Consider the following 56,381-nt stretch of genomic DNA (forward strand, 5'->3'; position numbering starts at 1 on the left):
CTCGTTGGCATCCCCATGGTGCTCTCTCTGGCAGCCGGGCTGCTGGTCGCCTGGCTGCAATAATCCTTACCTGGCCCGCCGGAACGTCAGGTTGTAACGGTAGGGTCCTGTCAACGGATGCTCTCCGGCCTTGAGTGTCAACACACCGTGGTAACGCATTCTGGCGGGGCCACCCCACACCACCACATCACCGTGCCCCAGAGGCACCCGCACCGGGCGCTCGCTGCGTTTCAGCCCCCCGAACTGGAACACAATGGGCAACCCCAGAGAGACTGACACAATCGGCTGACTGAAGTCTTCCTCGTCCTTGTCCTGGTGCAGCCCCATTTTCGCCCCGGGCTGGTATCGGTTAATCAGGCAGGCGTCTGGCTCGAATCCCTCAAAACCTGCGGCCTCTGCGGCGCTTCCGGCCAGTTTCAGGAAGGCCTCAGGCATGTCTGGCCAGGCCCGTCCGGATTCCGGGTCATGCTCCTGATACCGGTAACCGCGGCTATCGGTGACCCAGCCCAGCATGCCGCAACAACTCATGGCGGCAGACATGGCATGACCGCCGGGGGTCCGCATATGCCGGAAAGGTGCTTCTGAAGCCACCGTGCCAATAGCTTCCAGGAGCAATTCAGCATCAGCCAGCGCGAAATTACGCAGCACCACGGCGCCCTCCACAAGAGGCTCAACCGTCGGCTCCGGTGGCTGATCACCAAACAGATCCAGAGTCATAACTACCGATTCCCCCTGAAAAAACGGAAAAAGTGCCGGTCAGCGTCTAGTCTCTTACCAGAGGGGCTGTCCCAAGCCTTGGTACGCCAATCTTCACCGGTAAGGATCATCCATGCATCGAAAACGCCAGTCGGCCCAGGTTTCGCTGGCCCTTCTGATTGCATCGGCCATTACCCTCGGCATGCTGGTTCTCACCATTGTGCTGATCGGCCAGAGCTTCCGGGGCATGGAGACAGCCAAGGTATCGGCGGCAGGCGCCACTGCCCGACAACTGGCCGTCAGCGTTGACGACCGTATCCAGGCCATCACCGCGCCGCCATCTACCGCCCTTGCGGTCTTGAGCCATGACAGTCTCGCAGGCGCCGGGACGCTGGCGCAACGTCTTGAACGACTTCCGGTGCTGGCAGACATACTCAGCAGCAGTGACATTGTCAGCGCCGTCTATGCCGGTTACCAGAACGGAGACTTCATTCTCCTGCGTAAGGTTCGCAGTTCCGGAACCCTCCAGTTTCCCGATGCCCCAAACGAAACCCGCTTTCTGCTGCAGACAATTACCCACGGGGGCAATCGAATACCGGGGCAATGGTTTTTCTTCGATGCCAACATGCGAATGCTTGAAGAGCGGACGGTACCCGAATATAACTACGATCCACGAACCCGCCCGTGGTTCAATTCCGCCAAGGCATCGGATACCACGGAACTGTCCGCCCCCTACGCCTTCTTTACCACCCAGGAAACCGGGATAACCCTGTCCCGCCGCGCATCGGACGAGACCGGCGGGCCGGGTACCATTTTCGGTATCGATGTCACCGTGACGGATCTGAGCAGCCAACTGGCAGAGCTGCGCCAGACACCGAACACCCGGATTGCCATTGTGAACAGGGATCGGGAAGTTCTCGCCGATTCGGGAAACGCCAAAGAGCCCGGGCCTATGATTTCCGGGGCTCTGAACCGGATCGGAGATCAGATGGAGGGAAGCACTGTTACCCGCTTCAGTGCCGACGGCAAAGACTGGTATGGAATGACTGAGCCTCTCGCCGCATTGGAACAAGAGGGGCTGACGATAGCCGTCGCGATACCCGCGGACGAGCTGTTGTCCGAGGTCTGGGCCGCGCTTGCCAGACAAACGGTGATTGCCGGACTCATTGCCTCGCTGCTGCTGGTTATCGGCTGGTTCCTCGGCCGTCAGGTAGGCCGTCCACTGGAACACCTGACCGATCAGGTCAGCCGGCTATCGCGATTCCGTTTCGACACCCCGGTCGCGTCCGAATCCCACATCCGCGAGGCCCGCCAGCTGGGCGTGGCACTGGATGACATGGCGAAAACCATACGCAGCTTCCAGAGCATCGCCACCGTACTTAACCGGGGCCAGGACCTGAATCATCTGCTTCGCGAGATTCTTGAGCAGATTATCCATATTGTTGGCCAGGAGCGTGGCGGCATCTACCTGTTTACACGCAAGAAAAACCAACTCTCGCTGGCCGTCGAACAGGATCTTCAACTACCGGACACCATCTCGAATGTGCAGGCGGAATACGACGACAACGACATCATCCGTTTGCTGAGACAGCACATCCCGGGACATCCGGTGTTCGCGGTTCTGCGTAACCGTCGCAAACAGTTGATCGGTGTCCTGGCGATCGAGATGGAGGTGGGCGACCACACTCAACTGAGTGACGACCTGATCGTCTTCGTGGATGAAATTGCCGGCTCTGCCGCCGTGGCCATAGAAACCCGGGAACTGATCGAAAGCCAGCAGGCACTGCTCGAGGGCATTATCCGGCTGGTGGCCAATGCCATTGACGCCAAATCGCCCTACACCGGTGGCCACTGCGAGCGAGTGCCCAAGCTCGCCCAGATGCTGGTGGATGAAGCCATTGCCAGTGAAGACCGGGCCTTTGATTCGTTCACCATGACCGAAGAGCAGCTCCAGGAATTCCATCTGGCAGCCTGGCTGCATGACTGCGGCAAGATCACCAGCCCCGAGTATGTGGTCGACAAGGCAGTCAAGCTGGAAACCATCCATAACCGTATCCACGAGATCCGCACCCGTTTTGAAGTACTGCACCGGGATGCCGAGATCCGGTACCTGAATCGTGTGCTGTCAGGTGTCGAGGAAAGAGCAGCCGGCGAGGAACGCCGTGCTACGAGGGCCCGATTGCAGGAGGAATTCCGTTTGATTGCGACGGCCAACCAGGGTGGTGAATTCATGGCCGAAGAAGATATTGAGAGGATCCGCGCCATCGGCGAGCAAACCTGGGAGCGCCATTTCAGTGACCGACTCGGCCTGTCTCCCGACGAAAAAAATGCCCTGGAAGGTCGCCCGGAACCACGGCTACCCTGCGCCGAACCGCTGCTTGCCGACAAACCGGAACACCTCAGGCCCTGGGGCGAACACATTCCCCCGGTGCAAAAAGACGACCCAAGGAACCGCTGGGGTTTCGATATGGAGTTGCCGGAACACGCTTACAACCGGGGCGAGCTGCACAACCTCACGGTGGCCAAAGGAACGCTGACCGATGAGGAGCGCTTCAAGATCAACGAACACATTGTGCAGACCATCTGCATGCTCGATGCCCTGCCATTGCCCGACCGGCTGGCCAATGTCCCGAAGCTGGCAGGTACCCACCACGAACGCATGGACGGCCGGGGCTATCCCTGCGGCCTGACGGCCGCGGAAATGGGCATACCGGAACGGATCATGGCGGTTGCCGATGTGTTTGAAGCGCTGACCGCAGTGGATCGCCCTTACAAGGACGGCAAAACCCTCACCGAGTCGCTCACCATCATGGCCCGAATGGTCGAAGACGGGCACATCGACCGCGAGGTTTTCGAGCTGTTCGTCCGCTCAGGCACATACGAGCGCTATGCCCGTCAGCACCTGCAGCCCGGGCAGATCGATCACGTCGATGAAAGCCTGTTCATGAAGCCGCACTGAAAAACACGTATATTCTATGGGCTGATTCATTCCTGCTAAGGACTTATTAATGCTGTTTGCAATCATAATTGGCGGCCTGATTGGTTACGCCTTCGGCAAATTCCCGGGCTTTCTGATCGGCGCGGCAATTGGCGCCTTTCTCCTGAACCTTCTCAAGCGCCGCCTTATTGGTAAGCTCCAGAGCATCCAGTCGGGCTTCATCGAATCGGTCTTTGCGGTGATGGGCGCCCTTTGCAAAGCAGACGGTGTTGTATCCAGGGATGAAATCCAGATGGCCGAAGCCATGTTCGTGCGCTTCCGTCTGAATGAAGACCAGAAAGCCAAGGCCAAAGCCGCCTTCAACCGGGGTAAGGAACCAGAATTCGACCTGGAAGCCGAGCTGAACCGCTTCCTTCAGGCCAGTGGACGCCAGCCCGCGTTTCTCCAGATGTTCCTGCAGGTTCAGGTATCGGCGGTGGCTGCGGATGGCAAGGTGCACCCGGCCGAACACGAAATGCTGGTGCGCATCGCCCGTGGGCTGGGCCTGCCAGAGAGCCAGGTGGACCAGCTGGAGGCCATGCTGCGCGGTGCTCACACCCACCGGGCCGGTGCCGGGCAACCTTCCTCCGCAGATCAGCTCAGCGATGCCTACAAGGTTCTTGGGGTGTCCTCGTCAGCCAGTGATGAAGAGCTCAAGAAAGCCTACCGGAAGCTGATGAGCGAGAACCATCCGGATAAACTTGCAGGCCGGGGATTGCCGGAGAGCATGCGGGAGATGGCGGAGGAACGCACTCGCGAAATCAGTCATGCCTACGACGTGATCAAGGAAGCGCGGAAAAAATCCGCGTAACGCCGTCTGCGGTTACCGGATCAGAACCAGCGGGGCACTCGCACCCGATAGCGCTCGTAGTCCTCACCGAATTTGTCCGCCAGAGCCATCTCCTCCTCCCGGGCCTGGCGGGTAATCACCAGCACACCGGCCACCAGGCACACCAGGGAAAACACACTGGGCAGCGCCAGGAAAAAACCGAGCTGTCCCGCCATCACCGCCAGGAACAGAGGGTTCCGGGAGCGTCCAAAAGGACCACTGGTCAGTAACTTGCGCTGGTCCTTGCGCGGGTCAATACCGGAGCGCCAGTCTTCGTGCATGTAAGCCTGCAGATAGTTCACGGCCGTATATGAGCCGATCAACAACAGCATGCCAACCAGCAAAACCGGCCAGGCGTAGAGCAGACCGAAAACACCCAGCCAAGGATCAATATCCACGAAAATCCGCACCACGCAGACGCCGAGAATCAGGGCGCGAAAGACATTAAAAATGTGTCGATGCCACCAGGGCGCAGTTCCCCGCTCACCGTAGTTGATGTGCGAAAAATGCATACGCTGGTACAGACCGAGGCTCCGGCCAGCAAATTGCAGACCGATCATCAGAAAGAAAATGCCTAGAAAGTGGCGTACGAGGGGTTCAATAACTTCCATCAGGATCGCTTACAACGGGTTAAGACCGACAGCTTATTATCTGTAAGCGTCTGTGAAAAGGGTTTGGGGTGGGAGTCAGGGCAGCCTGGGGCCAACCCTACCTAAAATGACATACCATCACGTTTTCAAATGCTTTAGAGTGATCCAGTCATTTTAAGGAGAATCCTGTTATGAGCGCCCCTGAAATCCCACAGTCTTGCCATGTGTACTGCAACGACGCGATGGGGCGCGATGACGCCACAGCCCTGGCCGAAAGAATCCGAAGCCGGGAGATATCGATCACCGAACTCACACGAGCCGCCATCGCCCGGGCACAGGCGGCCCAGCCCTTGATCCATGGCGTGGCCCTGGCGAACTATGACGAGGCGGTCCAAACCGCCTCACGGCTGGATACGGCGGCGCGGACGGCTATCGAACCCTTGTTTCGAGGCATTCCGACCTTTATCAAAGACAACACCAATGTGACAGGTCTGGCCACGCGCCAGGGCTCGCTGGCAGTACCTGACGTACCTGCCCCCCATACCAGTCCATTTGCCCGACAACTGCTTGCCCAGGGTTTCCTGTGCCTTGGTAAAAGCACGCTGCCCGAATTCGGTTTCAACGCCTCCACCGAACCTGCCCATGGGCCGGCTACACGGAATCCCTGGAATCTGGCCTATTCAGCCGGCGCTTCCTCAGGCGGTTCCGCAGCCCTGGTGGCCGCTGGCGTGGTGCCCATTGCCCATGCCAATGACGGCGGAGGCTCCATCCGCATCCCGGCCGCATGCTGCGGTCTGGTCGGCCTGAAACCCACACGCGGACGGTTGATCGACAACGAAGCAGCTTCTTCTCTACCCATCAACATTATCAGCGAGGGCGTGGTGACTCGTTCGGTTCGGGATACCGCCAGCTTTCTCGACCAGGCCGAGAGTTATTACCGGAATCCGAAGCTGCCCGCGATTGGTAACATCGAGGGACCGTCGGGTCGGCCCCTGAGGATCGGGATGGTGCTGGACTCTATCAATGGACACAAAACCGATCACATCACCCGCCAGACCGTCGAGGAAACCGCGCTCAGACTGGAAAGGCTCGGGCACCACATTGAGCCTGTCCCCGTTCCCGTGCACAGCGCTTTCCCGGAGGATTTCGCTCTCTACTGGGCCCTGCTTGCTTTCGGGGTCCGGACCAACGGCAAAAAAATGCTTCACCCGGCCTTCGACAAACGCAGAACAGATGGGCTGACCAACGGACTGGACAGGATGTTCAGACGACAGTTCTGGCGCCTGCCTACCGCACTCTGGCGGCTCAAACGCTCCTGGCATGATTACGCCCATGCCATGGCAGGCTTCGACGCCGTGCTCACGCCGGTGCTTGGCCATACCACACCCGCCCTTGGCCACCTCAGCCCCGAGGTGCCTTTCGATACCCTGTTCGAGCGACTACGCCAGTATGTCAGCTTCACCCCACTGGCCAATGCCACGGGCGCACCAGCAATCTCGATACCCATGGGGAGAACCCCGGATCGTCTGCCGGTATCCGTGCAGTTCATGGGGCGGCACGGAGGCGAGCGCACGCTTCTGGATATTGCCTATGCCCTGGAGGCCAACCATCCTTGGCCGCAGCTCTGGGAGATCAATCAGCAGCGTTTTACCAGTGACGACCCTAATGCCAACGACTCTCTGGCCGATACCCTGTGAAATTGGACACCCATAGCAACAGCTGCCATATTCTTTAGGAAGCTCAGGGATCGCCTGAACTTTCCACCGAACCGAGACCCAGGGCCGTTCGTATTTCAAGTAAAGGGACAACACATTGAGCCCGGCCATGCGTGACAGTGAAGTCCTTGTGACTCATCACAAGGCACTGATGGAGCTGAGCCATAACATCAGCTTTATCGAAATGCCCCGCCCCAGCAAGCTGGCAGCCCTTATGGAGCTATGCACCCGCCTGCTGGGTGTAAAACGGGCAAGTGTCTGGCTGTTTCCACCGGAACGGGATCGGATTCGGTGCGAATGGCTGCACGACCGAGAGCGGCCCGACAGCAACTGCTGCCTGGCGCAGAATGGCGCCGAATTCAACCTGTTCCGCTCAGACCACCCCGAGTACTTCCAGGCTATTACAGAAGAACGGGTCATTGCCGTGGATGATGCCCGCAATGATATCCGCACCCGCTCATTCGACCGGGACTATCTGTCTGTTCAGAACATTCATTCCATGCTGGACGCACCGATTTTCGACGGAGAACAACTCAGTGGTGTTGTCTGCCTTGAATCGGATACCCACCGTGCCTGGTCGGTTCCGGATATCTCATTAGCAGCCGCCATCGCTGACACCATAAGCCTCATGAACACCCATGAAGCATGGCTGAGGTCGAAACGCGCCCTGGAATACGTCAGCCGCTACGACTCTCTCACCGGCCTCGCCAATATAGATTCGCTGCGTGACCGTTTGAGCCATCTGGTGCGCAAGATCAAACGTCGGGGCACCGGCAGCCTGGCGCTACTCTGGATCGATGTCGACCGCCTTAAAACCATTAACGATGGCCTGGGTCCCCAGGCGGGGGATCAGGTCATCGCTGACGTTGGTATGCGTCTGAAAGAAATCCAGCTGGCGGGCAAAGACTTTCTGGCGCGTATTGGTGGGGACGAGTTTGCGCTGGTGATCCGTAATTACACCCTGCCCGGGTTTCTTGATGAAGTGACCCGTGAGATCCAGAGCCGGATTCGCCAGCCAATCCGGGTTTCCGACCAGGATCTTAACGTCAGTGCCAGTATGGGCATCTGTCATTTTCCGGGCGACTGTCATGAGCCCGAGGAGCTTCTCCGGGGCGCTGAAGCGGCCATGTATCATGCCAAAAGGCAGGGCCGGGACCGTTCCACGCTGTTCGACTCGGAAATCCAGATGACAGCACGCTCCCGGTTTGCGCTGGAAAACGAATTGCGGGAAACGCTCAAAAGCAACGGCCTGGATGTGTTCTACCAGCCAATCATGGACCGCACGGGAACACAGCTGGAGAGTGCCGAGGCGCTGGTCCGCTGGGAGCATCCACAGCGCGGCTGGCTGTCTCCCATTGAGTTCCTGGATGTGGCACGCAGTGCAGGGCTTATGTACGAACTGGGAGCCTGTGTACTCAGAAACGTCTGCGACCATTGGCGTCAGGCGAAAGACCAGAACACCCCTTTACCCACCATATCCGTCAACCTATCAGCCGAGCAGGTACTGGTGCCGGAATTACCGGAGTTGGTAAAGGAGATCTGCAAAAATCAGGATATGCCGGTCAGTGCCCTGCAGTTTGAGGTGACCGAAGATTCGATCCAGGGGGATTTCAGTGGCATAGGTCGGGTTCTGGAGCAGCTGGTAGAAGCGGGCGCCGAGCTTGCCATTGATGATTTCGGCACCGGCTACTCATCGTTGTCACGACTAAAAAGCCTGCCCTTCTCCCGCATCAAGATCGACCGATCGTTCATCAACAACCTGCCGGATGACGACAACGATTGCGCAATCACGCTGTCGATCATCGGGTTGGCCAGGGGGCTGGGCCTGTCGGTGGTCGCCGAAGGTGTGGAAAACGAAGCCCATGAAGCCTGGTTGTTCGAGAAGGGCTGCGACTACCTTCAGGGCTACCGTTACAGCAAACCGCTTCCTTACTCTGACTTCATCAGCCGCTATTGTTCCCGCTGATTGCGCGCGTCAAACCCTTGGAATATTGATAACACCTCAAGAAAGCTTTCCTCGGGAGCGGCACTGACCGTCAGGGGCTCACCCGTTACAGGATGGCGGAAGGCCATCTTTGTCGCCGCCAACATCAGACGACCCTGACCGAAACGCTCGGCAAAATACCGGTTGTGTCGGCCCCGGCCGTGATTGGCGTCGCCAATAATCGGGTGGTTGATATGCTTCATGTGCCTTCGCAACTGGTGCTTCCGGCCTGTTTTTGGGAACAGTTCGACCACCGCGTAACGACTGCTCGGATATTTCTCGATTTCTACCGGTATCTCGGTGGTCGCCAGCGTGCGGTAATACGTAAGCGCGTCTCTCACCGGCTGCTCCACGCCTTTCAGTCGTCGATCCTCTGGCTCTTCTCTCAGGGGATAATCAATCTCCCCCTGCTCCGGCGGCCAGCCACGCACCATGGCCAGATAGGTTTTTGCCACTTCCCCAGCCATCATCGCCATACCCAGCGTGCGGGCGGTGTCGCTATCCCTCGCAAACACCAGGATGCCGGACGTAGGCCGGTCCAGGCGATGGACCGGGTAAACATGCTGGCCCCCATTAAGTGCCCGGGCATACTGCAGGGCAAACTCGGTTTCGTGTTTGTCGATAGGGCTCCGGTGAACCAGCAGCCCGGCCGGTTTGTGGACGGCCAGAAGATGGTCGTCCCGGTAAAGAACAGTCAGAGGGTTACCCATCAGATCCCTGTCATAAAAAGTTCATAATCCAACTGTTATAAAGTCTAATGATTTTAGTTGCCATGCCGACATAATATCCGGCAACTACTAGAAAAAAGCCACGGCAAGCGATCTGGACCCTAAACCTAACCGGGTAGTATCAATGAACTGGTATTCCAAAAGCATTCTCAACCGGGTCCTCCTGGTTGTCCTCACAGCTAATCTGATCGTCGCCGCAGTGGCGGTGGTTTACCTGAACTTCTCCCTGAAAGTCAAAGATGACTTCAACAGTCTTGTCAGCACCAGAATGGTAAACGCCCTCGAAGCCCAGGATGTGCTGTCTGAATTCAAGACCCAGGTTCAGGAGTGGAAAAACGTCCTTATCCGGGGAGCCGACCCGGAACAACTGGACAAATACTGGAACCGGTTCCAGGAGCGCGAAGCATCGATACAGAGCCAGCTTGATGACCTGATTCCTCGCATTCAGGAGCCACAGGCAAAGTCCCTGATGTCTGATTTCAAACAGGCACACCGGACGATGGGACGGGCCTATCGAGAGGGATTCGAGGCGTTCACACGCTCAGGCTTTGATCCGAACGCAGGCGATGCCGCGGTACAGGGGATCGACCGTGAACCCGCCAGACTGATTGTAGATGCCGCAACCGCAGTCCGGGAAGATAGCCTTGACCGGGCCGGAACCCTGAACACAGTTGTCACCGAGCGTAGCTGGCTGGTGGCGGGTCTTCTGATTGCCGCCATCATTCTGGGTACCATCGCGCTAATCATGATCCTGTTGTCGGGTGTGGTCCGGCCCGCACAGAAACTCACCTCGCAGATCTCCCGGCTGGGCGACGGTGACCTTTCGGACCCGGTCACCATGCAGCGCGCGGACGAATTGGGTCAACTGGCCGATGCCGCCCGAAGCCTGCACCGCTTCCTCAGCGATACCGGGCATCAGCTGAGCGAGAACGCCAGGCAATTGAACGATACCGGTGAGTTAATCCGCAAGAATGCGGACAGTGTTGTCAGCCAGTCCGACCTGGCCCATCAGCGCATTGAGCAGATAGCCACAGCCATGAACGAGATGTCCGCCACAGCCGAGGACGTAGCCAGTCACGCTGCATCTGTCGCTACCGAAGTCAGCCAGACCTCCGATGAGACGGCTACGGCCGACTCGCAGATCAACAAGGCTGTGGAGAGCATGCGCCGTTTGACCGATCAGATCCGGAGTTCAGCGGAAACTGTTAACCAGCTCGCCAGCGATGGCAAAAAAGTCGGCGACGTCATGCAGGTTATCCGGGAAATTGCCGACCAGACCAACCTTCTGGCGCTTAACGCCGCCATCGAGGCAGCCCGGGCAGGTGACGCCGGTCGCGGCTTTGCCGTGGTTGCAGACGAAGTGCGCAACCTGGCAGCCAAAACCCAGGAAGCGACCGTGGAAATTGACCAGATTATCGGTGCCATCAGTGGCGCCTCGCGGGATGCCACCGAGTTCATGCAAGCCTCGGGCGTTGTAGCTCAGGAAAGCAGTGAGGCGGTTGAAGCCGTACGAGCCACCCTTGGCGAAATCAACCGGCGCATGGGCAGCATCAACGATGCAACAACCCAGGTCGCTACCGCGGCCGAGGAACAGACCAGTGTCTGTGAAGACATCAACCGCAATGTCACGGATGTGGCCGAAACCTCAGAGGCCATGCACCAGGCTGCTGAAAACAATCTGCACACCGTTCCCGAACTGGAGGCCATGGCCTCCCGGGCGCGGGAACTGGCGAACCGGATCAAACACTAAGTGGCTCTGAATCGGCCGGTCAGCCTTCCGAAGGCCTGACCGGCCCGGTTGCCCAGAACCAGTAGTGACGGTGTAAGCAACAACGTCAGCACGGTGGCAAACGCCAGCCCGCCGGCGATGGCACTGGACAGCTGGGTCCACCATTGGGTTGAGGGAGCCCCCAGGCCCAGCGACGGCGTCAACAGGTCAACATTGACGCCGAGAACCATGGGCATCAAACCCAATACGGTGGTTATGGCCGTCAGCAGCACCGGCCTCAGACGCAGGCAGCCGGTTTCCAGCGCAGCCTCGTAGGCGTCCATGCCGTCCTTGCGCATCTGATTGTAGGTATCAATCAGAATGATGTTGTTGTTTACCACAATGCCCGCCAGGGCAATCGTGCCCATTCCCACCATCACGATGCCGAACGACTGACCATTCACCAGCAGACCCAGCAATACGCCGGCGGTGGACAGAACGATCGCGGAGAGAATCAGGAAGGTCTGGTAGAGCGAATTGAACTGGGTCACCAGTATCAACAGCATTAGAGCGATGGCGACCAGGAAGGCCGTAGCAAGGAAGTTGGATGCCTGCTGCTGATCCTCGTTTTCGCCGGCAAACTTCACCGAAATACCCTCGGGTGGTTCTGGCATCTCTGCCTGCAGTGCCCGCAACAGCTCATCCACACGGCGCCCCTGTGCGAGATCGGATTTAATGGTCACCGTGCGCTGGCCGTCTACCCGGACAATGCTGTTGGTCTTGTCACCGGGCCGCAGATCGACAAATTCCGAGAGCGGAATCTGGCCTCTCGAAGTGTGGATTGTCTGGCGCTGCAGATGGTCCAGCTCCCGCCAGTTGTTGGGCACCCGCACCACGATGTCTACTTCGTCCCGCACGTCTTCCGGGCGATAGGTCGCCAGTTTCAAACCGTTGGTCACCAGGCGCACGGCGCTTCCGATACCCAGGACATCGGTGCCAAACCGGGCGGCAGCTTCCCGGTCGACCTGCAGTCGCCACTCGATGCCGGGCAGGCTCCGGTCGTCTTCGATGTCCACGAAGCCACCGAGCTCACGCATTCGATCTTTGATCTCGTCCACGTAGCCATTGAGACTGTTCGCCTCCCGGCTGCTCACCTGCAGCTCTATCGGCTTGCCTTCTGCGGGACCACCCTCCTGCTTGCGGAATTCCAGTTCAATGCCTGGAATATCGGCGGTCATTTTCCGGAAGTCCTCGAGAATCGCGCTGGCGGGACGCCGTGTAAACCAGTCAGTAAACTGGAACTGCAGAACACCGATGACATCCGGCGCCAACTGTGAGCTGGTCTGGACCATCGAGCGGGCGTAGAGGGCCCTCACCTCCGGCATGCCACGTAGTCGCTGCTCCACTTCCCGCACGATGGCATCCCGCTCCCACACGGAGAGATCGCCTCGCGCCCTCACCTGCACCTGGGCGGAATCCGGCTCCACACTGGGGAAGAACTCCACGCCGTGGTTGAAGCGCGCGTATGCGGCATAGATCACGGCGATCACGCAAAGCACACCAATCAGCGTAAGCCCCGGTGAACGGAGTAGCTGTGCAAGTAATCGCCGATAGCCCTCCATCATTCGTCCCTGCGAAGGGCCCTGCCGGGCCCGGCGTCCGCCACTGGTACTGCCCAATACAGGCAAAAACACCAACGCCATGGCAAGCGATGCAATCAGGCAGATGATGACCGTCAGCGGCAGGAACTTCATGAATTCACCCACTACGCCCGGCCAGAACAACAACGGCACAAACACTGCCAGCGTGGTTGCCGTGGAGGCGATAATGGGCCACGCCATGCGACTGGCCGCCTCGGCCCAGGCGTGCTTGACCGTCTGCCCATCCGACAGGTTCCGGTCCGCCAGTTCAGAGACCACGATAGCGCCATCCACCAGCATACCGGCCACAAGAATAAGGCTGAACAGCACCACGATATTGAGCGTGAGACCCATGCCCCAGATCACCAGAATGCCGGTAAGGAACGCCCCCGGTATGGTAAGACCCACCATCACGGCAGACCGTGGCCCCATGGCGGCGATCACCACGATGAGAACCAACACGATAGCCGTCAGCACGTTGTTCAGCAGATCACTGAGAATGTCCCGCACCTCCTCGGACTGATCCATGATGTAGCGGATCTCCAGGGAATCCGGAAGCTGCGGCCTGGCCTGCTCGATCAACTCGCGAACCTGGGCAATGGTCTCAATAATGTTGGCACCGGAGCGTTTGGACACTTCCAGTACCAGCGCCGGCTCGCCGTTGATACGGGCAAAGCCGGTTGGGTCCTTGAAGGTGCGCTGGAGCATGGCCACATCGCCAAACGTCACCACCGTGTCGCCATCCACCTTCACGGGCATCGACATCACGTCTTCGATGGTTTCGATCACACCGGGTACCTTCAGGGCCATCCGGCCGTTGCCGGTATCCAGGGAGCCTGCTGCCACCAGCTGGTTGTTGCGGGTCACAAGCGCCGCCAACTGGTCAAAATCAATGCCATAGCTCTCCAGCACCTGGGGATCCACCACGATTTCCAGTAGGTCTTCGCGGTCGCCGCCAATCTCCACTTCCAGGACTTCCGGAATGGACTCGATGGCATCCTGGAATCGCCGGGCGATAGTGATCAGCTCACGCTCGGACAATGGGCCGGACAGACCGACAGACAGCACTGGAAACAGGGACACGTTGATCTCGTTCACCCTGGGTTCGTCCGCTTCCTGGGGCAGCTTGGTGCGGGCGGTATCCACCTTCTCGCGCACGTCCTGCAGAGCCTTGTCCGGATCGAACCCGGCATCGAACTCAAGCATCACCGAGGCATGGCCCTCTGAAGCGGTGCCGCGCATCTCCTTGATACCTTCAAGGGAACGCAACTCCTGCTCCATGGGGCGCACCAGGAGGCGTTCCGCGTCCTCCGGGCTGATGCCGTCCAGGGTCATGGAGACATAGATCATCGGAATGGTGACGTCAGGATTGGCTTCCTTGGGGATGGTCTGGAACGCAGCAATGCCACCAAGAATCAGGAACAACAAGGTCAGCAGGGTGGTCCGGCTTCGATCGATGGCTGCAAAGATCAGTGCGCGCATGCGGTCTAGCCCCTGTCTTCTGCGGCATCGACCGGCACAACCTGCTCACCGGTGCTCACGAAACCGCCTCCCCGGGTAATCAGGCGGATTTCATCCGGCAAGCCGGCAACCCAGGCGCCCTCCGTGGAGACACTCAGCAGTTTCACTTCACCGAACTCGACACGGTTCTCACCGTTCACATACTTCACACCCGGGCGACCATCATCCCCGAGGGACAGGTAGGCCGGCGAGATGAACATGGCCTTCACCTCCGGCAATGCCACCCTCAGGCTTGCGCTGCCACCGGCCACCCGCTTGCGATCGGGATTCTCAACCGCGATTTCCACCTCAAAGCTGCGGGTTTCAGGCGACGCAGCGCTTGCCACAAAGGTTACGACCCCGGAAAGACGACTGCCATCCAGCAAATCCACACGAACCGCCTGGCCGGGCGCCACATCGCCCACCGATTGCTGGGGAATCTGCGCACTGGCCTTCAGGCGATCCACTCTTACTAGCTGAAACAGGGGAGAACCCACCTGAACCAGATCGCCGGTGTCCACCGATTTGCGGTTGATAGTGCCATCAAAAGGCGCTTCGGGTGTGAGGTGGCTGATGGCCTGCCGGGCGCTGGTCAGCTCGGCATTTGCGGCAGCAAGTTCGCTTTCCAGTGTCAGCACCTCGGACTCCGCCGCAAGATTGCTGGCACGAAGCCGGCGGGCGGCAGCAAGATCCGCCTCCAGCTTCCGGACCCGGGACTGCCAGCGAGAAACCGCGGCGCTCCGACCCTCATCGGATATCGTGAGCAGCGTCTGCCCCTGCCGGACCTGCTCACCGAGGCTCACAGCCAGGGATTCCACCCGACCAGATACCTGGGCACTCAGCATCACCGAACTCCAGGGCTCCAGCTGCCCCTGCAGCATCAATCCGGGTTCATGAAGCCGCGCGGTCAGGGTTTCCACCTGCACGGTGGTGAGCTTGCCATCGCCGCCGCCCTGGCGCTCCGGAGCCTCGTCACTGGCCACCTTCACCTCGCCGGTCGCCATCCAGACCACCAGTGCGATCACGATCAGAAGCGACAGTCCAAGAGAACCCCATTTTGCTTTCGTCATTGAATGCTCACTGTTCCTGAATTCAAGGGTGACAAAAAAACCGGCAATTAACGGTTGCATCCGGCTAAAAACGTGGGGTAGATTCTACACAGAATCTTTTTACGAATTCAGAGCAGACTGTCGATTTTATGAATCTCAACGCAGTGATTGTCCTTGTGAAGCTCGTCCTGGTGGTCGTGGTACCGTCCGGGGGCTTTTGCGTGGACAAGCGGGTGAGATAGCGACAAACCTGACAAGACACCAGAAACCCCCGGCACCGAAAGGTCCCGGGGGTTTCTTTTTTTACGGCAAAAGAAAAGGGAAAAACGACCATGAACGGCGCACAGCACATTCTTGAAGCGTTCCACCGCCACCACATCAGCACGGTTTTCGGCTATCCGGGCGGCTGCATCATGCCGCTATACGACGCGCTGGTGGATGATGTGGGCGTGGAGCACGTGCTGTGCCGCCATGAACAGGGCTGCGCCCTGGCGGCCGACGGCTATGCCCGGGCCAGCGGCGAACTGGGCGTGTGCATTGCCACGTCCGGCCCCGGTGCTACCAACCTGATCACCGGTGTTGCCAATGCCCACCGGGATTCCATTCCCATGCTGGTCATCACCGGCCAGGTTCCCTCGGGGCTGATCGGCACCGACGCGTTCCAGGAAACCGACGTGTTGGGCATGACTCTGGGCATTGTTAAACACAGCTACCTGATCGATGATGCGGACAGCCTGCCCGCCATCATGGAAGAGGCCATCGAACTGGCCCAGAGCGGTCGTCCCGGCCCGGTGTGGATTGATATTCCCAAGGATCTGTTGCTGACCGAGGTGGCCGATGCGCCCTTCCCTCGGCCCGAGCCCCGCGAAACGGCGATGACCGATCTGACGGAAGCCTTGAAAATGCTGAGGGCTGCCCGCAAGCCCCTGCTCTACAGCGGCGGTGGTATCAGCCTGGCTCACGCCGAGGATAGTTTCCGGGCCTTTGCAAAATCCTCTACACTGCCAGCGGTCGTTACTCTGAAAGGCATCGGCAACCCGGGTAAACATAACCCCTACAACCTGGGCATGCTGGGCATGCACGGCTCCCGGGCCGCTAACAAAGCCGTCGACGACTGCGACCTGCTGCTGGTAATCGGCGCCCGCCTGGACGATCGGGCCACTGGTAAACTGGATGGGTTCGCCCCCAACGCCAAGCTGATCCATATCGATGCCGACGCTGCCGAGATCAACAAACTGCGCGGCGCCGACCTGGCGATCCGGGGTGAGCTGAACGCCATCCTGAAATCACTCGCGGATGCATTGCAGGCCGAGCCACTGGCCATCAGCGACTGGCAGAAACAGTGCCGCACCTGGCACACCACCGGCGGCTTCCACGCCGCCGACAACGAAGAGCCCCTGGCCCCGATTACCGGCCCGGCTTTCATCCGCCAGCTGTCCCGGATCGCACCGGACGACACTGTAATCGCCTGCGATGTAGGCCAGCACCAGATGTGGGTGGCCCAGCACTACGAATTCGACCACCCGCGCCACCACCTCACCAGCGGCGGCCTGGGCACCATGGGCTTCGGCATGCCCGCCGCCATCGGTGCCCAGTTTGCGGATCGCAACAGCACGGTGATCAATGTGACTGGTGATGGCTCGTTCATGATGAACGCGCAGGAGCTGGCCACCATTCGCCGCTACAACCTGCCGGTAAAACTGATCGTCATGGACAACCAGTGCCTGGGCATGGTCCGCCAGCAGCAGGAGCTGTTCTACAACAACCGGGAAAGCCAGATAAACCTGGACGACAACCCCGACTTCGTGGCCATGGCCCGGGCCTTCGACATCCCGGCCCTGCACATCGAACGCACCGACCAGATTCGCCGGGGCATCGAAACCATCCTGGCCTACAAGGGCCCGATGCTGCTGCACGTGGCCATCAGCCGGGAAGAAAACGTCTGGCCCATCGTCAAACCCGGCGCCAGCAACCGCGAAATGATCGACGAAACCGCCCGCACCGCCAAAGCCAGCAAGGAGCAAGTTGCATGAACCCGCAAAGCCAGCCATCAACGCCCAGCTACACCATCAACTGCCGAATGACCCACGAAGCAGCCGCCCTGGAGCGGCTCTGCCAGGTGGTCCGCATCCGCGGGTTCCGGATCGCCACCATGGCGGTAGAAACCGCCGGCGAGCACCTGGATATTGCACTGACTCTGGAGGGCACGCGGCCGATTGCCATGTTGCAGTCGCAACTGGAGAAACTTCATACGGTTGCTGAGGTTGCCCTCGCGGCCGGATCTGTGGCCCGGTCTCGTTCGGCCTGAGGTTTGGGAGTTGGGTCTTTTTGTAGCCTGAGGTTTGGCGGGTCGGGTCCTCTGCAGCCTGAGGTTTGGCGGGCAGGTACGCGGGTGGCGGTATTTTTTCTTCGGGGAAAAGAACTCGCTTCGCTCAGACACCTTTTCCCTGTCAGAAAAAATACCGCCACCCCCTACCGACGGGCAGCAACGATAGACCAAATGAACGATGAAGACCTTAATGCGGAATGAGGAGTTTGTAGGTCGGATTAGCGAAGCGTAATCCGACAAAATCTGTTGGATTACGCCTGCGGCTAATCCAACCTACAAGAAAATGTCTTTAAGTCGATGAACCCGTGTTGCACGTCGGCGCGGGGTGGTAGGTGGATTTTTCGCCGGAAAAAGGTGTCTGAGCGAAGCGAGTTCTTTTTCCAAGAAAAACTCCACCTGCCACCCCGCAGGCCCGCCCCTCAACCAACAGGCTACAAAGGCGGCCCCCTCCGAAGTTTCTGGCAAAATGGTTACCAGGCTTTGTAAGGCAGGAATTTCCCGTTCATGGTGACCACGACACGGTCGCCCTTCGGATTCTCTTCCTTCTCGATGTCCATGGTGAAATCGATGGCACTCATGATGCCGTCGCCGAATTTTTCATGGATCAGTTCTTTCATGGTATCGCCGTACACACCCACTACTTCGTACAGACGATAGATCAGCGGATCCTGCGGAACGGCGCCGTCCCAGGCTTTCTTGGGGCATACCTGCAGGGCCTCTGCCACCGGCTTATCGAGGTCGAGGACTTCGCACAGGGCGAAGGCCTTGTCTTCGGTGAGGCTGTTCATACCCAGGGCCGCTGAGGTGGTGAACACCGGCGACATGCCGATGGCTTCAGCAATGGCTTCCCAGGTCATGCCCTTGGACACTTTGGCTTCCAGGATTTTGGCGGTCATCAGTTCTTTGTTCATCATGGCTGTTTCCTCTCTTGGGTTTTTACGTCAGGCATTCACCGCGCGGGCGGCAGTGTCAGATTCGGATTGGGTCTCAGGCTCCGCAGGCGTCGGGGTGGACTGCGTCACGCCTTTGGCGGGTTCGGCAATTTTCGGGGTGCCGTCTTTTTCCGGCAGGGCCGAGCCGCTGCGGTTCACCAGGAAGTCCACCAGGTAATCACGGGTTTTGTGATAGGCCGGGTTCTGGAAGATGGTGGCCCGGGCCCGCGGGTGTGGAATATCCACTTTCACGCTTTCGGCGATGCGGGCGTTGGGGCCGTTGGACATCAGGAAAATGCGGTCGGAGAGCAGGATCGCTTCGTCCACATCGTGGGTGATCATGAACACGGTCTGGCGGGTTTCTTCCCAGATTTTCACCAGTTCGTCCTGAATCACGCCTCGTGTCAGGGCATCCAACGCACCGAAGGGTTCGTCGAGCAGCAACAGTTCCGGCTGGGTGGCGAAGGCCCGGGCGATACTCACCCGTTGACGCATGCCGCCGGATAGCTGGGACGGTTTGCGGTTCAGGGCATGTTCCAGGCCAACCATTTTCAGGTAGCGTTCGCTATGCTCCTTCACCTTCTCCTTCGACCAGCTGGGCCAGCGGGCTTTCACCGCGAACACGATGTTGTTCAGAGTGGTTTTCCAGGGCAGCAGACTGTAGTTCTGGAACACCACGCCGCGCTCAAGGCCGGGGCCTTTGATTTCCTTGCCGTTCATCACCACGTTGCCGGCGCTGGCTTCGTCCAGGCCTGCCAGCACGTTCAGGATGGTGGACTTGCCACAGCCGGAGTGGCCGATGATGCAGACGAACTCACCTTTCTCCAGGGCAAAGCGGATGTCCTCGAAGACGGTCAGATCGCCGCCCTGGCCGTCCGGGTAGACTTTGGACAGGCCATCTACTTCCAGGAATGATTTACTCATAACAGGTCTCCGTTCGGAGGGTTGAGGCCGGCACCGGAAACCGGTGCCGGACCGCTCATTCTTTGTATTCCACCAGTTTCTGGGCTTTGCCCAGGGCCAGGTCCAGCAGCATGCCCACCACCCCGATCATCAGGATGGAGAAGATCACACTGGCCAGATCCAGATTGTTCCATTCGTTCCACACGTAGTAGCCAATGCCGGTACCGCCCACGAGCATTTCCGCGGCCACGATGACCAGCCAGGCGATGCCGATCGAGATGCGCATGCCGGTCAGGATCGTTGGCGCTGCAGCTGGCAGGATGACCGTCAGCGCTGTCTTGATCGGGCTCAGCTCGTGGGTACGGGCCACGTTGACCCAGTCCTGCCTCACGTTGGCCACGCCAAAGGCGGTATTCAGAAGCATTGGCCAGATCGAGCAGATGAAGATCACGAAGATCGCCGAGGCGTCGGAATCCTGGATGATGAACAGGGCCAGGGGCATCCAGGCCAGGGGCGAAATGGGCCGCAGCACCTGGATGTACGGGTTCAGGGCCTTGTACATCAGCGGCGACATACCGATCAGAAAGCCAATGGGCAATGCGATGGCCATGGCCGCCAGATAGCCGGTGAGCACCCGGTACACCGAGTAGGCCAGCTGGATGCCAATGCCCTTGTCATTGGCGCCGGCGTCATAGAACGGATTGGACAGCTCCGCCCACGCCAGCTTGATCACCGCCGAAGGTGGCGGCACCCGGGATTCCTGTTCCGCCCCGCCCATCAGCATCTCGTATTCGGTGAGCCCGGTCTGGGCCTCCGGGGGCTGGGTTGCCATTTCCCAGAGCCCCAGGGCCAGGATCAGGAACGACACCGACAGCAGTGCCGCCCGAACGTTCAGGGAAGCCATGGTTACACCCTCCCGATGTCGAAGCTGCGGGCGTACTCTTCGGCACGATCAGAATCGAACGTTTTGCCCATGATGGTGTGGGTCTTGTAGGTCCTGTCCGGAGCGGTATAACCCAGTTCCTCCATGATCTTCCCGGTCTCGCTCGCCAGGTAGACCTGCTCGGCAATGCCCTTGTAGTCCACATCACCCTCGATATAACCCCAGCGCTTCATCTGGGTGAGGATCCAAACACCCATGGAGTGCCAGGGGAACGGGTCGAAATCGATGCGGTCCGGCACGTCCTTCACCTCGCCAAGGCCATCGGCGTAGTAGCCGGTCAGCACCTGCTGGATGACCGGTACCGGTTGGTTCAGGTAGTTCTTCGGCGCAATGGCTTCGGAGATTTCCTTGCGGTTATCCGGGTTATTGGAGTACTGGGTCGCGTCGATGATGGCCCGCAACAGTGCGCCGTAGGTGTTCGGGTTCTGGGTCGCAAACTGCTGGCTGCAGGCAAAGGCGCAGCAGGGGTGACCTTCCCAGATGTCCTTGGTGAGCATGTGGATGAAGCCGACTTTCTCCCACACGGCACGCTGGTTGAACGGGTCCGGAGACAGGTAGCCATCGAGGTTACCGGCGCGGAGGTTGGCAACCATCTCGGGTGGCGGAACCACACGGATCTGCACGTCTTTGTCCGGGTCAATACCGTTCTCGGCCAGGTAGTAGCGCAGCAGGAAGTTATGCATGGAGTACTCGAACGGCACGCCAAACTTGAAGCCTTTCCACTGCTTCGGGTCCCGCTTGTCCTTGTGGTCCACGTGCAGCACGATGGCCTGGCCGTTGATGTTCTCGACCGCCGGCATGATGAACGGCTCCGGCGTGGAGCCCGCGCCCATGGTCATGGCCAGGGGCATGGGAGTAAGCATATGTGAGGCGTCGTACTCGCCGGCCAGGGACTTGTCCCTGGCTACCGCCCAACCTGCGGTCTTGGTGACGGTCACATCCAGTCCGTAACGCTCATAAAAGCCCATCGGATGGGCCATGATGATAGGCGTGGCGCAGGTGATCGGCACAAAACCAACGTTCAGCTTGGTCTTCTCGAGCTTGCCCAGCGACTCCTTCACTGCGGCCTTGGCCTTCTCCATCGGGAACACGCTGCCCAGAACGGCAGCCGCGGTGCCCGCGCCCATCATTTTCATGAAGGCGCGCCGGCTATGCTCGTTGTGGCCAAACACGGAGCGCACCACGGCGCCTTCAATGGCGCGATCCATCATCGCCTCGGAATCCAGATGCTCGTCAGCAACTGTCTGCTGGCCGGCGGAGGGCTTGAGATCGAGGGAAATGGACGGGGTGCTGTCGCCGGGTTTGCACTCGGGGCAGCCACAGGTCTTCGCGTGAATCAGGGACTTGTCACCGTCAAACGGATTTCCAAGGCTTTTCGTGGTCATTGGGCACTCTCCTGGGTTACTGGTAATTTCTGCACTCTTGCGGTGCAACAAAGTTGCGGCTCGGGCCCAGCGCCTGAAACGGTCCGGGTCGGCTACGCGTTCTGGAATGGGTATCGCAGGGTTTGTGCCAAGTGCGGATATTTTTTTAACTCATTGTTTTTAAGAAACTAAAAACAGTGGGCCTGAAAAACGGAGGGCTACGATATTTCGTAATTAACGATTTTTCGTAGCCAGTACTGCGATTTTTCGTAGTTGGCACAGGGTTTGTTTCTTCCTGCAGGGACTAACCCAGGAAATCGCCATGAAGACCGAAGCCGTCCTTGCCCCTGAAATCACTGCCAACTGGATCGACCACCTGCCAGAAGCGGCCCTGCTGGTGGACGCCGCCCGGGATCTGATCCTGTCGGCCAACAGTGCCATGGGCCGAATGATCGGCACGGACCGACAATCATTGACGGGAACCCCCTGCACTCACCTGTTCACAGACCAACGACCCCAGTTGATTGCGTTCACCGAGGAAATCCTGTTTCGCAGCCACGGCTGGAGCCGGGACTTCTTCCTCCAGCACCGGGACGGTCACACCGTGGAGCTGGAAATTTCCTCTTCCCGGGTCGGCGAAGCGGAATCCCAGAATGTGCTGTTGTTGCTCCGCGACCGGCGCCAGCTTCGCACTCTTCGGGAGCGCCATGACGCCAACCACTACCACCGGGGTGGCCTGCTTGAGTGGCGTCGGGTGGAAGAGCTGTTCAAGGACATGGAGCGGGAAAACCAGCTGATCCTGCATGCGGTCGGCGAAGGCATTTACGGGGTGGATGCCGAGGGGCGAGGCACCTTCGCCAACCCCGCCGCCGAGCGCATGCTGGGTTGGCGAATTGACGAGCTCATGGGTCGGGTCCTACACCGCGTGGTGCACCACTCCCATGCCGATGGCAGCCTTTATCCATTGAAGGACTGCCCGATATACGCCGCCTTCCGCGATGCCAGCGTGAAGCGCGTGGGCGAAGACTGGTTCTGGCGCAAGGACGGCAGCGGCTTCCCGGTGGAATACACCAGCACGCCGATTCTGGATAACGGGCATCCGGTCGGTGCCGTGGTGGTGTTCCGGGATATCTCGGCCCGCCAGGAAGCCCAGAAAGAGCTGCAGAAAGCGCTGGAGGAAGTGGAGACCCTCAAACACCGGCTGGAAATGGAAAACGCCTATCTACAGGAAGAGCTCAGCGCCGAATATCACTTTCACGAAATCTTCGGCCAGAGCGATGCTATCAAGGCTATCGTGCGCCGGATCGGTATGGTGGCGCCCACCGATGCCAACGTGCTGATCACCGGTGAATCCGGCACTGGCAAGGAGCTGATTGCCCGTGCCATCCACCAGTCCAGCAGCCGTCGGGATCGCCCCCTGATTCGGGTGAACTGTGCCGCCATCCCCAAGGATCTGTTCGAGAGTGAGTTCTTCGGCCACATCAAGGGTGCTTTCACCGGCGCCGTCAGCGACCGTGTGGGCCGGTTCGAACTGGCCGACGGCGGCACCCTGTTCCTGGACGAAGTCGGTGAAATCCCGCTGGAACTTCAGGGCAAACTGCTCCGGGTACTCCAGGATCAGCAGTTCGAGCGTGTGGGCGAAAACAATACTCGGGCCGTGGACGTGCGCGTCATTGCCGCCACCAACCGGGACCTGAAATCGGAAGTTCAGGAGAAAACCTTCCGGGAAGATCTCTATTTCCGTCTGAACGTTTTCCCCATCGAGTCTGTGCCATTGCGCCGGCGCCTTGAGGATATTCCCATCCTCGCCCAGGAATTTCTGAACCGGGCCTGCCAGAAGTTCAACCGGCCGCATTTGGCCCTGAAAGAACGTGACGTTGAAACCCTGAAAGCCTACCACTGGCCCGGTAACGTACGTGAGCTTGAGAACGTGATCGAGCGACAGGTGATCACTGCAGACGGCCGGCTGGATCTGGACCTGCCGGGGCCGGAATCCGCAGCCCGGACCACCAATTTAGAAACACCCCCCGCCCGACATTACAGCGGCGAATTGATGACGGAACAGGAGCTGCGGGAACTGGAGAAACAGAACCTGACCCGGGCCCTTACCATGAGCAGCGGCCGGGTCTTCGGCGATGACGGCGCTGCGGCCATGCTGGGCATCAAACCGACCACCCTGACCTCGCGCCTGAAAAAGCTGAAGATCGAACCGAGGGAGTTCCAGGTCAGGCCGGAGTAATGCCCACCTGGTTCAGGGCGTAGGTCACTGCAATCCACAGCAGCATCACCAGTGGCAGGTAGCGGCCCACAAGGTACATCCGCCATTCCCACCAACGGCTTTCCGTACCCAGCACAGTCCTGATTTTCTCTGGCGGGATAAACCAGCAGAACATAGCCGCCCCCAACACCCCGGAGAAGATAATCACATTGCCACCGGCCACCCGGTCAATCACATCCAGCACCGGCTCCCCGGCAATGTTCCATTCCAGCGGTGTGAAACTCAGTGCGGATGCCGTGCCCAACACCAGCATCACCAGGGTAACCAGACTGACGGCCTTGCCATTGCTCAACCGGAACTCCTCCGCCACCGCGGCAATCATCACCTTCAGCCCGGCCAGGCTGGAACTGAACGCAGCCATGAAAAACAGGCTGAAAAACAGCGTACCCACCCAGTAGCCGCCAGCCATATCCTCAAACACCCGGGGCATGGTCACAAACGCTAACTGACTGCCTTCGGTCGGCTCCATTCCCAGACTGAACACAAAAGGAAAGATCATCCAGCCCGCCAGCAACGCCACACTGGTCTCAGTACCGGCAACAATCAGACAGGCCCGGGGCACATGGGTCTGCCGGGGAATGAAACTGCCATAGGTCACCAGGTAGCCCTGGCCGATCGCCAGCGTGTAAAACGCCTGCCCGAAGGCAAACGCCCACAGCTTGCCGTCCGCCAGCCGGCTCCAGTCCACCTGAAAAAAGAAATCCTTGGTCTGCTCCCAGCCCGGTGTGCGGCTGGCGAAGATCACCAGGCCGACCATCACAATGATCAACACCGGCATCAGAATCTTCGACATCAGCTCAATGGCTGTCACATCCTTGGCCAGGATAATCGCCCCCAGCAAAGTGACGGCAAAGAAGTACCATAGCGAGTTATACCCGGCGGTAAAATCCCCGAACACCCGGAGATCATCCGTTGCGGCATCCACCGCATAACCAAGGGTCCAGCCGGTAATCACCAGGTAATAGCTGGTAATGGCCATGGTGATCAGCACCACAAACCAGCCATACACCACGCCAAAGCGGTTTACCTGCCGGTAGGTCTGAACCGTACTGCCCTTGGAAAGACGCCCCGCCGACACCTCCAGAATCATGATGGGCAGAACCACCACAATCAGCGCCAGCAGATACGCCACCACAAAAGCGCCACCGCCGTTCTCCCCCACCATGTACGGAAACCGCCACAGGTTCCCAAGCCCCACGGCCGCGGCGGCCATGGAGGCCACAAACGCAGGCTCGGAGCTCCACTGTTTTCGGGATTCCTCAATAAATTCGTGGCGCTTTCGCACGGGGGTTTTCTCTCCAATGCCGGGGAATTTCAATGCATTGAAGGCTAGCAAATCATGGGGTTGGTCGCATGACTGATATCAACTGTGGCATTCGGGAAGGTTTAGATAGGAGGTCGGATTAGCGGTCGTAGGAAGGATTCATTCGTAGGTCGGATTCATTCGTAGGTCGGATTAGCGAAGCGTAATCCGACAAAATCCGCAGGCTGGATTAGCCAAAATCTGTTGGATTACGCCTTCGGCTAATCCAACCTACAGGGACAAAGCGCATCAACAGATCATTAACTTCGCGATTCCTCATGGGTATCTCGGCCACCCCGCAGCCCGCCCCCAAACAGGCAGGCTACGAGGAGAAGCTATCAGATCAACTCAATAGCAACCGCAGTCCCCTCACCACCACCAATACACAGCGAAGCCACACCACGCTTCAGCCCACGCTGCTTCAGTGCATTCATCAGGGTCACGATAATCCGCGAACCGGAAGAACCGATCGGATGCCCCAGGGCACAGGCGCCGCCGTGAACGTTGACCTTCTCCGCCGGAAGCTTGAGCTCGTTCATGGCCGCCAGGGTCACCACAGCAAAGGCTTCGTTGATTTCGAAAAGGTCCACGTCGTCCACGCTCCAGCCGGCTTTCTTCAGCACCTTCTCGATGGAACCGATGGGCGCCAGGGTGAACTCTGCCGGCAGTCGCGCGTGGGTGGCGTGGGCCACGATGCGGGCCTGGGGTGTCAGGCCACGGGCATCGGCTTCGGCCGCTGAGGCCAGAACGAGTGCGGAGGCACCGTCACTGATGGAGCTGGAGTTGGCCGCGGTCACGGAACCGTCTTTGGCGAAGGCCGGTTTCAGGTGCGGGATTTTCTCCGGCTTGGCATTACCCGGCTGCTCGTCGGTATCGACCTCGGTGTCGCCACCACGGCCAGATACGGTTACCTGAACAATCTCATCACGGAACCAGCCGTTTTCGATGGCCGCCAGAGATTTCTGCAGGGAACCGATGGCAAATTCGTCCATAGCCTGGCGGCTGATGTCGTATTTATCCGCGGTACGCTGGGCAAATACACCCATCAGTCCGCCTTCGTAAGCGTCTTCCAGGCCGTCCAGGAACATGCTGTCCATCACCTGGCCGTGGCCCATGCGCATACCACCGCGGGCCTTGGGCAGCAGGTACGGCGCCTGGCTCATGTTTTCCATGCCGCCGGCAATCATGATGTTGTTGGTGCCAGCCTTGATCTGGTCGTGGGCCATGATCACGGCCTGCATGCCGGAGCCGCACATCTTGTTGATGGTGGTGCAACCTGAGCTGTCCGGGATGCCGGAGGCGCGGGAGGCCTGGCGCGCGGGGGCCTGGCCCAGGCCGGCGGGCAGTACACAGCCCATGATGACTTCCTGAACATCCGCCGGCTGGAGGCCGGAGCGTTCGATGGCCGCTTTGATGGAGATAGCGCCGAGGTCCGGGGAGCGCACGGTGCTGAGAGAGCCCATCATGCCGCCCATCGGGGTTCTTGCTGAGCCTGCGATTACCACATCATTGCTGTTCATTTCGTTGTCCTCCTGATTCTGTGCAGGGCCCGATCAGGGGCAGCCTTTCCGGGACACGCTGTGAATACGTCCATGTACGCTTGACTGCAGCATCCATGCTGCAGTCAGTCCCGGAAAGGCCGCCCCTGCTCGGACCCCGAGCATTCGAGTTGCCTTCCGGAAGTCCTATAGACTCTTCCTTTTTCAGGCCTTGCCCAGTACCGACCGGGCAATGATTTCTTTCATGACTTCCGAAGTGCCGCCATAAATGCGCTGCACCCGCGCGTCGATAAAGGCCCGGGAAATCGGGTATTCGGTGGTGTAACCGTAACCGCCAAACAGCTGCAGGCAGCCATCCGCCACGCGGCACTGCATTTCGGTGGCGCTGTACTTGGCCATTGAGGCGGTTGGCGCGTCCAGTTCGCCCAGGTCGTACTGGTCGATGCACTGGTCCACGAATGCCTTGTTCACCCGGTAGTCGGTTTCCATGCGCGCGATTTCAAAGCGGGTGTTTTGCAGTTGGGCCAGTTTCTGGCCGAACAGTTCCCGCTCCTGGGCGTAGGCGATGGTCAGGTCCAGGGAGCCACGGGCGGCGGCTACGCCGAGAGCACCGATCACCAGGCGTTCCCGGGGCAGTTCTTTCATCAGGTACACGAAACCCTGCCCCTCTTCACCGAGGAGTGCGGAGGCCGGGATTCTCATATCGGAGAAGAACAGCTCGGAGGTATCCCCGGAGTGCTGGCCAATCTTGTCGAGGTTGCGACCTTTGCTGAAGCCCGGCAGTGAGGTATCCACCAGGAACAGGCTGATGCCGCGGGCGCCGGCCTTTGGATCAGTCTTGGCGGCGACGATCACCATGTCGGCGTGCTGGCCGTTGGTGATGAAGGTCTTGGAGCCGTTCAGGATGTACTCATCGCCATCTTTCACCGCGCTGGTGCGGATTGCCTGCAGGTCACTGCCGGCGCCGGGCTCGGTCATGGCGATGGCGCCAACGGCTTCGCCGGAGACCAGTTTGGGCAGCCATTGCTGACGCTGCTCTTCGTTACCCATGTGGCTCAGATAGGGAGCCACGATGTCTGAGTGCACCATTACGTTGGTGGAAAGAGCGCCGAATCCCATGCGGGCCAGCTCTTCGCCGACCACCACGGAAAACTGGAAAGGAGCACCGATGCCGCCCCACTCTTCGGGTACATCCACGCAAAGCATGCCGGCGTTGCCCAGGGTGTTCCACAGCTCGCGGGGCACCAGTCCGGACTTTTCCCAGGCTTCGTAATGAGGCGTTACTTCTTTTTCCAGGACCTTGATGACGGAATCCCGGAACATCGCCAGTTCTTCTTTATCAACAGACACGGTCATGACTGTCTCCTGCAGTTGAATACTTACTTGGGCGCCATGCGAAGCGCGCAGTCCAGACGAATCACTTCGCCGTTAAGAATCGGGTTGCGCACCATCTGGTCCACCATCATGCCGAATTCTTCGGGTTTGCCGAGGCGCTTGGGGAACGGCAGCGTGGCTGCCAGGCTTTCCTGCACTTCCTCAGGCATACCTGCCATCATGGGGGTCATAAACAGCCCGGGTGCAATCGTATTTACCCGGATACCCTCGCGAGCCAGCTCACGGGCCGACTGCAGGGTTAGCGATACCACACCGCCCTTGGAAGCACTGTAGGCTGCCTGGCCGATCTGGCCTTCGTAGGCAGCCACTGAAGCGGTGTTGATGATCACGCCGCGCTCACCGTCGGCGTTGGGTTCACGCTGGGCCATGTCCGCTGCCGCCAGACGCAGGATGTTAAAGGTGCCAATCAGGTTGACCTGAATAACCTTGCTGAAGCTCTCAAGAGGCATAACGCCTTCGCGGCCCAGGATCTTCGAAGCGGTGGCTATACCGGCACAGTTCACGGCAATACCGCAGGGGCCATGAGCTTCCCGGGCAGCGCTGATAGCAGCTTCGGCGCTGTCGGGGGAGCTCACATCACACTCCAGGAAAATCCCGCCGATGTCCTCGGCCACCTTGCGGCCCTGTTCCTTTTGCAGATCCAGGATCGCCACCTTGCATCCGGATGCCGCCAGCGCACGGGCCGCACCCTCGCCCAGCCCGGAAGCGCCGCCTGTTACAATGGCCGGTACATTTTTGAAATCCATCGTTCACTCCCCTTTTCGGAATTCTGTTTGTTTAAAATCGGACCAGAAAACTACTTTACGTTTACGTAAACTTTATCTAACCTAAGTCGAAAAAGGAAATCGCAATGGTCGAAAAAAGAACGTTCAGCATCAGCGAGCTCTCACAGGAGTTCGATGTCACAACGCGAAGCATCCGCTTCTATGAGGATCAGGGCCTGCTCAAGCCCCGGCGCCGCGGACAGACCCGCATTTTCAGCACCAAGGACCGGGTGCGCCTGAAACTGATCCTTCGCGGCAAGCGCATGGGCTTCACCCTGGCGGAAACCCGGGAACTGTTTGACCTGTGGGATGAAACTCTTACCGGTAACGAAAAACAGCTCCTGAAAATGCTGGAGATCCTGGAGGGTCGCAAAGCCATGCTGGAACAGCAGAAGAACGACATTGCCCAGGCAGAGATGGAAATAGACACAGCGGAAGCCCGGTGCCGAGAAGCCCTGGCGGAGCTACAAAAGAAAAAGAAACAGCAGGCGCCGGCCAACGACGAGGCCAGGCAGACCGCTGAAAACTAATGATCGACAGAAATCAAAGGTAGCCAACGATGAAATCACAGTACTCAGAGCTCAACTTCGGCCTCGGCGAAACCCTCGATATGCTCCGCGAGCAGGTTAACGGCTTTGCCGCTGCAGAAATCGCGCCGCGCGCCGAGGAAATCGATCGCAACAACGAATTCCCCATGGACCTGTGGCGGAAAATGGGCGACATGGGCCTGCTGGGTATCACCGTGAAAGAAGAATACGGCGGATCCGACATGGGCTACCTGGCCCACGTAATCGCCATGGAAGAAATCAGCCGTGCTTCTGCCTCCGTTGGCCTGTCCTATGGTGCCCACTCCAACCTGTGTGTGAACCAGATTCACCGCAACGGCACCGAAGAACAGAAACAGAAATACCTGCCCAAACTCGTAAGCGGCGAACACATCGGCGCCCTGGCCATGTCCGAGCCCAACGCCGGCTCCGACGTCATTTCCATGAAACTGAGCGCCAAAGACGCCGGTGACCACTACGTTCTAAACGGCAACAAAATGTGGATCACCAACGGCCCGGACGCCAACACCTACGTTATCTACGCCAAGACCGACACCCAGGCCGGTTCCAAGGGCGTGACCGCCTTCATCGTAGAGCGCGACTACCCGGGCTTCAGCCGCCACCAGAAACTCGACAAGCTCGGCATGCGTGGCTCCAACACCTGCGAACTGGTGTTCGAAGACTGCAAAGTACCCAAGGAAAACGTCCTGGGCGGCGTTGGCAACGGCGCCAAAGTCCTTATGAGCGGCCTCGATTACGAGCGTCTCGTTCTTTCTGGCGGCCCGCTGGGCATCATGCAGGCAGCTATGGACGTTGTCGTCCCCTACATCCGCGAGCGCAAACAGTTCGGCCAGGCCATCGGCGAATTCGAACTGGTACAGGGCAAAGTTGCCGACATGTACACCTGGATGAACACCGCCAAATCCTACGTCTATATGGTTGCCATGTCCGCCGACCGCGGCGCGGAAACCACCCGGAAAGACGCTGCCGGCGCGATCCTCTACTCCGCCGAAATGGCCACCAAAATCGCCCTGGACGCCATCCAGCTGCTCGGCGGTAACGGCTACATCAACGAGTACCCGACAGGCCGCCTGCTGCGGGACGCCAAGCTGTATGAGATCGGTGCCGGAACGTCCGAGATTCGTCGGATGCTGATCGGCCGCGAGCTGTACCTGAACAAATAAGCAGTAGCTGATCACATCGATTTACGGACGCTAACTCCCTCGGTACGCCGAGGGTGTGGTGGGTGTTCCTCCCGGGAATGTCTGCGGCCAGGGATGGCCGCAGTCAAGCGCACATGGATGTGCTCGTAGCGGTTCCCGGGAGGAACACCCGCCACACCCGGATGCCCCCGAATAAGAAGGCAGGGAAAATGACCATACTCCAAAGCAAGATCAATCCGCGGTCCGAAGAGTTCCAGGCCAACCAGGAATCCATGGCCCAGGCCGTCGCAGACCTGCGCGACAAAGTTGCCACCATCCAGCAAGGCGGCGGCCCCTCCTATCAGGAGCGCCACATCGCCCGTGGCAAGTTGCTCCCCAGAGAGCGCATCAACCGCCTCCTCGACGACGGCTCCCCGTTCCTGGAAATCGGCCAGTTCGCCGCCTACAACGTCTACGGTGAAGAAGTCCCGGCCGCGGGCGTGATCGCCGGCGTGGGCCGCGTCTCCGGCACCGAATGCATGATCATCGCCAACGACGCCACCGTAAAAGGCGGCAGCTACTACCCGCTGACCGTCAAGAAACACCTGCGCGCCCAGGAAATCGCCCTGCAGAACCGCCTGCCGTGCATCTACCTGGTCGACTCCGGCGGTGCCAACCTGCCCCGCCAGGACGAAGTCTTCCCGGATCGTGACCACTTCGGCCGCATCTTCTATAACCAGGCCCGGATGAGTGCCGACGACATCCCCCAGATCGCCGTCGTCATGGGCCTGTGCACCGCCGGCGGCGCCTATGTGCCTGCCATGGCCGACGAATCCATCATCGTCCGCAACCAGGGCACCATCTTCCTGGCCGGCCCGCCGCTGGTAAAAGCCGCCACCGGTGAAGTCGTGACCGCCGAAGACCTCGGTGGCGCCGACGTACACTGTAAAATCTCCGGTGTTGCCGACCACTACGCCGAGAACGACGCCCACGCCCTGGAAATCGCCCGTCGATGCGTCTCCAACCTCAACCGTCGCAAGCCGACGGACGTGGAAATCCGCAAGCCCAAGGCACCGCTTTACGACGCCGAAGAAATCTACGGCATCGTCGGCACCGACCTGCGCAAACAGTTCGACGTGCGCGACGTCATCGCCCGCACCGTCGACGGCTCCGAGTTTGACGAATTCAAACGCTACTACGGCCAGACCCTGGTCACCGGCTTTGCCCATATTCACGGCTACCCGGTGGGCATTATCGCCAACAACGGCATCCTGTTCAGCGAAGCCGCGCAGAAAGGCGCCCACTTCGTTGAGCTGTGCTGCCAGCGCAACATCCCGCTGCTGTTCCTGCAGAACATTACCGGCTTCATGGTTGGCCAGAAATACGAATCCGAAGGCATCGCCAAACACGGCGCCAAGATGGTTATGGCGGTGGCCTGTGCCAACGTGCCCAAGATTACCGTACTGATCGGTGGTTCTTTCGGCGCGGGCAACTACGGCATGTGCGGCCGGGCCTATAGCCCCGACTTCCTGTGGATGTGGCCCAACGCCCGCATCTCGGTCATGGGCGGCGAACAGGCCGCTGGCGTACTGGCCCAGGTAAAACGCGAGGGCATGGAACGCAAAGGCCAGGAATGGAGCGCCGAAGAAGAGGCCGAGTTCAAGAAACCGGTCATCGACAAGTACGAAGAACAGGGCCACCCCTACTACGCCAGTGCCCGTCTCTGGGACGACGGCGTTATCGACCCGGCCCAGACCCGGGAAGTGGTTGCCCTGAGCCTGTCTGCCACCCTTAACCGACCCGCCAAGCCCACGCGCTTCGGCGTGTTCCGGATGTAATCGGGGAGACTGACATGACAGACAACGAATCCGCAGTTCTGCTGAGACGTCGCGACGAAGGCATTGCCGAGGTGGTTCTCAACCGCCCCGACAAGCGCAACGCCTTCGACGACGTGATCATCCAGCAGCTGATCAGCACCCTCACCGAGGTGAATGCCGACAACAGCGTCAAGGTCGTTATCCTGCGCTCCGAAGGCAAGCACTTTTCCGCCGGGGCCGACCTTGGCTGGATGCGCCGCATGGCCGAAAACACCCGCCAGGAAAACCTGGACGATTCCCGGGAACTGGCGCGGCTGATGAACGTGCTCAACCACCTGTCCAAGCCTGTGATCGGCCTGGTACAGGGCGCGGCCTTCGGCGGCGCGGTGGGCCTTGCTGCCTGCTGTGACATCGTCATTGCCACCGAGAAATCCAGCTTCTGCCTCAGCGAAGTGAAGCTCGGCCTGATTCCGGCCGTGATCAGCCCCTACGTAGTGCGCGCCATCGGCGAGCGCCAGGCCCGGCGGTATTTCATCTCCGCCGAAGTATTCACCGCCAAGCAGGCTCAGGAATACGGCCTTGTCCACATCGTTTGTGACGATGTCGACGCCATGGAAGCCCGCTGCAACGACATGCTCCAGCAACTGGCCATGAACGGGCCCGAGGCCATGAAAGCCGCCAAGGACCTGGTATTCGCCGTCAGCCACAAACCGATCAACGACGACGTGATTGACGACACCGCACACCGCATCGCGGATATCCGGGTGGGTGAAGAAGGTCAGGAAGGGCTCAGCGCCTTCCTGAACAAGCGCAAGGCCAACTGGGTTCCGGAGGAAGAATAACAATGTTCAGCAAGATTCTGATCGCCAACCGGGGCGAAATCGCCTGCCGGATCATACAAACCGCCCACCGCATGGGCATTCGGGTCGTCGCCGTCTATTCAGAAGCCGACGCCAATGCCCGGCACGTGGCCATGGCCGACGAAGCCTTCCACATTGGCCCTGCGCCAAGCTCCGAGAGCTACCTGCGCGCCGAAAAGATCATTGAGATTGCAAAACAGAGTGGCGCCCAGGCCGTTCACCCGGGCTATGGTTTCCTCTCGGAAAACACCGGGTTCGCCGAAGCCTGTGAAGCCAACAACATCGTCTTCATTGGCCCGCCTTCCTCGGCCATTGCCGCCATGGGCTCGAAGTCCGCGGCCAAGGCCATCATGGAAGAGGCCGGTGTTCCCCTGGTGCCCGGTTACCACGGTGACGACCAGTCCGTTGAAACTCTGCGTGCCGAAGCCGAGAAGTGCGGCTTCCCGTTGTTGCTCAAGGCTGTCGCCGGCGGCGGTGGCAAAGGCATGCGCGTGGTCAACAGCATGGGCGAATTCGACGACGCCCTGGCGGCCGCCAAGCGGGAAGCCCAGAACGCCTTCGGCAACCCGGACATGCTGATCGAACGCTACCTGACCCAGCCACGGCACGTGGAGATTCAGGTGTTCTGCGACAAGGACGGCAAGGGCGTGTACCTGGCCGAGCGCGACTGCTCCGTGCAGCGCCGCCACCAGAAAGTCCTGGAAGAAGCTCCGGCTCCGGGCCTGAGCGAAGACACCCGCAAGGCCATGGGTGAAGCCGCCGTACGCGCCGCTCAGGCCATCAACTATGTGGGCGCCGGCACCGTCGAATTCCTGTACGACGTGGACGGTTCCTTCTTCTTCATGGAAATGAACACCCGCCTCCAGGTGGAGCACCCGGTTACCGAAATGGTCACTGGCCAGGATCTGGTGGAGTGGCAGCTGAAAGTGGCCTGGGGCGAGCCCCTGCCGCTCGAACAGTCGCAGGTGAAAACCCGCGGCCACGCCCTGGAAGCGCGAATCTACGCCGAAGACCCGGACCAGGACTTCCTGCCGGCCACCGGCAACCTGCGTTACCTGAGCACCCCGGATGAAAGCGCGCACGTGCGGGTAGACACTGGCGTGACTGAAGGCGACGACATCAGCATCCACTACGACCCGATGATCGCCAAGCTGATCGTGTGGGACGAGACCCGCGACCAGGCGATCAACCGTATGGTCCAGGCCCTGGAGCACTACCGCATTGCCGGCGTGAAGACTAACATCCGGTTCCTGCACGCCCTGGCCGACGCCCAGCCGTTCCGGGAAGCCGACCTGACCACCGGCTTCATTGAGGATCACCGGGAACTGCTGTTCCCGAAATCCAAGCTGGATACCCACAAGGCCCTGGTACTGGCTGCCGGGTTTGTTCTGGAACAGCGCAAATCCCGGGAAGTGATCAGCACCGACCCCTGGTCGCCGTTCGGCCGCCAGAACAGCTGGCGCATGAACTCCGAATTCGCCCAGCCGCTGCAATTGCAGGTGGGTGAAGAGATTCACGACCTGAAGGTGCTGGAGCGCGACGACCGCTATCAAGTCTTCGTTGGCGACAGCGTCTATAACCTCACTGCGCGTCTGGATGACGACTACCTGCAAGCCGTCATCAACGGCCACCGCATCAGCATCCATGGCAACCTGCATAACGACCAGCTGGTGCTGTTCTACGAAGGCGACACCTTCAACTGCACCGTGTACAAGGAAAGCTACGGCTTCGAGGAAATGGCCGGCGAAGGCAGCCTGGCCGCACCGATGAACGGCGCCATTGTTGCGGTACAGGCAAAGGTCGGCGACAAGGTCACCGCCGGTCAAAGCCTGGTGATCATGGAAGCCATGAAGATGGAGCACGCCATCAAGGCCCCGGCCGACGGCGTGGTTACCGAAATATTCTTCGCCGAAGGCGACCAGGTGTCCGAAGGTGCCGAACTGATTGCCATTGAAGTAGATGAAGAGGAGGCAGGCTGATGGCCTTTCCCAAACAGGTTCGCCTGGTTGAGATGAGCCCCCGGGACGGACTCCAGAACGAGCCCGGCCCGGTGATTGCCACCGCCATCAAAACCGGGCTGATCGACCGCCTGGCAGACAGCGGCCTGAGCCATATCGAGGCCGCCAGCTTCGTGTCCCCGAAATGGGTGCCACAAATGGGCGATGCGGCCGAAGTAATGGCCGGCATCAACCGCAAGGCTGGCGTTCGCTACTCCGCCCTCACCCCGAACCTGAAAGGGTTCGAAGGGGCACTGGCGGCGAAGGCCGACGAAGTAGCCGTCTTCGGCGCTGCGTCCGAATCCTTCACCAAAAAGAACATCAACTGCACCATCGCCGAAAGCCTCGAGCGCTTCGCCCCCGTGGTGGAAGAAGCCCGCAAACACGGCATCCCCGTGCGCGGCTATGTCTCCACCGTGATGGGCTGCCCGTACGAGGGCGGCATTGCGCCGGAGCAGGTAGCCACCGTGGCCAAGGCCCTTTACGACATGGGCTGCCACGAAATCTCCCTGGGCGACACCATCGGCGTTGGCACGCCGCTGAAAGCCAAGCGCATGCTCGAAGCCGTCGCCGCCCACGTGCCCATGGAAAAACTGGCCGCACACTTCCACGACACCTACGGCCAGGCCCTGGCCAACCTCTACGCGGTGCTGGAAGAAGGTGTATCAGTGATCGATGCCTCCGTCGCCGGCCTCGGCGGCTGCCCCTACGCCAAAGGCGCATCGGGCAACGTAGCCACCGAAGACGTGCTATACCTGCTGAACGGTCTGGGCATCAAAACGGGCGTCGATCTGGACAAACTCGTCGCCACAGGCGACTGGATATGCAGCCAACTAAACCGCCACAACGGCTCAAAAGTCGGCCAAGCCCTGGGCGGTAACTGCCAATGATGAACTGGCAGGTGGGGTGTAACCGCCCGGGACTGTCTGCAGCATGGATGCTGCAGTCAAGCGTACACGGACGTATTCACAGCGTGTCCCGGGCGGTTGCACCCCACCTGCCAAAGCACCAAGACAAGAAGGCTGGGAATAACCAATGAACCAAAACAAGAACGTGGTAGCCCTCGATCTCCCCATTCCAGAGATCAAGGACATGCCGGAAGACACCCAGAAGTACTTCCAGATCTGCCAGGAAAAACTGGGCATGATCCCGAACGTGCTCACCGCCTATAGCCAGAACCTGAAGCAGCTTGAAGGCTTCACCCGCCTGTACAACGAGCTTATGCTCGGCGAAGGTGAACTCTCCAAACTGGAGCGGGAAATGGTTGCCGTCGTGGTCTCCTCCGAGAACAAGTGCTTCTACTGCCTGGTCGCCCACGGCGCCGCCGTACGGGTCCTGAGCGGCGATCCCCAGCTGGGTGAGCACATGGTGATGAACTACCGCAGCGCCAAACTCGACAAGCGCCAGCGGGCCATGCTGGATTTTGCGTCCCACCTCACCCGCTCACCGGCCACCGTCACCGAAGACGACATCCAGGCCCTGCGGGACGCCGGTCTCAGCGACCGCGGCATCTGGGATCTCAGCAACCTGATCGGTTTCTACAACATGTCCAACCGCGTGGCGATTGCCAGCGATATGCAACCTAACCCCGAATATCACAGTCAGAGTCGCTAGCAGGCAAACAACCCTGCTCGCCCTCGAATACAAAAACAATGGAGGCAGAGATATGAGCAAGACTCTACCAAGCTATACCAGCGGAACCGCGGAAGTGCCTCTGCTGGGCATGACCATCGGTGAGATGCTAGACCGCACCGCCGAGAAGTTCCCGGACAACGAAGCCCTGGTGTGCCTGCACCAGGATATTCGCTGGACCTACAAAGAGTTTGTTGAGAAGGTCGACGAAGCCGCCCGCGCTTTCATGGCCATTGGCGTCAAACGCGGCGACCGTGTAGGCATCTGGTCTCCCAACCGCTACGAGTGGACAGTTACCCAGTTCGCCACGGCCAAAGTCGGCGCCATCCTGGTGAACATCAACCCGGCCTACGGCGTGCACGAACTGCAATACGCCCTTAACCTGGCCGGCATCACCACCCTGGTAACGGCTGACAGCTTCAAAGCCTCCAATTACCGCGAGATGATCTACGAGCTGGCGCCTGAGCTGAAGCGAAGCGCCCCCGGCAAACTCAAGGCCGACCATGTGCCCGAGCTGCGTGCCGTGATCAACGTGCACGAAGACAAGCACGATGGCATGTGGACCTGGAAGGAATTCCTCGGCTTCGCAAACGACGTGTCCCAGGACGATCTGGCAAAACGCCAGGGCGAACTGCAATTCGATGATCCCATCAACATTCAGTTCACTTCCGGCACCACCGGTAACCCGAAAGGCGCCACACTGACTCATCACAACATCCTGAACAACGGCTACTTTGTGGGCGAGAGCCAGTTGCTGACCGAGAAAGACCGTCTGGTCATCCCCGTGCCCCTGTACCACTGCTTCGGCATGGTCATGGGCAACCTGGGCTGCATCACACACGGCTCTACCATGATTTACCCGGGCGAAGGCTTTGAGCCCAAGTCCGTGCTGCAGGCAGTACACCAGGAGAAGGCCACCGCCCTGTACGGCGTGCCCACCATGTTCATCGCCGAGCTGGCAGAGCCGGAGTTCGAGACCTACGATCTCTCCACCCTGCGCACCGGCATCATGGCCGGCTCCATCTGCCCGGCAGAGGTGATGAAAAAGGTCAACGGCAAGATGAACATGAAAGAGGTTCAGATCGCCTACGGCATGACTGAAACCAGCCCGGTTTCCACCCAGACCAGCTCCCTCGACCCGTTCGAGAAGCAGGTCACCACGGTTGGTCGCACCCAGCCGCATCTGGAAACCAAGATTGTTGATCCAGGTACCGGCAACGTGGTCCCACGCGGTGAGATCGGCGAGCTGTGCACCCGGGGCTACAGCGTGATGCTGAAGTACTGGAACAACGAAGAGAAAACCCGCGAAGCCATCGACGATGCCGGCTGGATGCACACCGGCGACCTGGCCACCATGGACGAAGAGGGTTACATCCAGATCGTTGGCCGCATCAAGGACATGGTGATCCGCGGTGGTGAGAACATCTACCCGAAAGAAATCGAAGAGTTCCTCTACACCCACCCGGCCATCGAAGAAGTCCAGGTAACCGGCATTCCCGATGACAAATACGGCGAAGAGCTGATTGCCTGGGTGAAGCTGGCCCCGGATGCAGCCCCGGTCACAGCCGAGGATCTGCAGGCCTTCTGCAAAGGCAAGATTGCCCACTTCAAGATCCCGAAGAACTACAAGTTCGTGGACGAATTCCCGATGACAGTCACCGGGAAAATCCAGAAGTTCAAGATGCGGGAGATCTCGATCGAGGAAATGGGGCTGAAGAAATAACCGCAGTTCCTGCCCTGGTTGAACCGACAAACCCCGGCCTTTGCCGGGGTTTGCTTTTTAGCACTCCAGTAACGTGGGGCAGAGTCCACGCTTGTCAGCGCCCCAGCACCATGCTTCACTTCTCTGATTAGCATGCAACCGGAGACGCCCCAATGCCCAGACCCGCCACCGACCACTCGATGACACGAACCAGCATCCAGAGTTTCTGGGTGCTATTGCTCAGTACTGTGCTCCTCGGCGGGTGTTCCACGGTCTACTACAAAACCATGGAAAAATTCGGGTATGAAAAGCGGGACATCCTGGTAGACCGGGTCGAGGATGCCCGGGACAGCCAGAACGACGCCCAGGAAACCTTCCGTTCCGCTCTTGAGCGTTTCCAGAGCGTGGTCGACACACCAGACACCGAGCTCAAGGAACAATACGCCGAGATCAGCGACGCCTACGAGGACAGTCTGGCAAGTGCCGAAGATGTGCGTGAGCGGATCGACAAGGTGGAAGACGTTGCCGAAGACCTGTTCGATGAATGGGAGGACGAGCTCAGCCTTTATGAAAGCGCTTCACTGCGCCGCAGCAGCGAACAGCAGCTGAAGGAGACCCGTGTTCAGTACGGCCAGCTTATCAGCCGCATGCACGATGCCGAGGATCGCATGGAGCCGGTGTTGCAGGCATTTGAGGATCAGGTACTGTATCTCAAGCACAATCTGAATGCCCAGGCGATCGGTTCACTGGAGAACGAGCTGGTGAGTATCCGTCAGGACGTGGATTCACTGATTCGCAATATGGAACAGTCAATCGCGGAGTCTGAAGCCTTTATTCAACGCTTTCGCCAGGGCGGGTAACAGCTGAAGGGAGGCCATGCCATGGATCGCCAAGGCGCAGATCCTGCGCTCAAGCCGGCACTGATGCAGTTCGATATGGCGCTGGCAGAATTCGCCCGCGCCCGAAAAGCAGACCCAAAAGCTTCCAGTATCGGCCTTCTTGAACGAACACGAATGCTGATGACACTGCCGGGGGGCTTCGACGCCATCTACCGGCGCATTCGCTCGCTGGAATCCGCCGGCATTTTCGGCACCAGCGACTGGGCGCAACCCGCCATCCTGCAACCGGCGCTGGCAAAGCACTCCCTGCGAGAGGCCGGTGCCGTCACCACCATTGTGGAAGCGATCAGCGAGCTGCGTATGCTCGCCGTCACCCGTGGTGATTATTTCCATCCGGGCATTTCCGCCGAGCAGGCACGCCATTTTCTGACCCAGGTAATGGCCCTGAACCTCGACTTGCTATCTGGCCCACTCACGGAAGCAGACCGGGAGCGTCCCAAGCAGCTCGGGGTCATCGTTCAGGAACTCTACCGCTATCTGATCTCCCATCTTGGCTATGAGAGCCTGCTGGACAGCCTGGTGGCCGAAGTGTGGCGATTGCTGGATCAGGGGCCGGTGCAGGTAGACAGCATCTGCGAGATGATCGGGCAGATCGCCAAATGCCTGTATGACCCAACCATCAGAACCCGACGCAATACTGACGCAACCCGGCTGGTGAAGGCCCTTTTCGCCCCTACACCGAGCAGCGCCGAGGATCCGGGCCTTGCGGTGTATGAGCAACGCCTGAACGACATGGATGACGTGGCTCTCTCCTCCGAAGCCACCTATTTTGCCCGCAGCATGTTCGACACGGGCCTGGCCTCGCCCTATCACGCGGTCATGCTCCGGTTCCTGCGCGCCACCGGACAGGAGGATCTGATCCCCAACACACTGGGCCTGACCATGACCGGCCTGGATGATCTTTACTGCTACACCGAGCTGGTTCACGCCCTGATTGACGAAGCCATCTACCCGGAAACCTGCCAGGCCGTGTATGGGCTCACGATGATGCTGGAGCGCGGGTCGCTGTTTACACCCTCTGTTGCCCAGGCCCTGTGGCGGCAAATCAAGCTTCGTCTGTCTGAGGAAACGGAGAACACGCTCAGGGAAGCCTTTGGTGACGGCCAACCGCCCAGGGTTTTCCTGCTGGCCGGTGTAATCAACCTCCTGGGCCAGCCACTGGGTGTTGGCCAGGGCAATAACCCCACCTGCCAGTCAGCCATTGGCCTTTCCATGTGGGCATCCAATGAGGCGGATTACCTGCTGCAGGTTCTGGCCTGGGCCGCTCGGGACAACGAGGTACTGAGCCGCTTCGAGGGCCAGGAGGTTTCTTCCCGGGATCTGGAACCCGGCCTGGTGAAAGGCACGCCGGTGGACGTGGACCCGGTCTCGCTGATTCTCATTCCCCACCTCGATCGCATCTATGGCGAGATGTGGCGACGCTGTGAAAACCGGGACGACGACGCCCACCGCTGGATCAACCCGGAATTCTACGGCTGGTGGGTCAGCCACGGCTTCCGATCGGTCGCCGATGTTAAAACCGGCGAAGTGAAAGACTACGAGGGTTTTGTCCGGCATTTCTATGCCAGCTACCACCCTTTCTACAACGGCAACATCCCGGTCATTCACGCCCAGCCAGCGGGCATTGCAGTAACAGACAGCGCCGCCCGCTTCGTGGGCCGACACGCCATCAACATATTGAGGGTTGCCCTGAGCCCGAAAAATGAAATGCGGGTGTACTTTTTCAACCCCAACAACGACAGCGGCCAGAACTGGGGTCAGGACATTACCTGCTCAACACATGGCAATGGCGAGTTTCGCGGCGAGGCCTCCCTGCCGGTGGCCGAATTCACCTCCAGGCTCTACGCCTTCCACTACGACACCCTGGAGCTTGGTGATCTGGACGCGATACCCGACGAGGAAGTCGCCCGCGTGATGGACCTTGGCTACACCAGCTGGGCAGCGCCTGTCGAAGAATCGAAGGCGTAAACACTGCCGAATGGCAATTCAGTAGCTCTCGGTCTTGCCAGTGACCGGCGAATAAGGTTCGCCCTCCTCGTCCTGAAGCTGATAGTCGTAGGCGGCCTGCAGACCGGTATCCTCTTCCGCCTCTTCCTCCGGCTCATATTCCAGATAGCGTGGATAAAACGGAGAGAGCATAGCCACAACGATGCCAATGACACAGAACATGGCGAAGGCATCGGCGTATCCGACGCCGCCGACCAGCAGACCAACCACCGGCGAGCCCGCAGCCTGCCCCAGGGATACCGCGATGAATGGCAGCACCGGCCCCATGGACAATCGTCCCGGTAACAGCCGAATGCCGGTCATCAGGTACAGACCGGTCAAACTCATATAGGCCAAACCAAAGACCAACGCGGAAAACGCCGAAATCAACAGGTTGTCCGGACTTGCGGCCAGCAATGCCAGGCTTGCGGCCAGTGTAATCAACATCAGGGCCTGGGTAACCGGCGGATTGTTCCGGTCGGCCAGATCGGCCACCACGGCTCCACCCAGCCCGGCAAACCCAACCCCCAACCACAACCAGGCGGTGGCATCGGAGGGCATAGACCCCAGGTTAACCACCAGATCCGGGGCGAAGATCCAGAAAGCGGCAGACACAAAGCCCATCATGAAGGCGAATATTGAAAGTCTGAGCAGACGCCACCACTGATCGACGCTGATTGGCTGCACCGGCGCCGCATTAGCGGGCACGACACGGGAAACCGAGGGAATAAAGAACCAGGTTGCAATAACACCGATGACCGCCAGCACCGCAAAAGAAGCGTAGGCGTAGCGCCAGGCCCCGGCCAGGAAAAGAATCGTCGGCACGGCAACCATAACACCAATACTCGTACCAGCATTCATGACGGAGCTGACCCGGCCATGGAGGGAGCGCCTCACCAGCGCCTGCATGGCCGCTGTCAGCGCCGGCATCATCAGGCCTGTACAGATGCCACAGAAAACAACGCCAATACCGAGGGAGACAGCACCGACGGCCTGACTGATCACTGCAAGGCCGACAACGCCAAAAATACCGGAGGCCATGGCAGTATTCCTCGCACCCAGCCGATTGGCGGAGAGCGGCGCAACCATGGTGGCAAACACGAAACTGATCAGCGGCAGCGCACCGATCACACCAATCACATCCGGCGCTAGCCCCAGGTCTTCCCGGATGGGGGGAACGAACAGACCGAATGCAAAGCGCGCAAGGCCGTAACTGATCGCAATCAGAGCGGCGCCGAGGAGTGCAAATGACGTGCTCGAAGGAAACTTCATTCCGCTGTGCTCCTTGCGCTGTACCTCCACGTCAGACTAGACACCATCGCAAGGTTTTTAAAGCCATTGGCGGACCGGCCGGCCGCTATCAGCCGGCAGCCTGGGGGAGAAAGCGGCGATCCCAGACCTGCTCGGCGGCCTCAAACAGGCTATCTACCGTGAGCGCCAGCAAACCAATCAGAATTGCGCCCTGCAACACATAGGCCGTGTTGCCGTTCACCAGCCCCGCGATCACCGGATCACCCAAGGTTCGGGCCCCAATGGTTGAGCCGATGGCAGCGGTGGCGATATTGATGGTCACCGAGGTTCGAATGCCGGCCAGGATCACCCTGCCCGCCAGCGGCAGCTCCACCTGCAACAGCACCTGAAACGGTGACATACCCATCCCCAACGCTGCCTGCCTCACGGTGGCATCCACACCTTCCAGGCCCGCCAGGGTGTTGCGGAGAATGGGCAGCAAGCCATACAGAATCAACGCCACGAGAATCGGCGCCTCACCGAATCCAAGAACCGGCACCGCCAGGGCCAGAACGGCGACGGGTGGAAAGGTCTGGCCAATAGACGCAATCTGGCTAACGAGCGGCAGAAAGTCCCGGCCCGAAGGGCGGGTGGCATAGATACCGCCGGCAACCGCAGCAACGGTTCCAATCAGGGCAGAAATCACCACCAGCATCAAATGGTTCTGAAGCAGGAACAGGAAGCTTTCCCGCTCGTAAATCACATTCTGCTTGTCCGGCTGAACCCATTGAAACAGCGGCTCCAGCGTCGGCATGCCCGCGCTCAGAGCGCCCAGAAGCGCAGTCAGCAAGACAGGTGGCAGCCAGCTTCGCATCAGGCACCTTCCTGGATAATGCGTTCGCGGGTGATGGTTCCGGTTTCCTGGCCCTCGGTATTGAACACCGGCACCTGGTTCCAGTTCTGCCAGAGCATGATCGAGAGGGCCACTCTGAGGCTGTCGTCTTCCTTCAGGCCGTCGGCGCCGGGTTCGGGCTGCCTTGGCTGGGAGTACGCGTCCATCAGATCCCGCACAGTGTGCAGGCTCATCAGCTTCAGGCCCCGGTCCTGCTTGCCCACGAGATTCTCTACAAAATCGGAAGCGGGCCGCCGGAGAATGTTCTCCGGCGTGTCGTGCTGGATGATCCGGCCCCGGTCCATCACGGCAATCCGGGTCGCCAGCCTCAGGGCTTCGTCGATATCGTGGGTCACGAACACGGTGGTTTTTTTCAGCTGCCTCTGGATGCGCAACATCTCAAGCTGGAGGTTTTCCCTCGTGATGGCATCCAGCGCGCCGAAGGGTTCGTCCATCAACAGAATGTTGGGGTTGGCCGCCAACGCCCTGGCAACACCCACCCGCTGGGCCTGGCCGCCGGACAATTGCTGGGGATATTTCTTGGCGTGAGTGGCCGGGTCCAGATCCAACAGAGTCAGCAGCTCATGTACGCGCTCGTCGATCTGCTCACGCGGCCAACTTAGAAGCTGGGGCACCATGGCGATATTGCGGGCTACTGTCCAGTGCGGAAACAGCCCTGTGCCCTGGATGACATACCCCATGTTCAACCGCAGTTGCTCAGGGTTCATGGCGGTCACATCCTTGCCATCCACCAGAATCTCGCCCTCGCTGTGGGGCAGCAACTGGTTGATCATTCGCAAGGTCGTGGACTTGCCACAGCCCGAGCTGCCCACCAGCACGCATACTTCCCCGGTTTCGACCGTGAGGTTGATGCGGTCCACGGCCACAGTATCACCGAAGCGGCGGGTTACGTTTTTCAGTTCGATCATCCGGGCTTATCCTTTTGCTGTCAGGCTTTCGCCGGGGTCGGTTTGAGACTGGCTACCAGCAGGGTGAGCAGAGCATCCGCCAGCAGCGCAAGTGCAATCGTCGGCAGGGCGCCCAGCAATACCAGATCCATGGCCGCCTGCCCCAGGCCCTGGAAGATGAAGCTGCCGAAACCGCCGGCGCCAATCAGCGCAGCGACCGCAGTCAGGCCAATGGCCTGGATGGCGGTAATGCGCACGCCTTCCACAATCACGGGAAGTGCCAGCGGCAATTTGAGTTTGAAGAACAGCTGTCGCTCGTTCATTCCCATGCCCCGCCCGGCATCGGCGAGGCTTTCGGGCACCTCGGTAAGCGCGACGAAGGTATTGCGCACCATCGGCAGAAGGCTGTAGGCCACCAGTGCCAGCAAAGCAGGCGCCCAGCCAATGCCCCGGATGCCCATCGCCTGAAGTGCCGGGAAGGCAGCCGCCAACGCGCTGAGCGGTGCGATCAACAAACCAAACACCGCCAGGCTGGGAATGGTCTGCAGGAAGCTGACGGCACCGAGGATGGGCCGGCGCCAGGCAACGCTGCGAATCATCTTCAGGGCCAGAAAGAACGCCAGGCACGCGCTGATGCTGACCGCCCCGAATGCCAAAGCCAAATGGGTCCAGAGCGCCTGCTCAAACTTGTCTGGCCGGGCATTGAACTCCCGAACCAGGGACAGACTCTCCAGGCCGTCGCCCCGCAGGAACCACAGCCAGCTTCCGCTAATAACGGCGATGATCAGCAGCTGCAGCCATCGCCCCCTTCCGAGGCGCCCGAGGATTTCAATCAGCATCAGGGACAACAGAAACAGAAGGCACCAGAAGCCGGCTCCGATGGACGATCGCGCATAGGGGGCGTCGTCCGGAAGATGTCGGTCTGCAAAGACCTCAAGCAATAGTGGCAGCAGCGCCAGGGAGAGGCCCACCAGGGCCAAAAGCGGCAGGTATCGCCGACGCACCGGCAGAAGGGACAGGAGCACGCAGCCAGCCAGAATCAGAGATACGAGGCCAGCCCCTGCTCCGCCAATGGCCGATACCAGGCCGTGCCCGGTACCCGGAACGATCCGGTTGGGCTGGATAACGCCCAGATTCAGCAACCAGACCAGTGCCAGCGCCAGCAAACCCAGCACCGGCAGGACACGATTCGGCATGGAACTTCGGGAAACGGAGCGTAAAATCGCCAAGCCTCAATCCCGGTCCAGGGAATCCAGATAATCCCGGGCGACGGTATCCGCCGGCACACCGTTCACCGCCACCTGGCCGTTCAGGCGCTGCAGCGTTTCAAGATCCAGCGATTCGAAGATGGGGGTAAGCACGTCACTGATCTGAGGGTAAGCCTCCAGCACCTCTCCACGCACGATGGGCGCAGGCTGATACACCGGCTGAACGCCCGCAGTATCTTCCATTACCTTCAGATCCAGCGCATCGAGGCCGCCATCGGTCCCATAGGTCATCGCGCCATTCACATCGTTATTGTTCAACGCTGCCGCCCGCAGGGTCGCCGCCGTGTTCCCACCGGAAAGGATGAGCAGCTGGTCGGATTCAAGCTTGAAGCCATAAGCCTCCTGAAAGGCCGGCAACGCACTGGCGGACTCAACAAACTCGGCACTGGCCGCAAACTTGAAAGCACCGCCGCCATTGATGTGCTCGGCAAGGTCTTCCAACGTGGCCAGGTTATGCTCCCGCGCCAGATCGCCCCGCACGCTCATAGCCCACGTGTTGTTTGCTTCGGCGGGTTCCAGCCAGACAATGTTATGTGCCTCTTTATCCAGGCGAGCAGCCTCCTGGTAGGCCTTATCCGCATCTTTCCAGATATCCCGATCCGCCTGATCGTGAAAGAACGCAGCATTGCCGGTGTACTCGGGGTAGATATCGATTTCGCCGGCCTTGATCGCATTGCGGACGATGCTGGTGCCACCCAACTGGAGCCTGTTTTCAACCGGAATACCGGCCCCCTCCAGGGACTGCAACACCATCTGCCCCAGTACAGAGCCTTCGGTGTCGATCTTGGAGGACACCACCACGGGATCAGCAGCCATTACCGATCCGGACATCACGAACGCTATCAATGCCGCTGTGCGGCGCAAAAGGGATTTGGGAGTCACGGCCATTCCTCTCGGTTTTTGGTTACCACTATCAGTCTAGAGGCCGCATCTACGAAGGCAAACGGGATTTGGTCTTGCCGGCGCCGGCCGGCAGTAAGCCAGCTCCAAAATCGGGCGGAAGGGACATCGTATTTGAAATCCGGAAACCCAACGGGTTAGGCTGTCTAAAAAACGAGCAGCATGGTAGTGAAGGTTATGGCACAGACCCTGGAGAAGACCCGCGAACCCACCTCCACCGTAGCGCCCCTGAACCCTGATAACGTGGCACTGCTCGAACAGGAAGGTTTAACCCTCAAGCCTCTGGACCCTATCGGCGTTGAGATCTACGGCGCCGACGTGCGCACCCAGCTGCCAGAGCCGGCTATTAAAGCCCTGGAAGAGGAAATGGCCAATCGCGGGTTCATCGTATTCAAGCACCAGGCCGGCCTTTCCCCCGATGAACTGATTGAAGCCTGCAAATGGTGGGGCGGGCGCGAGATCCATTCCACCCACGGCGTCCATCCCGCAACACCCGGCCGCAACAGGCACATTTTCCGCTGCTCCAACGATGGCCGCCAGGGTATTCTCGGCGTTGGCCCTCAGTGGCACAACGATGGCAGTTTCGAGGCCGCCACCTTTTCCCATAGCGCTTACTACATGGCCCGCGCTCCTGAAAACGGCGGCGGTACCCACTTCGCACACCAGGGCGCCGCATTTGATTCACTGCCACCAGAAAAGCAGGATTTCTGGGAGCGCCTGGTGTCGGTAAACTCCGCATCCAGTGTTACCCACCCAGTGGTTCACACCCACCCGATCTCCGGTCGCAAAAGTGTTTGGCTGCACCTGGGTATGACCGGCGCCGTGCTGGAGCGCCTGCCGGAAGAAGGTCTGACGCTCGACCAGTTGAAGACCCTGCCCGCACCCGCCGACAGTTTCCACCTGCTGGACGATGCCGCCATGAAGGAACTGTTCAACGATTACAACGATCTGCTGAACGATTCCTTCGAGGGCGGCTACGGAATTCGTTACGAATACGATACCGGCGATCTGCTGTTTATCGACAACTGGGCCGTCGCCCACCGCGCCGCACCAGAAGCGCATCTGCCGGCAGAGCAACAGGGCCTGCGCATCATGGACCGGGTCACCATCAAGGCACCGCGAAACCTGTCGCCCCATTTCGGGCTGCCCCAATACATCAACATGGCCGGCCCCCACCCGTTCAACAAAGACGGCGTGTGGCAGGCCGGTGGCGTGGGCTTTCGGTGGAAAGACGACATCCGTATGCAGAACTGATTCACCCGTTTTGCATGCGGCCGTGAGTCACTGCACCGGCCGACAACCGCGAACAGCGAGAGAAATATTCGTTGCCGCCTTGATCTGATCGTAGTATTTGGCGGCCGTTTTCACGCCCATATCCGCGTAGTTCCCGGCACTGGGGCTGATCAGGGAGCCCAGCTGGGCCCAGGCCGCAATGGCCTATTTTCGAAAGCATGGATAGCATGGTCTTATACATTCCAGCCCGATGCCAGAACTGCTGGTCTCGATGGAAAGATGTATTGAAAATTCCCCGCCGCAAACTAAGCTAGACTTGTATCTTCCCGCTTTAGAGCCTGCCCATGAAAGCGTGTCTTCATGCAGTTCTAGCTCTCGCCCTATCCATTCTGCTTCTCTGGAGTCCAGCCCGAATTGGCCATGCGGAAACCGTCCTGCATGTTGCCTACGAAGATAAAACGCAATTCCCCTACTACATGGGCGACACCCAGTCGGTTCTGGAGAGACCCGGAGCAGCGGTGGAGCTGGTCAAATTGCTGGAAGAGCGAGTACCGGGTTTGCGGATCAAGTTCAGCCGCTATCCGTGGAAGCGCTGCCTTGCCATGCTCGAAACCGGCCAGGTGGACGGCATATTCAATGCCTCCTTTAGCCCAGCGCGCACCCGCATTGGCGAATACCCCTGGAAGGATGGCCACGTGGACACCTCACGCCGCCTCACCACCATCAGCTATCATCTCTATGCACTGCCCAATACTGAGGTGGGCTGGAACGGTGAGACATTTGAAGATACAAACCTCACCATTGGCGCCCCACTGGGTTACTCAATCGTGAACGATCTTGAGAGCCTCGGTGTCTCCGTGATCAAAGTCCGCAGCTCGATGCAGAGTCTACAGCTACTCAACGCGGGGCGTGTAAATGCTGTCGCCCTTCAGTCGGTGACAGCCGACTATCTGTTAAACAGCAATTCTCGCGAACTAGCGAACATTGTTCGCATAGACCCGCCCCTGAAAACCAAACCCTATTACCTGATGCTTTCCCGCCAGTTCAGAGTGAACAACACCGCCCTGTCCGAGAGTATATGGGACGCCATCGGCGCACTCAGAGAAGAAACACTCGAAGCATTGGCACAGCCCTATCTATCGGAACGGAGTTAATCATCTTTCCGAAGCTGATTGAGCCGGGTCATGACAAAGGCCGCTATGGAAAGAATAAGAATCGCGATGGCCTCATAAAGAATATTCTCGGGAGCCATATCTTTGCCCTGGAGGATAATAAGCCGCGCCAGCGCCGTGATGGCGATGAAAATCGGAAAGACAGAGGCTGACCGCCGGTCAGAGTAGAACACCGCCACCATGCCGATGACCTCCAGATACAGAAACATCAGCAGAATATCTGCGAGATTGATGCTCTGAGCGGCGTACAGCGAATTAAGTTCGAAAGCCACCCCACCAAGCGTCATCAATACAACGAGGAACAGCAGAATGCGCTCGATTATCTGAAAAAGACTGAGCGCCAACTTCTTTTCGGAAGAATCCATGGGATTTGCCTTGTTGTTTTTGTAGATCTATTCGGGAAGCCAGCCCTCCCGGCCTCGAAGATTACGTGAGGCCTAAAGCTACATAATGGCAGGTAAATGCACGGATATACCACCCCTCAGGGCCGAAGCCCAGAGGAAGTGGCGGTGGATTTCAATGCAGCCCCATCAGTTTGTCGGCAACCTCAACCAGAGTACTGCCAGTCACATCAGCAGGGATGAACACATCCCCGGGCTCGCATTCAAGTCGATCACACCAGCCCGCCTGTGCGCCGGCTTTTTTGGCGCCATGGCAATCCCAGGCATGCACGGCAACCAGCGCCAGGCGCTCAATCGGGATACCCAGGCGTTTTGCAGCGTAGCGGTAAATATCCGGATGGGGCTTCCAGACACCCGCTTCCTGTGCCGTGATCACCTGATCAACATGAGCAGAAAGCCCCGCTCCATCCAGAAAGGATCGCGTCTTTTCGGGACTGTTCACGGTGAGACAGCCAACGGATGCGCCCGCCTCCGAGATTTTTTTCAGAGCCGGCGCCGCATCATCAAAAGTAGGCAGGGTGGAGAACCCCTCAACCACATACTCGATATCGCGCTCATTGAGCGTGTATTTGGTTTCCGTGCGGAGTGATTCCCGGGCGAGAGGTTCGAAGGGTGCCGGGTCGCCGGCGAGGGTCAGTGCCATGGCATCGCGTTGAAAGCGCAGGAACCAGGGCTGCAGGGTGGTCGCTGGCTGGCCAACCTCTTCAAGCCGTGCCGCCAGCGGTTCCAGATCAATCAATGTCTCGAGGACATCGAATAAAACGACGTTCGGTCGGTCAGCCATAACCAGCCTCCCTATGTCGCGTGCGTTCACCGCAAGTGTAGTTCAGGTTATGGCCTTGTGCCGCCCGGTCCCACCATTCTGAGACGGGTTAATGAGCCAGCCCGTAATCAATGGCTGCACATACCGCCGCAGCCTGCGCGGCATTGCATTGCTCGGGGGTTACACGGGGGCTATCGGGGTAAACCTCCGTGGTGGTCCGGAAGGGTGCACTCGTCATACCAGCGCACAGTCCCCACTGCGTAAGGGGATACGCGATCACGCCCCTGGCGACCACCGGCGAGCCGAAAATCTCGCCGCTGTCATCGGCCGGCGCGATATGCGTAACCTGCTCTACCGCCCTGATCAATGCCTGCTGGAATTCAGGCTGTGGGTTCTCGCTATCATCGACCACATAGAAGCCGTCGGGAATCCCTGCCGGCTCGAAAGGCTTGCCATCACGGGCAGCCAGCGCAGGGCGAAACTCCGATTCGTCGGTATCGGTGGTCTCGTGAAGATCTATATGAATCAGAATATTTTCACGGACAGGTGCTACCAATCGCATCAGTGCGGCTGACTCCTCCGCCCGACTGTTCTCGTGGAATGAACGGTTGGGGTCAATCGCATTCCGGTTCCAGCGATGAATACGCTCGTACGCCCAGGGGCTAACACAGGGCGCAACCAGCACGTTCACTCGGCCCGCATAATCCGCCGCGTACTTATCGAGAAATTCAAGCGCGCCATGCACACCGCTGGTCTCGTAACCGTGAACGCCGCCCGTGATCAGTACCACGGGCAAATCGTTGTTCCAATCGCGGCTGCGAATCGCCATCAGCGGATAGTAATCCGGGCCATAGTCCAGCGCGCCATACTCTTCTACATCAAAGCGCGAGCGCAAACGCTCAATGGCACTCAACACCTCCGCCTCATAACTGCGCTGGCGAGTCTGCCGTGACAACCACTCGGCGCGTTCCGCCTCGCCCCATGGGATGCCAGGGGTGCCGATTGGATAGGGTGTTGGAGCTGTAGTCATGTCGCCTTTTTTCTCCGATAGTCGTCAATGTTTGGAGTGGTGATAGTGTCTTAACTTACTCTGGCAAGCTCGGGAACTCTGGAACCTTATCTGACTCGACATCCCAGATTGCTTTACTGGCTGTGAAAATATGGGCTGTAGGCACCACAGAGATTTTGGTGTCCAGACATCCTGCGGGCACAACAAGCAAGCCTTGAATCTGAGCGTTTGGCAACGCCGAACCACACACCTTACAAAAACTCTTGGTGTGACGAGTACCCGGGAGTGTATAGGAGATCACGGCATCTTCACCGGCCCGCCAGGTTAATTTGGCTGACTGCGAGAACAAATTTGCCGCATGGGCAGATCCAGTATCTTTTTGGCAGTGTTGGCAATGACACAGGTAAAAGCTGTCGAAGTTGCCTTCGATCTCAAATTTCACGGTGCCACACAGGCAAGAACCAGAATAATCAGTCATCGGATTTCCTTTTGCCGAACGGATACTGCTCTTTCCTTTGCCAAGAAAGGTTTCTACTTTAAGCAGCGCTTACTTGAAGAAACTACTGTCAGTTCCCCGGTATTCTGGTTAAGTAAATAGACAACACCTTCCGAGGTTTCAAAGAGCGAAAAGTTGGGAGAGGCTGAAATCGTAGTGTTGTCGCACCCGGTGAGAGCAAGAACTGCCAGAACAATCCAAAACCTCATACAAGAGCCTCCCAAAGATTTAACGCCAACCATTACCGCTGACAAAACCGGCGCGGGGCATAGGTTTTGGCATCCTTTGCATGGCCTGGTTGTGCGCTTTCACGGATAGCACGGATATCCTGGATGTCCACCGGACGTGCGAGCGCAGATTTATACTGAACCAAGTCGTCCTTCAGCATAAGGGGAAGCTCCAGGCCCAGCAAATGCACGGGTGTATAGCGAGAAAAATCTATGTTGAGTGGAACCCAGGTTTCGCTGCTTGCATCGAAGATTTTTGGACAATCAGCGCTACCTACCTCTACTTTGATACCTTCATACTTGAACTGGACGTAGGTTAGATCCCAGCCTTCCTCTTGCCGGTGAGCGGCAGCTTTGGATACAAATTCCTGGCCGGCCTGTACCACAGACGGAAAGAACGCACCGGGCACGAAAAGGTCTATGTCATTCAGGTCTCGCTCAGAACCATATCCTTTTGCTGCGAGCCCGCCACAGATCAGAAAGGGAATATTCCTATCTCTCAGTAATCCCACTATCCATTGGGCTGCTAAGTGATGCACGCCTCCTCCTTATTAATCAGGTCTTGGCCAACGCCTTTGCTCTGATGGTCTGGATCAACGGCTACGGGTGACAACATGAAAGCGTTTACGGTTGCAGAGTGGCAGCGGAACAACTCAGTTCTGTTGACGCGTTGTTTATACCTCTTCCAGTCCACCCCAGTCGAACGGATTGAGTTGGATGCCCCGTGGTGGCTTAGGCGCTTGCTCTCCCTCCAGTGCTGATTTCAGGCACAGGGAAAAAGGGTTCTTGACCTCAACATGGTATTGGATTATCAGACCACTCGGTTCAACTTGAAGGAAGCCGTCAAACGGGGCAATTGCTTCAGCATGGTTTTCTTTAACGCACTTATCCAAAGCTGCCATCTGGTTTTGCATAAACCACTGGCCTAAAACCTTATCGTAATCCGCATCAAACTTGGGCGAACTATTAGGTTCATTGCCTGAACCCAGGTTAGCGCTCGCGGAACTGCAATAAACCAAGACAATCAATAAAATGACGTTCTTCAAAACTAGCCTCTTTGAATGTATAACGCCTGGCTTTGCAGCGTGCCAGAGCGCCAGCGCAGGCGCGTCCGACAACAGCCACTGGTTAGGCTGCCTCGAAATCCAGTGGTTGGATTCCATCCAGGTTGACCGTGTTGCGGGCAACCCACAGATCGTACATATCCTGCATCGCCAACCAACTCTCAGGAGAACGTCCGAGAACCTTGGACAGCCGAAGTGACATTTCCGGGCTAATACCACTATCCCCTCTGAGCAGCCGAGACAAAGTGGAGGGAGAGACCCCCAAACTGGACGCAAGCTGACGGGAACTGATACCGAAAGGCTCCAGGTAGACCTCCCGAATGAATTCACCAGGATGCGGCGGATTATGCATAGTCATCAGTGATAATCCTCATAATCAAGAATGTAGGCGTTGCCGTCCTGAAATTCGAACGTCATGCGCCAATTTCCATTAACACGAATCGACCACCGCCCTTTGTCTCGCCCTTTCAATGGGTGAAGCCGAAAACCAGGGATATCCATATCATCCACCGAAGTGGCGGTTTCCAGAGCTGCCAGCTGCATGCGCAGTTTCTTTGCGTGCTCGGGCTGTATGCCAGAGGTGCTGCCGGTCGAGTAGAACCGCTTCAGTCCTTTGTGACGGAATGATTTGATCATGAGGGAATGCTAGCATGTTGCGCACCACGCAACAATAAAGCTTAACGCCCGACTAATGCGCGGGTTCGGAGCTGCGAAGCGGCGGAAAATTGGTCGCTGTGCAGCCGCTGGTTATGTTCTATGTCCGATTTCGGACACAGCAGTCCACGGACGAATATTCTTCAACTAATCCTCTAGGGCATCCTCGGCAATCGAACGTTTTCCCGCGATGATCTGGTCTATTCTCTGAGCAGGCACCCCAATTTCTTTGGCCAGGCGGTATTGAGAAATGCCCATCGGCTCCAGAAACTCTTCTTTGAGCAACTCGCCTGGCGTGACAGCATCAATGTTGCGCATGAGCCACCTCCTAATGGAAATCAACAACTTCGACATCTTCCGCGCCAGCCTTGGTCCAGCGGAAGCAAACCCGGAACTGTTTGTTGATTCGAATGCTGTGCTGGTCTTGGCGGTCACCATGCAATGGCTCCAACATATTTCCGGGCGGTACTTTCAAATCATCCAACTGGCTTGCAGCTTAGAGTTGCCGAATTTTCCTCAAGGCAACTCGCTCGAAATTGACGAAGCGCCTGACGCGGCGTGCCGGAGCGCCAGCGTAGGCGCATCCGACAACAGCCACTGGCTAAATGCTTGAATGCGCATTCCCGTGCGCATAAACTAAGGCCGAGGACTAAACAGCCACTTGGAGGCTCCGATGGCCGAACTCTATAACGCAGCCGCACCCAAAAAAGCGGCGAACCTCTCCATCAATAGCGATCTGCTGCGTAAGACTCGGGAACTAAACATTAACTTGTCTGCTACCTTGGAACGAGCCCTGAAAGAGGAGCTCTCCAAACGCGAAGCCGCACAATGGGTTGAAGAAAATCGCGCTGCGATAAAAAGTTACAACAATTTTGTCGAACAACATGGATGCTTCGGCGACGAATTCAGGGACTTCTGATGGCGCAGTTCGATGTGTACCCCAATCCAAGCAAAACCAGCAAGGTACACTACCCTTACCTTGTCGATATTCAGAGCAGCCTGCTGAGCGAACTGGCAACTCGAATCGTCATTCCTTTAGGAAAACGCTCCGCCTTTGGTGGTGAAGCCATGCAAGGGCTCACGCCGGAAATCAGTTTTGCCGACCAGGAGCTGCTGCTGTTAACCCCGCAAATTTCCTCTGTGCCTGAAAAGTATCTCAAGAGCCCCATTGGCTCCCTCTCCCATCTTAGAGACCAGATTGTCGGAGCTCTGGACCTCGCCATCACCGGCATTTAACGCCAGCGCACAACGGCGCCCTTGGAATGGAGGCGCAGCCGGAATGTAAAGGCCGTCCGGCGGCCACCGGCCGCGAATTGATGCGCCTTGTTAAATGGCCCTGGGCACACGGTCCGCTTGAGCCACGGTTTGATTGAGTTGCCGAAGCTTGTTTAGAGAGACTTGAAACTGGCCATTACTCGGTAGCCGTTTACCTGTGAACTGCTCCCAAACAAGGGCTCCTGGCCCGTTGTAAATTTCTTCGAATGTTCCGTCACGCAGGATATTGATGATGATCGTATGCTGTGGCTGACTCCGGAACGCAACAGAGTTTGACTGCGTAGCCTTGATCTCAACTTCCAAGCCGGTTTCGGTTACAGCGTCATAGCCTTTGTTGGACGCTGTCTTCAGCTCCAGATTGTAGGCGTCGGCCAGGAGGCATTCACCCAAACTGCCAACCATATGACCATCCGGGGTGAAGTGCCTACCCGGGAACATGGCCTCCAACTCATTGACCGTGGCATATAGCTGAGTGACCAAGGCCCGGAATTTATCGTGATCGATCATAGACATTTAACGCTTGCAGCATGCGCGCCCACGAAATGAAGCCGAAGGCGCAATGTAGTGGGCGTCGCCGTGCCTGCACTGGTTAACTTTCAGTCGCAACGCCCCTTAATGTTGCCAACGAAAAGATTGGCTCCATTGAAAGGCCCCAACCCACTCATGGACTTGGTATAAACTGCCTTTCCTTTCTCCGGGAAAACGGCCCAAGTTTCAATTGTCGCTTCACCGCTGTCGCTCGCGTCAACACAAAGAACGGTGTGTTTGCCAGCTTGAGTACAATCCATATTATTTGGAGTAACGCTACTTGCTTGGCCATCGAGCTCGACGATGAATTTTCTGGAACTGAGCCCATCGTTTGAGATTTCGTAATCAAAGCCCTCTCGGGTCGAATATCCTTTTAGATCTCCAAGGACGAAGCATTCAGCGAACACTAGGGCTGGCATAAAAAGGACAAATAAAACGACGAGTTTCATACGGCCTCCATACAGTTAACGCCAGCAATAAACGGCGCCCTGACAAGGGCGTCCGGTGGAGGCCGAAGGCTGGAGCGAATTTAATTGCCTTGTCAGAGGTACTGCTCGCACCGTTCTTCCCAGAACAGGTTGCTGAAGCGCTGTAGACCTGGCCGATGACCATAATCCTTATTGAACTGTTGCATCATTGGCGAAAAATCTATCCC

52 protein-coding genes and 1 pseudogene (1 of these 53 only partly in view) are annotated in these 56,381 nt (G+C 58.8%); 23 read left to right on the forward strand and 30 right to left on the reverse strand.

The features are described from left to right. Positions 1–63 carry the end of an MgtC/SapB family protein gene (locus tag QZ534_RS08270; RefSeq protein ID WP_296933563.1) on the forward strand. 1,218 nt of this gene lie to the left of the window's left edge, so only the last 63 of its 1,281 coding nucleotides appear in the window; the start codon falls outside the window, past its left edge; it ends in the stop codon at positions 61–63. A gap of 3 nt (positions 64–66) precedes the next feature. Here the strand turns inward: QZ534_RS08270 and alkB are convergent, their stop codons facing one another. Next, the gene (gene alkB, locus QZ534_RS08275) at positions 67–717 is read right to left on the reverse strand and encodes a DNA oxidative demethylase AlkB (protein ID WP_296933565.1); all 651 of its coding nucleotides are present in this window, start codon (positions 715–717) and stop codon (positions 67–69) included. Positions 718–829: 112 nt separating this feature from the next. Between alkB and QZ534_RS08280 the strand changes: the two genes are divergently transcribed. Beyond that, entirely contained in the window at positions 830–3,655 is a 2,826-nt protein-coding gene (locus QZ534_RS08280) for an HD domain-containing phosphohydrolase (protein ID WP_296933567.1), read from the forward strand. A 49-nt stretch (positions 3,656–3,704) separates the two neighbouring features. Further along, entirely contained in the window at positions 3,705–4,484 is a 780-nt protein-coding gene (gene djlA / locus QZ534_RS08285) for a co-chaperone DjlA (RefSeq protein WP_296933569.1), read from the forward strand. Positions 4,485–4,504: 20 nt separating this feature from the next. On the opposite strand, the gene QZ534_RS08290 is transcribed toward djlA, so the two are convergent. Beyond that, positions 4,505–5,113, reverse strand: coding sequence for an isoprenylcysteine carboxylmethyltransferase family protein (locus QZ534_RS08290; protein WP_296933571.1), 609 nt, complete (start codon positions 5,111–5,113; stop codon positions 4,505–4,507). Between the two features lie 170 nt (positions 5,114–5,283). Here QZ534_RS08290 and QZ534_RS08295 point away from each other — a divergent pair, with 170 nt between their 5' ends. Then, positions 5,284–6,789, forward strand: coding sequence for an amidase (locus QZ534_RS08295; RefSeq protein ID WP_296933573.1), 1,506 nt, complete (start codon positions 5,284–5,286; stop codon positions 6,787–6,789). Positions 6,790–6,916: 127 nt separating this feature from the next. Then, complete coding sequence (locus QZ534_RS08300) at positions 6,917–8,773, forward strand: sensor domain-containing phosphodiesterase (protein ID WP_296933575.1); 1,857 nt, start codon at positions 6,917–6,919, stop codon at positions 8,771–8,773. On the opposite strand, the gene QZ534_RS08305 is transcribed toward QZ534_RS08300, so the two are convergent. Continuing rightward, on the reverse strand, positions 8,758–9,501 hold the full coding sequence (locus tag QZ534_RS08305; RefSeq protein ID WP_296933577.1) for a pseudouridine synthase: 744 nt from the start codon (positions 9,499–9,501) through the stop codon (positions 8,758–8,760). The two genes, QZ534_RS08300 and QZ534_RS08305, sit on opposite strands and share 16 nt — an antisense overlap. Positions 9,502–9,643: 142 nt before the next feature. Here QZ534_RS08305 and QZ534_RS08310 point away from each other — a divergent pair, with 142 nt between their 5' ends. Then, positions 9,644–11,269, forward strand: a complete 1,626-nt coding sequence (locus QZ534_RS08310) for a methyl-accepting chemotaxis protein (protein ID WP_296933579.1) — start codon at positions 9,644–9,646, stop codon at positions 11,267–11,269. Here QZ534_RS08310 and QZ534_RS08315 read toward each other — a convergent pair. Together QZ534_RS08315 and QZ534_RS08320 are read right to left on the reverse strand one after the other, a co-directional pair. After that, the gene (locus QZ534_RS08315) at positions 11,266–14,349 is read right to left on the reverse strand and encodes an efflux RND transporter permease subunit (RefSeq protein ID WP_296933581.1); all 3,084 of its coding nucleotides are present in this window, start codon (positions 14,347–14,349) and stop codon (positions 11,266–11,268) included. The genes QZ534_RS08310 and QZ534_RS08315 overlap by 4 nt on opposite strands. A gap of 5 nt (positions 14,350–14,354) precedes the next feature. Then, positions 14,355–15,437: an efflux RND transporter periplasmic adaptor subunit gene (locus tag QZ534_RS08320; RefSeq protein WP_296933582.1), complete on the reverse strand. Its 1,083-nt coding sequence runs from the start codon at positions 15,435–15,437 to the stop codon at positions 14,355–14,357. 311 nt (positions 15,438–15,748) lie between these two features. On the opposite strand from QZ534_RS08320, the gene ilvG reads away from it, so the two are divergent. Together ilvG and QZ534_RS08330 are read left to right on the forward strand one after the other, a co-directional pair. After that, a complete protein-coding gene (gene ilvG, locus QZ534_RS08325) occupies positions 15,749–17,449 on the forward strand; it encodes an acetolactate synthase 2 catalytic subunit (RefSeq protein ID WP_296933583.1) in 1,701 nt (566 codons plus the stop codon). Next, the gene (locus QZ534_RS08330) at positions 17,446–17,724 is read left to right on the forward strand and encodes an ACT domain-containing protein (protein ID WP_008170585.1); all 279 of its coding nucleotides are present in this window, start codon (positions 17,446–17,448) and stop codon (positions 17,722–17,724) included. The genes ilvG and QZ534_RS08330 overlap by 4 nt, the downstream gene beginning before the upstream one ends. Positions 17,725–18,215: 491 nt before the next feature. Here QZ534_RS08330 and cynS read toward each other — a convergent pair whose 3' ends face one another. From cynS to QZ534_RS08350, 4 genes are read right to left on the reverse strand one after another with little or no spacing between them, the layout of a single operon-like run. Then, positions 18,216–18,659 carry a cyanase gene (cynS, locus tag QZ534_RS08335; protein ID WP_296933585.1) on the reverse strand — a complete coding sequence of 148 codons (444 nt, stop codon included), beginning with the start codon at positions 18,657–18,659 and terminating at the stop codon, positions 18,216–18,218. Positions 18,660–18,686: 27 nt separating this feature from the next. Then, the gene (locus QZ534_RS08340) at positions 18,687–19,601 is read right to left on the reverse strand and encodes an ABC transporter ATP-binding protein (protein WP_296933587.1); all 915 of its coding nucleotides are present in this window, start codon (positions 19,599–19,601) and stop codon (positions 18,687–18,689) included. 55 nt (positions 19,602–19,656) lie between these two features. Further along, on the reverse strand, positions 19,657–20,484 hold the full coding sequence (gene ntrB, locus QZ534_RS08345) for a nitrate ABC transporter permease (RefSeq protein ID WP_091991999.1): 828 nt from the start codon (positions 20,482–20,484) through the stop codon (positions 19,657–19,659). A gap of 2 nt (positions 20,485–20,486) precedes the next feature. Further along, on the reverse strand, positions 20,487–21,908 hold the full coding sequence (locus QZ534_RS08350) for an ABC transporter substrate-binding protein (protein ID WP_296933590.1): 1,422 nt from the start codon (positions 21,906–21,908) through the stop codon (positions 20,487–20,489). Between the two features lie 301 nt (positions 21,909–22,209). On the opposite strand from QZ534_RS08350, the gene QZ534_RS08355 reads away from it, so the two are divergent. Beyond that, positions 22,210–24,126, forward strand: coding sequence for a sigma 54-interacting transcriptional regulator (locus QZ534_RS08355; RefSeq protein WP_296933592.1), 1,917 nt, complete (start codon positions 22,210–22,212; stop codon positions 24,124–24,126). On the opposite strand, the gene QZ534_RS08360 is transcribed toward QZ534_RS08355, so the two are convergent. The 4 genes from QZ534_RS08360 to QZ534_RS08375 form a co-directional block, all read right to left on the reverse strand. Next, positions 24,113–25,450 carry a sodium-dependent transporter gene (locus QZ534_RS08360; protein ID WP_296933594.1) on the reverse strand — a complete coding sequence of 446 codons (1,338 nt, stop codon included), beginning with the start codon at positions 25,448–25,450 and terminating at the stop codon, positions 24,113–24,115. The two genes, QZ534_RS08355 and QZ534_RS08360, sit on opposite strands and share 14 nt — an antisense overlap. Positions 25,451–25,806: 356 nt before the next feature. After that, positions 25,807–26,988, reverse strand: coding sequence for an acetyl-CoA C-acyltransferase (locus tag QZ534_RS08365; RefSeq protein WP_296933597.1), 1,182 nt, complete (start codon positions 26,986–26,988; stop codon positions 25,807–25,809). Positions 26,989–27,171: 183 nt separating this feature from the next. After that, positions 27,172–28,323: an acyl-CoA dehydrogenase family protein gene (locus tag QZ534_RS08370; RefSeq protein WP_014576486.1), complete on the reverse strand. Its 1,152-nt coding sequence runs from the start codon at positions 28,321–28,323 to the stop codon at positions 27,172–27,174. 23 nt (positions 28,324–28,346) lie between these two features. Beyond that, positions 28,347–29,108 (reverse strand): 3-hydroxyacyl-CoA dehydrogenase, encoded by a 762-nt coding sequence (locus tag QZ534_RS08375; protein WP_296933599.1) that lies wholly within the window; start codon positions 29,106–29,108, stop codon positions 28,347–28,349. A gap of 104 nt (positions 29,109–29,212) precedes the next feature. On the opposite strand from QZ534_RS08375, the gene QZ534_RS08380 reads away from it, so the two are divergent. From QZ534_RS08380 to QZ534_RS08425, 10 genes are all read left to right on the forward strand, one after another. Continuing rightward, positions 29,213–29,656: a MerR family DNA-binding transcriptional regulator gene (locus QZ534_RS08380; RefSeq protein WP_296933601.1), complete on the forward strand. Its 444-nt coding sequence runs from the start codon at positions 29,213–29,215 to the stop codon at positions 29,654–29,656. Positions 29,657–29,685: 29 nt separating this feature from the next. Continuing rightward, the gene (locus QZ534_RS08385) at positions 29,686–30,855 is read left to right on the forward strand and encodes an isovaleryl-CoA dehydrogenase (protein WP_296933603.1); all 1,170 of its coding nucleotides are present in this window, start codon (positions 29,686–29,688) and stop codon (positions 30,853–30,855) included. 188 nt (positions 30,856–31,043) lie between these two features. Continuing rightward, complete coding sequence (locus QZ534_RS08390; protein ID WP_296933605.1) at positions 31,044–32,651, forward strand: carboxyl transferase domain-containing protein; 1,608 nt, start codon at positions 31,044–31,046, stop codon at positions 32,649–32,651. 14 nt (positions 32,652–32,665) lie between these two features. After that, positions 32,666–33,472 (forward strand): enoyl-CoA hydratase-related protein, encoded by an 807-nt coding sequence (locus QZ534_RS08395; protein ID WP_296933606.1) that lies wholly within the window; start codon positions 32,666–32,668, stop codon positions 33,470–33,472. A 2-nt stretch (positions 33,473–33,474) separates the two neighbouring features. Then, positions 33,475–35,469 (forward strand): acetyl/propionyl/methylcrotonyl-CoA carboxylase subunit alpha, encoded by a 1,995-nt coding sequence (locus QZ534_RS08400; RefSeq protein ID WP_296933607.1) that lies wholly within the window; start codon positions 33,475–33,477, stop codon positions 35,467–35,469. Next, positions 35,469–36,377 (forward strand): hydroxymethylglutaryl-CoA lyase, encoded by a 909-nt coding sequence (locus tag QZ534_RS08405; protein WP_296933609.1) that lies wholly within the window; start codon positions 35,469–35,471, stop codon positions 36,375–36,377. The genes QZ534_RS08400 and QZ534_RS08405 overlap by 1 nt, the downstream gene beginning before the upstream one ends. A gap of 145 nt (positions 36,378–36,522) precedes the next feature. After that, the gene (locus QZ534_RS08410; protein ID WP_296933611.1) at positions 36,523–37,101 is read left to right on the forward strand and encodes a peroxidase-related enzyme; all 579 of its coding nucleotides are present in this window, start codon (positions 36,523–36,525) and stop codon (positions 37,099–37,101) included. A 52-nt stretch (positions 37,102–37,153) separates the two neighbouring features. After that, positions 37,154–38,842, forward strand: coding sequence for an AMP-binding protein (locus tag QZ534_RS08415; RefSeq protein WP_296933612.1), 1,689 nt, complete (start codon positions 37,154–37,156; stop codon positions 38,840–38,842). Between the two features lie 152 nt (positions 38,843–38,994). Further along, entirely contained in the window at positions 38,995–39,681 is a 687-nt protein-coding gene (locus tag QZ534_RS08420; protein ID WP_296933614.1) for a DUF2959 domain-containing protein, read from the forward strand. A gap of 21 nt (positions 39,682–39,702) precedes the next feature. Beyond that, complete coding sequence (locus QZ534_RS08425) at positions 39,703–41,688, forward strand: hypothetical protein (RefSeq protein ID WP_296933615.1); 1,986 nt, start codon at positions 39,703–39,705, stop codon at positions 41,686–41,688. A gap of 18 nt (positions 41,689–41,706) precedes the next feature. Here QZ534_RS08425 and QZ534_RS08430 read toward each other — a convergent pair whose 3' ends face one another. From QZ534_RS08430 to QZ534_RS08450, 5 genes are all read right to left on the reverse strand, one after another. Next, on the reverse strand, positions 41,707–42,978 hold the full coding sequence (locus QZ534_RS08430) for an MFS transporter (protein ID WP_296933617.1): 1,272 nt from the start codon (positions 42,976–42,978) through the stop codon (positions 41,707–41,709). Between the two features lie 88 nt (positions 42,979–43,066). Next, complete coding sequence (locus QZ534_RS08435) at positions 43,067–43,810, reverse strand: ABC transporter permease (protein ID WP_296933619.1); 744 nt, start codon at positions 43,808–43,810, stop codon at positions 43,067–43,069. After that, entirely contained in the window at positions 43,810–44,757 is a 948-nt protein-coding gene (locus QZ534_RS08440) for an ABC transporter ATP-binding protein (protein WP_296933621.1), read from the reverse strand. The genes QZ534_RS08435 and QZ534_RS08440 overlap by 1 nt, the downstream gene beginning before the upstream one ends. A 20-nt stretch (positions 44,758–44,777) precedes the next feature. Then, positions 44,778–45,932 carry an ABC transporter permease gene (locus tag QZ534_RS08445; protein ID WP_296933623.1) on the reverse strand — a complete coding sequence of 385 codons (1,155 nt, stop codon included), beginning with the start codon at positions 45,930–45,932 and terminating at the stop codon, positions 44,778–44,780. A 36-nt stretch (positions 45,933–45,968) separates the two neighbouring features. After that, positions 45,969–46,892, reverse strand: a complete 924-nt coding sequence (locus QZ534_RS08450) for an ABC transporter substrate-binding protein (RefSeq protein ID WP_296933625.1) — start codon at positions 46,890–46,892, stop codon at positions 45,969–45,971. A 189-nt stretch (positions 46,893–47,081) separates the two neighbouring features. Between QZ534_RS08450 and QZ534_RS08455 the strand changes: the two genes are divergently transcribed. Beyond that, a complete protein-coding gene (locus QZ534_RS08455; RefSeq protein ID WP_296933627.1) occupies positions 47,082–48,158 on the forward strand; it encodes a TauD/TfdA family dioxygenase in 1,077 nt (358 codons plus the stop codon). 323 nt (positions 48,159–48,481) lie between these two features. Then, entirely contained in the window at positions 48,482–49,291 is an 810-nt protein-coding gene (locus QZ534_RS08460) for a transporter substrate-binding domain-containing protein (protein WP_296933629.1), read from the forward strand. On the opposite strand, the gene QZ534_RS08465 is transcribed toward QZ534_RS08460, so the two are convergent. The 10 genes and pseudogenes from QZ534_RS08465 to QZ534_RS08510 form a co-directional block, all read right to left on the reverse strand. Further along, positions 49,288–49,674 (reverse strand): phosphate-starvation-inducible PsiE family protein, encoded by a 387-nt coding sequence (locus QZ534_RS08465; RefSeq protein WP_296933631.1) that lies wholly within the window; start codon positions 49,672–49,674, stop codon positions 49,288–49,290. The genes QZ534_RS08460 and QZ534_RS08465 overlap by 4 nt on opposite strands. 151 nt (positions 49,675–49,825) lie before the next feature. Further along, positions 49,826–50,494 (reverse strand): HAD-IA family hydrolase, encoded by a 669-nt coding sequence (locus QZ534_RS08470; RefSeq protein ID WP_296933632.1) that lies wholly within the window; start codon positions 50,492–50,494, stop codon positions 49,826–49,828. Between the two features lie 88 nt (positions 50,495–50,582). Then, a complete protein-coding gene (locus QZ534_RS08475; RefSeq protein WP_296933634.1) occupies positions 50,583–51,503 on the reverse strand; it encodes a M14 family metallocarboxypeptidase in 921 nt (306 codons plus the stop codon). Between the two features lie 55 nt (positions 51,504–51,558). Further along, complete coding sequence (locus QZ534_RS08480; protein WP_296933636.1) at positions 51,559–51,960, reverse strand: GFA family protein; 402 nt, start codon at positions 51,958–51,960, stop codon at positions 51,559–51,561. 259 nt (positions 51,961–52,219) lie between these two features. Next, positions 52,220–52,744 (reverse strand): hypothetical protein, encoded by a 525-nt coding sequence (locus QZ534_RS08485; RefSeq protein ID WP_296933638.1) that lies wholly within the window; start codon positions 52,742–52,744, stop codon positions 52,220–52,222. Between the two features lie 135 nt (positions 52,745–52,879). Beyond that, positions 52,880–53,251, reverse strand: a complete 372-nt coding sequence (locus tag QZ534_RS08490) for a hypothetical protein (RefSeq protein WP_296933639.1) — start codon at positions 53,249–53,251, stop codon at positions 52,880–52,882. An 82-nt stretch (positions 53,252–53,333) separates the two neighbouring features. Next, positions 53,334–53,627, reverse strand: a complete 294-nt coding sequence (locus tag QZ534_RS08495; RefSeq protein ID WP_296933642.1) for a HigA family addiction module antitoxin — start codon at positions 53,625–53,627, stop codon at positions 53,334–53,336. Continuing rightward, complete coding sequence (locus tag QZ534_RS08500; protein WP_296933644.1) at positions 53,627–53,905, reverse strand: type II toxin-antitoxin system RelE/ParE family toxin; 279 nt, start codon at positions 53,903–53,905, stop codon at positions 53,627–53,629. Before QZ534_RS08500 ends, QZ534_RS08495 begins: the two co-directional genes overlap by 1 nt. 165 nt (positions 53,906–54,070) lie before the next feature. Continuing rightward, positions 54,071–54,241 carry a HigA family addiction module antitoxin gene (locus QZ534_RS08505; protein ID WP_296933646.1) on the reverse strand — a complete coding sequence of 57 codons (171 nt, stop codon included), beginning with the start codon at positions 54,239–54,241 and terminating at the stop codon, positions 54,071–54,073. Positions 54,242–54,251: 10 nt separating this feature from the next. Continuing rightward, positions 54,252–54,521 (reverse strand): annotated as a pseudogene (locus QZ534_RS08510) (type II toxin-antitoxin system RelE/ParE family toxin). A gap of 75 nt (positions 54,522–54,596) precedes the next feature. On the opposite strand from QZ534_RS08510, the gene QZ534_RS08515 reads away from it, so the two are divergent. Together QZ534_RS08515 and QZ534_RS08520 are read left to right on the forward strand one after the other, a co-directional pair. Then, on the forward strand, positions 54,597–54,842 hold the full coding sequence (locus tag QZ534_RS08515) for a type II toxin-antitoxin system CcdA family antitoxin (RefSeq protein ID WP_296933648.1): 246 nt from the start codon (positions 54,597–54,599) through the stop codon (positions 54,840–54,842). Further along, positions 54,842–55,159 (forward strand): CcdB family protein, encoded by a 318-nt coding sequence (locus QZ534_RS08520; RefSeq protein ID WP_296933650.1) that lies wholly within the window; start codon positions 54,842–54,844, stop codon positions 55,157–55,159. Before QZ534_RS08515 ends, QZ534_RS08520 begins: the two co-directional genes overlap by 1 nt. 90 nt (positions 55,160–55,249) lie before the next feature. Here the strand turns inward: QZ534_RS08520 and QZ534_RS08525 are convergent, their stop codons facing one another. Then, complete coding sequence (locus QZ534_RS08525; protein ID WP_296933652.1) at positions 55,250–55,705, reverse strand: hypothetical protein; 456 nt, start codon at positions 55,703–55,705, stop codon at positions 55,250–55,252. A gap of 89 nt (positions 55,706–55,794) precedes the next feature. After that, positions 55,795–56,175, reverse strand: coding sequence for a hypothetical protein (locus tag QZ534_RS08530; protein ID WP_296933653.1), 381 nt, complete (start codon positions 56,173–56,175; stop codon positions 55,795–55,797). Between the last annotated feature and the right edge of the window lie 206 nt (positions 56,176–56,381).

Origin of the sequence: uncultured Marinobacter sp. (assembly GCF_913055835.1) — a bacterium.
In the GTDB taxonomy this organism is placed as follows: Bacteria; Pseudomonadota; Gammaproteobacteria; order Pseudomonadales; family Oleiphilaceae; genus Marinobacter.

What these genes read in the sequence shown, in the direction of transcription:
- QZ534_RS08295 (WP_296933573.1), top strand. Translation starts at nt 5,284, where the DNA reads ATGAGCGCCCCTGAAATCCCACAGTCTTGCCATGTGTACTGCAACGAC.
- QZ534_RS08515 (WP_296933648.1), top strand. Translation starts at nt 54,597, where the DNA reads ATGGCCGAACTCTATAACGCAGCCGCACCCAAAAAAGCGGCGAACCTC.
- QZ534_RS08395 (WP_296933606.1), top strand. Translation starts at nt 32,666, where the DNA reads ATGACAGACAACGAATCCGCAGTTCTGCTGAGACGTCGCGACGAAGGC.
- QZ534_RS08350 (WP_296933590.1), bottom strand. Translation starts at nt 21,908, where the DNA reads ATGACCACGAAAAGCCTTGGAAATCCGTTTGACGGTGACAAGTCCCTG.
- QZ534_RS08480 (WP_296933636.1), bottom strand. Translation starts at nt 51,960, where the DNA reads ATGACTGATTATTCTGGTTCTTGCCTGTGTGGCACCGTGAAATTTGAG.
- QZ534_RS08455 (WP_296933627.1), top strand. Translation starts at nt 47,082, where the DNA reads ATGGCACAGACCCTGGAGAAGACCCGCGAACCCACCTCCACCGTAGCG.
- QZ534_RS08300 (WP_296933575.1), top strand. Translation starts at nt 6,917, where the DNA reads ATGCGTGACAGTGAAGTCCTTGTGACTCATCACAAGGCACTGATGGAG.
- QZ534_RS08430 (WP_296933617.1), bottom strand. Translation starts at nt 42,978, where the DNA reads ATGAAGTTTCCTTCGAGCACGTCATTTGCACTCCTCGGCGCCGCTCTG.
- djlA (WP_296933569.1), top strand. Translation starts at nt 3,705, where the DNA reads ATGCTGTTTGCAATCATAATTGGCGGCCTGATTGGTTACGCCTTCGGC.
- QZ534_RS08440 (WP_296933621.1), bottom strand. Translation starts at nt 44,757, where the DNA reads ATGATCGAACTGAAAAACGTAACCCGCCGCTTCGGTGATACTGTGGCC.
- QZ534_RS08330 (WP_008170585.1), top strand. Translation starts at nt 17,446, where the DNA reads ATGAACCCGCAAAGCCAGCCATCAACGCCCAGCTACACCATCAACTGC.
- QZ534_RS08530 (WP_296933653.1), bottom strand. Translation starts at nt 56,175, where the DNA reads ATGAAACTCGTCGTTTTATTTGTCCTTTTTATGCCAGCCCTAGTGTTC.
- QZ534_RS08340 (WP_296933587.1), bottom strand. Translation starts at nt 19,601, where the DNA reads ATGAGTAAATCATTCCTGGAAGTAGATGGCCTGTCCAAAGTCTACCCG.
- QZ534_RS08495 (WP_296933642.1), bottom strand. Translation starts at nt 53,627, where the DNA reads ATGACTATGCATAATCCGCCGCATCCTGGTGAATTCATTCGGGAGGTC.
- QZ534_RS08375 (WP_296933599.1), bottom strand. Translation starts at nt 29,108, where the DNA reads ATGGATTTCAAAAATGTACCGGCCATTGTAACAGGCGGCGCTTCCGGG.
- QZ534_RS08365 (WP_296933597.1), bottom strand. Translation starts at nt 26,988, where the DNA reads ATGAACAGCAATGATGTGGTAATCGCAGGCTCAGCAAGAACCCCGATG.
- QZ534_RS08410 (WP_296933611.1), top strand. Translation starts at nt 36,523, where the DNA reads ATGAACCAAAACAAGAACGTGGTAGCCCTCGATCTCCCCATTCCAGAG.
- QZ534_RS08425 (WP_296933615.1), top strand. Translation starts at nt 39,703, where the DNA reads ATGGATCGCCAAGGCGCAGATCCTGCGCTCAAGCCGGCACTGATGCAG.
- QZ534_RS08405 (WP_296933609.1), top strand. Translation starts at nt 35,469, where the DNA reads ATGGCCTTTCCCAAACAGGTTCGCCTGGTTGAGATGAGCCCCCGGGAC.
- QZ534_RS08320 (WP_296933582.1), bottom strand. Translation starts at nt 15,437, where the DNA reads ATGACGAAAGCAAAATGGGGTTCTCTTGGACTGTCGCTTCTGATCGTG.
- QZ534_RS08445 (WP_296933623.1), bottom strand. Translation starts at nt 45,932, where the DNA reads ATGCCGAATCGTGTCCTGCCGGTGCTGGGTTTGCTGGCGCTGGCACTG.
- QZ534_RS08505 (WP_296933646.1), bottom strand. Translation starts at nt 54,241, where the DNA reads ATGCGCAACATTGATGCTGTCACGCCAGGCGAGTTGCTCAAAGAAGAG.
- QZ534_RS08420 (WP_296933614.1), top strand. Translation starts at nt 38,995, where the DNA reads ATGCCCAGACCCGCCACCGACCACTCGATGACACGAACCAGCATCCAG.
- QZ534_RS08280 (WP_296933567.1), top strand. Translation starts at nt 830, where the DNA reads ATGCATCGAAAACGCCAGTCGGCCCAGGTTTCGCTGGCCCTTCTGATT.
- QZ534_RS08290 (WP_296933571.1), bottom strand. Translation starts at nt 5,113, where the DNA reads ATGGAAGTTATTGAACCCCTCGTACGCCACTTTCTAGGCATTTTCTTT.
- QZ534_RS08385 (WP_296933603.1), top strand. Translation starts at nt 29,686, where the DNA reads ATGAAATCACAGTACTCAGAGCTCAACTTCGGCCTCGGCGAAACCCTC.
- cynS (WP_296933585.1), bottom strand. Translation starts at nt 18,659, where the DNA reads ATGATGAACAAAGAACTGATGACCGCCAAAATCCTGGAAGCCAAAGTG.
- QZ534_RS08310 (WP_296933579.1), top strand. Translation starts at nt 9,644, where the DNA reads ATGAACTGGTATTCCAAAAGCATTCTCAACCGGGTCCTCCTGGTTGTC.
- QZ534_RS08520 (WP_296933650.1), top strand. Translation starts at nt 54,842, where the DNA reads ATGGCGCAGTTCGATGTGTACCCCAATCCAAGCAAAACCAGCAAGGTA.
- QZ534_RS08390 (WP_296933605.1), top strand. Translation starts at nt 31,044, where the DNA reads ATGACCATACTCCAAAGCAAGATCAATCCGCGGTCCGAAGAGTTCCAG.
- alkB (WP_296933565.1), bottom strand. Translation starts at nt 717, where the DNA reads ATGACTCTGGATCTGTTTGGTGATCAGCCACCGGAGCCGACGGTTGAG.
- QZ534_RS08470 (WP_296933632.1), bottom strand. Translation starts at nt 50,494, where the DNA reads ATGGCTGACCGACCGAACGTCGTTTTATTCGATGTCCTCGAGACATTG.
- QZ534_RS08400 (WP_296933607.1), top strand. Translation starts at nt 33,475, where the DNA reads ATGTTCAGCAAGATTCTGATCGCCAACCGGGGCGAAATCGCCTGCCGG.
- ilvG (WP_296933583.1), top strand. Translation starts at nt 15,749, where the DNA reads ATGAACGGCGCACAGCACATTCTTGAAGCGTTCCACCGCCACCACATC.
- ntrB (WP_091991999.1), bottom strand. Translation starts at nt 20,484, where the DNA reads ATGGCTTCCCTGAACGTTCGGGCGGCACTGCTGTCGGTGTCGTTCCTG.
- QZ534_RS08370 (WP_014576486.1), bottom strand. Translation starts at nt 28,323, where the DNA reads ATGACCGTGTCTGTTGATAAAGAAGAACTGGCGATGTTCCGGGATTCC.
- QZ534_RS08315 (WP_296933581.1), bottom strand. Translation starts at nt 14,349, where the DNA reads ATGCGCGCACTGATCTTTGCAGCCATCGATCGAAGCCGGACCACCCTG.
- QZ534_RS08525 (WP_296933652.1), bottom strand. Translation starts at nt 55,705, where the DNA reads ATGATCGATCACGATAAATTCCGGGCCTTGGTCACTCAGCTATATGCC.
- QZ534_RS08305 (WP_296933577.1), bottom strand. Translation starts at nt 9,501, where the DNA reads ATGGGTAACCCTCTGACTGTTCTTTACCGGGACGACCATCTTCTGGCC.
- QZ534_RS08435 (WP_296933619.1), bottom strand. Translation starts at nt 43,810, where the DNA reads ATGCGAAGCTGGCTGCCACCTGTCTTGCTGACTGCGCTTCTGGGCGCT.
- QZ534_RS08460 (WP_296933629.1), top strand. Translation starts at nt 48,482, where the DNA reads ATGAAAGCGTGTCTTCATGCAGTTCTAGCTCTCGCCCTATCCATTCTG.
- QZ534_RS08465 (WP_296933631.1), bottom strand. Translation starts at nt 49,674, where the DNA reads ATGGATTCTTCCGAAAAGAAGTTGGCGCTCAGTCTTTTTCAGATAATC.
- QZ534_RS08380 (WP_296933601.1), top strand. Translation starts at nt 29,213, where the DNA reads ATGGTCGAAAAAAGAACGTTCAGCATCAGCGAGCTCTCACAGGAGTTC.
- QZ534_RS08450 (WP_296933625.1), bottom strand. Translation starts at nt 46,892, where the DNA reads ATGGCCGTGACTCCCAAATCCCTTTTGCGCCGCACAGCGGCATTGATA.
- QZ534_RS08500 (WP_296933644.1), bottom strand. Translation starts at nt 53,905, where the DNA reads ATGATCAAATCATTCCGTCACAAAGGACTGAAGCGGTTCTACTCGACC.
- QZ534_RS08355 (WP_296933592.1), top strand. Translation starts at nt 22,210, where the DNA reads ATGAAGACCGAAGCCGTCCTTGCCCCTGAAATCACTGCCAACTGGATC.
- QZ534_RS08475 (WP_296933634.1), bottom strand. Translation starts at nt 51,503, where the DNA reads ATGACTACAGCTCCAACACCCTATCCAATCGGCACCCCTGGCATCCCA.
- QZ534_RS08415 (WP_296933612.1), top strand. Translation starts at nt 37,154, where the DNA reads ATGAGCAAGACTCTACCAAGCTATACCAGCGGAACCGCGGAAGTGCCT.